50 protein-coding genes (2 of these 50 cut by a window edge) are annotated in these 57,671 nt (G+C 57.2%); 38 read left to right on the top strand and 12 right to left on the bottom strand.

All coding sequences use genetic code 11. The features are described from left to right. From napA to D9N13_RS01895, 4 genes are all read left to right on the top strand, one after another. Window positions 1-1,621 carry the 3' portion of a nitrate reductase catalytic subunit NapA gene (gene napA, locus D9N13_RS01910; RefSeq protein ID WP_290585182.1) on the top strand. The gene continues 875 nt to the left of window position 1, outside the view, so 1,621 of the gene's 2,496 nt are visible here — the last part of the coding sequence; its start codon lies off the left edge, out of view; the stop codon is at window positions 1,619-1,621. Window positions 1,622-1,635: 14 nt separating this feature from the next. Then, entirely contained in the window at window positions 1,636-2,082 is a 447-nt protein-coding gene (locus D9N13_RS01905; protein ID WP_290585180.1) for a nitrate reductase cytochrome c-type subunit, read from the top strand. A gap of 12 nt (window positions 2,083-2,094) precedes the next feature. Continuing rightward, the gene (locus D9N13_RS01900; protein WP_290585178.1) at window positions 2,095-2,682 is read left to right on the top strand and encodes a cytochrome c3 family protein; all 588 of its coding nucleotides are present in this window, start codon (window positions 2,095-2,097) and stop codon (window positions 2,680-2,682) included. A 113-nt stretch (window positions 2,683-2,795) separates the two neighbouring features. After that, window positions 2,796-3,278, top strand: coding sequence for a hypothetical protein (locus D9N13_RS01895; RefSeq protein WP_290585176.1), 483 nt, complete (start codon window positions 2,796-2,798; stop codon window positions 3,276-3,278). Here the strand turns inward: D9N13_RS01895 and D9N13_RS01890 are convergent. Both D9N13_RS01890 and D9N13_RS01885 read right to left on the bottom strand, forming a co-directional pair. Then, window positions 3,275-5,125 (bottom strand): protein kinase domain-containing protein, encoded by a 1,851-nt coding sequence (locus tag D9N13_RS01890; RefSeq protein WP_290585174.1) that lies wholly within the window; start codon window positions 5,123-5,125, stop codon window positions 3,275-3,277. The genes D9N13_RS01895 and D9N13_RS01890 overlap by 4 nt on opposite strands. 14 nt (window positions 5,126-5,139) lie before the next feature. Then, a complete protein-coding gene (locus D9N13_RS01885; protein WP_290585172.1) occupies window positions 5,140-5,682 on the bottom strand; it encodes a DUF2878 domain-containing protein in 543 nt (180 codons plus the stop codon). Window positions 5,683-5,837: 155 nt separating this feature from the next. On the opposite strand from D9N13_RS01885, the gene D9N13_RS01880 reads away from it, so the two are divergent. Beyond that, on the top strand, window positions 5,838-7,730 hold the full coding sequence (locus D9N13_RS01880) for a DEAD/DEAH box helicase (RefSeq protein ID WP_290585170.1): 1,893 nt from the start codon (window positions 5,838-5,840) through the stop codon (window positions 7,728-7,730). A 20-nt stretch (window positions 7,731-7,750) separates the two neighbouring features. Here the strand turns inward: D9N13_RS01880 and D9N13_RS01875 are convergent, their stop codons facing one another. After that, window positions 7,751-8,212 carry a tetratricopeptide repeat protein gene (locus tag D9N13_RS01875; protein WP_290585168.1) on the bottom strand — a complete coding sequence of 154 codons (462 nt, stop codon included), beginning with the start codon at window positions 8,210-8,212 and terminating at the stop codon, window positions 7,751-7,753. A gap of 1 nt (window position 8,213) precedes the next feature. Beyond that, window positions 8,214-10,517: a penicillin-binding protein 1B gene (gene mrcB, locus D9N13_RS01870; RefSeq protein ID WP_411268124.1), complete on the bottom strand. Its 2,304-nt coding sequence runs from the start codon at window positions 10,515-10,517 to the stop codon at window positions 8,214-8,216. Between the two features lie 222 nt (window positions 10,518-10,739). Between mrcB and D9N13_RS01865 the strand changes: the two genes are divergently transcribed. From D9N13_RS01865 to D9N13_RS01855, 3 genes are all read left to right on the top strand, one after another. Further along, entirely contained in the window at window positions 10,740-11,720 is a 981-nt protein-coding gene (locus tag D9N13_RS01865) for an adenosine kinase (protein WP_290585165.1), read from the top strand. 246 nt (window positions 11,721-11,966) lie between these two features. Continuing rightward, window positions 11,967-12,758 (top strand): Crp/Fnr family transcriptional regulator, encoded by a 792-nt coding sequence (locus D9N13_RS01860; protein ID WP_290585162.1) that lies wholly within the window; start codon window positions 11,967-11,969, stop codon window positions 12,756-12,758. A 46-nt stretch (window positions 12,759-12,804) separates the two neighbouring features. Next, on the top strand, window positions 12,805-13,653 hold the full coding sequence (locus tag D9N13_RS01855) for a lysophospholipid acyltransferase family protein (RefSeq protein ID WP_290585160.1): 849 nt from the start codon (window positions 12,805-12,807) through the stop codon (window positions 13,651-13,653). Between the two features lie 24 nt (window positions 13,654-13,677). Here D9N13_RS01855 and D9N13_RS01850 read toward each other — a convergent pair whose 3' ends face one another. After that, a complete protein-coding gene (locus D9N13_RS01850; protein ID WP_290585158.1) occupies window positions 13,678-14,916 on the bottom strand; it encodes a permease in 1,239 nt (412 codons plus the stop codon). 198 nt (window positions 14,917-15,114) lie between these two features. On the opposite strand from D9N13_RS01850, the gene D9N13_RS01845 reads away from it, so the two are divergent. Continuing rightward, window positions 15,115-16,338 carry an acetyl-CoA carboxylase biotin carboxylase subunit family protein gene (locus D9N13_RS01845; RefSeq protein WP_290585156.1) on the top strand — a complete coding sequence of 408 codons (1,224 nt, stop codon included), beginning with the start codon at window positions 15,115-15,117 and terminating at the stop codon, window positions 16,336-16,338. Between the two features lie 45 nt (window positions 16,339-16,383). Further along, window positions 16,384-18,423 (top strand): hypothetical protein, encoded by a 2,040-nt coding sequence (locus tag D9N13_RS01840; RefSeq protein WP_290585154.1) that lies wholly within the window; start codon window positions 16,384-16,386, stop codon window positions 18,421-18,423. A gap of 23 nt (window positions 18,424-18,446) precedes the next feature. Here D9N13_RS01840 and D9N13_RS01835 read toward each other — a convergent pair whose 3' ends face one another. Next, complete coding sequence (locus D9N13_RS01835) at window positions 18,447-19,232, bottom strand: heme ABC transporter ATP-binding protein (protein ID WP_290585152.1); 786 nt, start codon at window positions 19,230-19,232, stop codon at window positions 18,447-18,449. Beyond that, entirely contained in the window at window positions 19,222-20,256 is a 1,035-nt protein-coding gene (locus D9N13_RS01830; RefSeq protein ID WP_290585150.1) for a FecCD family ABC transporter permease, read from the bottom strand. The genes D9N13_RS01835 and D9N13_RS01830 overlap by 11 nt, the downstream gene beginning before the upstream one ends. Window positions 20,257-20,607: 351 nt before the next feature. Here D9N13_RS01830 and D9N13_RS01825 point away from each other — a divergent pair, with 351 nt between their 5' ends. From D9N13_RS01825 to D9N13_RS01805, 5 genes are all read left to right on the top strand, one after another. After that, on the top strand, window positions 20,608-20,922 hold the full coding sequence (locus tag D9N13_RS01825) for a Rieske (2Fe-2S) protein (protein WP_290585148.1): 315 nt from the start codon (window positions 20,608-20,610) through the stop codon (window positions 20,920-20,922). Between the two features lie 23 nt (window positions 20,923-20,945). Continuing rightward, window positions 20,946-21,815: a class I SAM-dependent methyltransferase gene (locus tag D9N13_RS01820; protein ID WP_290585146.1), complete on the top strand. Its 870-nt coding sequence runs from the start codon at window positions 20,946-20,948 to the stop codon at window positions 21,813-21,815. A gap of 359 nt (window positions 21,816-22,174) precedes the next feature. Further along, window positions 22,175-23,485 (top strand): CmpA/NrtA family ABC transporter substrate-binding protein, encoded by a 1,311-nt coding sequence (locus D9N13_RS01815; protein ID WP_290586611.1) that lies wholly within the window; start codon window positions 22,175-22,177, stop codon window positions 23,483-23,485. A 63-nt stretch (window positions 23,486-23,548) separates the two neighbouring features. After that, window positions 23,549-24,571 (top strand): ABC transporter permease, encoded by a 1,023-nt coding sequence (locus tag D9N13_RS01810; RefSeq protein WP_317622444.1) that lies wholly within the window; start codon window positions 23,549-23,551, stop codon window positions 24,569-24,571. A 15-nt stretch (window positions 24,572-24,586) separates the two neighbouring features. After that, window positions 24,587-25,381 (top strand): ABC transporter ATP-binding protein, encoded by a 795-nt coding sequence (locus tag D9N13_RS01805; RefSeq protein WP_290585144.1) that lies wholly within the window; start codon window positions 24,587-24,589, stop codon window positions 25,379-25,381. Between the two features lie 116 nt (window positions 25,382-25,497). Here D9N13_RS01805 and D9N13_RS01800 read toward each other — a convergent pair whose 3' ends face one another. The 5 genes from D9N13_RS01800 to D9N13_RS01780 form a co-directional block, all read right to left on the bottom strand. Next, window positions 25,498-26,049 (bottom strand): FMN-binding protein, encoded by a 552-nt coding sequence (locus tag D9N13_RS01800; protein WP_290585142.1) that lies wholly within the window; start codon window positions 26,047-26,049, stop codon window positions 25,498-25,500. Window position 26,050: 1 nt separating this feature from the next. After that, window positions 26,051-27,694 carry a lipoprotein insertase outer membrane protein LolB gene (locus D9N13_RS01795; RefSeq protein ID WP_290585140.1) on the bottom strand — a complete coding sequence of 548 codons (1,644 nt, stop codon included), beginning with the start codon at window positions 27,692-27,694 and terminating at the stop codon, window positions 26,051-26,053. Window positions 27,695-27,979: 285 nt separating this feature from the next. Next, window positions 27,980-29,566, bottom strand: a complete 1,587-nt coding sequence (locus D9N13_RS01790; RefSeq protein ID WP_290585138.1) for a general secretion pathway protein GspF — start codon at window positions 29,564-29,566, stop codon at window positions 27,980-27,982. A gap of 10 nt (window positions 29,567-29,576) precedes the next feature. Further along, window positions 29,577-32,195: a LamG domain-containing protein gene (locus tag D9N13_RS01785; protein WP_290585136.1), complete on the bottom strand. Its 2,619-nt coding sequence runs from the start codon at window positions 32,193-32,195 to the stop codon at window positions 29,577-29,579. Window positions 32,196-32,240: 45 nt separating this feature from the next. After that, window positions 32,241-33,473: a hypothetical protein gene (locus D9N13_RS01780; RefSeq protein ID WP_290585134.1), complete on the bottom strand. Its 1,233-nt coding sequence runs from the start codon at window positions 33,471-33,473 to the stop codon at window positions 32,241-32,243. A 392-nt stretch (window positions 33,474-33,865) separates the two neighbouring features. On the opposite strand from D9N13_RS01780, the gene D9N13_RS01775 reads away from it, so the two are divergent. The 23 genes from D9N13_RS01775 to D9N13_RS01665 form a co-directional block, all read left to right on the top strand. Further along, the gene (locus tag D9N13_RS01775) at window positions 33,866-36,673 is read left to right on the top strand and encodes a hypothetical protein (RefSeq protein WP_290585132.1); all 2,808 of its coding nucleotides are present in this window, start codon (window positions 33,866-33,868) and stop codon (window positions 36,671-36,673) included. 105 nt (window positions 36,674-36,778) lie between these two features. Beyond that, window positions 36,779-37,519 (top strand): outer membrane beta-barrel protein, encoded by a 741-nt coding sequence (locus tag D9N13_RS01770; protein WP_290585131.1) that lies wholly within the window; start codon window positions 36,779-36,781, stop codon window positions 37,517-37,519. Further along, the gene (locus tag D9N13_RS01765; RefSeq protein ID WP_290585129.1) at window positions 37,489-38,148 is read left to right on the top strand and encodes an outer membrane beta-barrel domain-containing protein; all 660 of its coding nucleotides are present in this window, start codon (window positions 37,489-37,491) and stop codon (window positions 38,146-38,148) included. Before D9N13_RS01770 ends, D9N13_RS01765 begins: the two co-directional genes overlap by 31 nt. Window positions 38,149-38,184: 36 nt before the next feature. Then, the gene (locus tag D9N13_RS01760) at window positions 38,185-38,700 is read left to right on the top strand and encodes a TlpA family protein disulfide reductase (RefSeq protein ID WP_290585126.1); all 516 of its coding nucleotides are present in this window, start codon (window positions 38,185-38,187) and stop codon (window positions 38,698-38,700) included. 15 nt (window positions 38,701-38,715) lie between these two features. Beyond that, a complete protein-coding gene (locus tag D9N13_RS01755; RefSeq protein ID WP_290585124.1) occupies window positions 38,716-38,967 on the top strand; it encodes a DUF4266 domain-containing protein in 252 nt (83 codons plus the stop codon). Then, window positions 38,954-40,084, top strand: a complete 1,131-nt coding sequence (locus tag D9N13_RS01750; RefSeq protein WP_290585122.1) for a DUF3570 domain-containing protein — start codon at window positions 38,954-38,956, stop codon at window positions 40,082-40,084. Before D9N13_RS01755 ends, D9N13_RS01750 begins: the two co-directional genes overlap by 14 nt. Window positions 40,085-40,219: 135 nt before the next feature. Next, on the top strand, window positions 40,220-41,683 hold the full coding sequence (locus D9N13_RS01745) for an HD domain-containing protein (protein WP_290585120.1): 1,464 nt from the start codon (window positions 40,220-40,222) through the stop codon (window positions 41,681-41,683). A 99-nt stretch (window positions 41,684-41,782) separates the two neighbouring features. Next, the gene (locus D9N13_RS01740) at window positions 41,783-43,036 is read left to right on the top strand and encodes a glutamate-5-semialdehyde dehydrogenase (protein ID WP_290585118.1); all 1,254 of its coding nucleotides are present in this window, start codon (window positions 41,783-41,785) and stop codon (window positions 43,034-43,036) included. Then, entirely contained in the window at window positions 43,017-43,694 is a 678-nt protein-coding gene (gene nadD / locus D9N13_RS01735; RefSeq protein ID WP_290585115.1) for a nicotinate-nucleotide adenylyltransferase, read from the top strand. Before D9N13_RS01740 ends, nadD begins: the two co-directional genes overlap by 20 nt. Before the next feature lies 1 nt (window position 43,695). Next, window positions 43,696-44,028, top strand: a complete 333-nt coding sequence (rsfS, locus tag D9N13_RS01730; protein WP_317622452.1) for a ribosome silencing factor — start codon at window positions 43,696-43,698, stop codon at window positions 44,026-44,028. A gap of 13 nt (window positions 44,029-44,041) precedes the next feature. Beyond that, on the top strand, window positions 44,042-44,509 hold the full coding sequence (gene rlmH / locus D9N13_RS01725; protein WP_290585110.1) for a 23S rRNA (pseudouridine(1915)-N(3))-methyltransferase RlmH: 468 nt from the start codon (window positions 44,042-44,044) through the stop codon (window positions 44,507-44,509). Window positions 44,510-44,548: 39 nt separating this feature from the next. Further along, on the top strand, window positions 44,549-46,429 hold the full coding sequence (gene mrdA, locus D9N13_RS01720; protein WP_290585108.1) for a penicillin-binding protein 2: 1,881 nt from the start codon (window positions 44,549-44,551) through the stop codon (window positions 46,427-46,429). After that, the gene (gene rodA / locus D9N13_RS01715; RefSeq protein ID WP_290585107.1) at window positions 46,426-47,574 is read left to right on the top strand and encodes a rod shape-determining protein RodA; all 1,149 of its coding nucleotides are present in this window, start codon (window positions 46,426-46,428) and stop codon (window positions 47,572-47,574) included. Before mrdA ends, rodA begins: the two co-directional genes overlap by 4 nt. Before the next feature lie 47 nt (window positions 47,575-47,621). Beyond that, window positions 47,622-48,677 carry a lytic murein transglycosylase B gene (gene mltB / locus D9N13_RS01710; RefSeq protein WP_290585105.1) on the top strand — a complete coding sequence of 352 codons (1,056 nt, stop codon included), beginning with the start codon at window positions 47,622-47,624 and terminating at the stop codon, window positions 48,675-48,677. Continuing rightward, window positions 48,674-49,525, top strand: coding sequence for a septal ring lytic transglycosylase RlpA family protein (locus tag D9N13_RS01705; RefSeq protein WP_290585103.1), 852 nt, complete (start codon window positions 48,674-48,676; stop codon window positions 49,523-49,525). The genes mltB and D9N13_RS01705 overlap by 4 nt, the downstream gene beginning before the upstream one ends. A gap of 87 nt (window positions 49,526-49,612) precedes the next feature. Then, a complete protein-coding gene (locus D9N13_RS01700; protein WP_290585101.1) occupies window positions 49,613-50,779 on the top strand; it encodes a D-alanyl-D-alanine carboxypeptidase family protein in 1,167 nt (388 codons plus the stop codon). A 172-nt stretch (window positions 50,780-50,951) separates the two neighbouring features. Beyond that, window positions 50,952-51,218: a YbeD family protein gene (locus D9N13_RS01695; protein ID WP_290585100.1), complete on the top strand. Its 267-nt coding sequence runs from the start codon at window positions 50,952-50,954 to the stop codon at window positions 51,216-51,218. A 2-nt stretch (window positions 51,219-51,220) separates the two neighbouring features. Beyond that, window positions 51,221-51,883 carry a lipoyl(octanoyl) transferase LipB gene (gene lipB / locus D9N13_RS01690; protein WP_290585097.1) on the top strand — a complete coding sequence of 221 codons (663 nt, stop codon included), beginning with the start codon at window positions 51,221-51,223 and terminating at the stop codon, window positions 51,881-51,883. Further along, window positions 51,880-52,923, top strand: coding sequence for a lipoyl synthase (gene lipA / locus D9N13_RS01685; protein ID WP_290585095.1), 1,044 nt, complete (start codon window positions 51,880-51,882; stop codon window positions 52,921-52,923). The genes lipB and lipA overlap by 4 nt, the downstream gene beginning before the upstream one ends. A gap of 18 nt (window positions 52,924-52,941) precedes the next feature. Further along, entirely contained in the window at window positions 52,942-54,297 is a 1,356-nt protein-coding gene (locus tag D9N13_RS01680; RefSeq protein WP_290585093.1) for a bifunctional DedA family/phosphatase PAP2 family protein, read from the top strand. Window positions 54,298-54,300: 3 nt separating this feature from the next. Continuing rightward, window positions 54,301-55,149 (top strand): DMT family transporter, encoded by an 849-nt coding sequence (locus D9N13_RS01675; RefSeq protein ID WP_290585091.1) that lies wholly within the window; start codon window positions 54,301-54,303, stop codon window positions 55,147-55,149. A gap of 384 nt (window positions 55,150-55,533) precedes the next feature. Continuing rightward, window positions 55,534-56,811, top strand: coding sequence for an HD-GYP domain-containing protein (locus D9N13_RS01670; protein ID WP_290585089.1), 1,278 nt, complete (start codon window positions 55,534-55,536; stop codon window positions 56,809-56,811). A 146-nt stretch (window positions 56,812-56,957) separates the two neighbouring features. After that, on the top strand, window positions 56,958-57,671 hold the 5' portion of the coding sequence (locus D9N13_RS01665) for a diguanylate cyclase (RefSeq protein ID WP_290585087.1). Its footprint extends 558 nt past the window's final position; 714 of the gene's 1,272 nt are visible here — the first part of the coding sequence; its start codon is at window positions 56,958-56,960; its stop codon lies off the right edge, out of view.

Raw genomic sequence — 57,671 nt, 5'->3', positions numbered from 1 at the left:
CAATTTTCGCCGCGGCATGACGGACATCGGCTACGGCCTGCGGCCGGAACATCCGCTGCAGGCGAAGGCCAAAAACGCAGACAAGGCCGGTGCCTCAGACCCCATGACCTTTGAGGAGTACAAGGCTTTTGTGGCGGACTACACCGCGAAAAAAGTCAGCAAGCTGTGCGGCCTGTCGGAGAAACAACTGACGGATCTGGCCGAACTGTACGCCAATCCCAAGACCAAAGTGGTGTCATTCTGGACCATGGGTGTCAACCAACACACCCGCGGTGTGTGGGTAAACAACCTGATCTACAACATTCATTTGCTGACCGGAAAAATTTCCACCCCCGGCAACAGCCCGTTCTCCCTCACCGGCCAACCCAGTGCTTGCGGCACAGCACGCGAGGTTGGCACCTTCAGCCACCGCTTGCCGGCAGACATGGTGGTGGCCAATCCGGAACACCGCAAAATCGCCGAAAAGGAATGGCAGCTGCCCGCTGACCTGATTCCACCCAAACCCGGCCTGCATGCGGTGGCCCAGAGCCGTGCTCTGAAAGACGGCAAGATGAACGTGTACTGGATACAGGTGAACAACAACCTGCAGGCCGCCGCCAACATGAATGAGGAAACCTATCCGGCCTATCGCAACCCGGACAACTTCATCATCGTCTCGGATGCCTATCCCACGGTTACCGCCCAGGCTGCGGACCTGATTCTGCCCACCGCCATGTGGGTGGAAAAAGAAGGTGCCTACGGAAACGCCGAACGCCGCACCCAGTTCTGGCACGAAATGATCCAGGCACCGGGCGAGGCCAAATCCGATCTGTGGCAGGTGGTGGAATTCTCCAAGCGCTTTACCACCGACGAAGTCTGGCCGCAGGCAATGCTGGATAAGAATCCGAAGTACAAAGGCAAAACCCTGTTTGATGTGTTGTTCGCCAACGGCCGGGTCAACAAGTTCCCGCTGTCGGACATCAAGGAAGGTCACAGCAACCACGAGTCCAGTCACTTTGGTTTCTACCTGCAGAAAGGGCTGTTCGAAGAGTATGCCGCGTTCGGCCGCGGCCATGGCCACGATCTGGCGGAGTTCGATGTCTATCACGAGGTACGGGGGCTGCGCTGGCCGGTGGTCAATGGCAAGGAGACCAAATGGCGTTTCCGCGAGGGTTCAGACCCGTACGTGAAAGCCGGCAAAGGGTTTGAATTCTACGGCAAACCCGATGGCAGGGCCGTTATTTTCGCCCTGCCCTATGAGCCACCGGCGGAATCCCCCGATGACGAATACGATATGTGGTTGTGTACCGGCCGCGTACTGGAACACTGGCACTCCGGCTCCATGACACAACGGGTACCGGAGCTGTATAAAGCGTTCCCGGATGCCAAGGTCTTTATGCATCCTGATGATGCTCAGGCAAAGGGATTACGCCGTGGCGACGAAGTAAAAGTAGTATCCCGTCGCGGCGAAATGCGCAGCCGGGTGGAAACCCGGGGCCGCAACAAGCCGCCCCAGGGGCTGGTGTTTGTGCCCTGGTTTGATGCCAGTCAGCTCATCAACAAGGTGACACTGGATGCAACCGATCCCATCTCCAAACAGACGGACTTTAAAAAGTGCGCTGTCAAAGTTGTTAAAGCGTAAAGGGGACCAGACACATGAAACGAGTTATCACACTAGCCATCATCGCCCTCTGCTCCCTGTCTGTACTGGCGCAGGAAAACGTTGCCACCTTGCGCGGCAACGCTGCGCTGGACAAAGAAGGCGAACCACCCGCCATTGCCAAACCGATGAAAGACGACGTCAAACGGCACCGCAACTATCCCATGCAACCGCCGGTGATCCCCCACAACATCCAGGGCTACCAGGTGGACCTGAAGGTGAACAAATGTTTGTCCTGTCATGCCCGCAAGCGTGCCGAAGAAGCGCAGGCACCCATGATCAGCGTGACCCATTACATGGATCGGGATGGAAACTTTCTGGCCGATGTTTCCCCGCGGCGCTATTTCTGCAACCAGTGCCATGTAGAGCAGACCGATGCCCGCCCATTAGTGGAAAACCAATTCAAAGATATCGACAAGATCTTGCAGGAAAGCAGCAAGTAACAGGAGCCTGACATGATCAATTGGATAAAACACTACTGGCGCATCCTGTGGAAACCCAGCAAGCACTTCAGCCTGGCGTTTCTCACCGTGGGTGGCTTTATCGCCGGCATCATGTTCTGGGGCGGTTTCAACACCGGCCTGGAGCTTACCAATACGGAAGAGTTCTGCATCTCATGCCATGAAATGAAAAACAACGTCTACCAGGAACTGCGCGGCACCATTCATTTCAACAACCGCTCCGGAGTACGTGCCACCTGCCCGGATTGCCACGTACCCCATGAATGGACCGATAAAATTGCCCGTAAAATGCAGGCTTCAAAAGAAGTCTGGGGCAAAATATTCGGCACTATCAATACCCGTGAAAAATTCGAAAGCAAGCGCCGGGAACTGGCGGAACACGAATGGAAACGGCTGAAAGCCAACGACTCACTGGAATGCCGCAACTGTCATAACTTTGAGTACATGGATTTCACCAAACAGGGGCAACGGGCGGTGAACCAACACTCCACGGCCCTGGCCAGCGGCGAGAAAACCTGCATCGACTGCCATAAAGGCATCGCACACGAGCTGCCGGACATGGCCGGCGTGGAAGGCTGGTAATATTGCACACCCGGGCTGGCAGCTTTTTACTGCCAGCCCTTTTCCCTTGAATTCCCGTCCCCATCTGGTTAGTTTTTAACGCTCTGATCATTTTTTGTTTTGGGGCAACCTCCATGCTTAAGCGCATTCTCACCACCTTTTCCCTGGGCCTGATACTGCTGTCAGCCAATCCGGCGCACGCCCAAACCATGCAGATACCGGAAGTGGGCGCCTTTCTGCCGTCAATTGTTGATGTTAAACCGGGCAAGCTGTCCCCCGTTGACGGGCTTTGGTCCATCTCCAGCCTGGATAAGGTAGTGCGCATCGATCGCGGGCGCATCTACGCCATCGAAGGTTGGAACCACCTGCTGGTTTTCAAAATCAAACCCGGCATGGTGGTGATCAAGCAGTTCAAGGAAGAAGGGCAAGGAATGTACACCGGCCAGGATCTGCCATTGCAGGGCCCGCTTAAAGCCATGCTGACCGGGGACCGTATTCTGGATGTAACCGTGGCCGGAGCCATGGGGGAAGTCCGCTATCAGATGATCCCGCAACAACTGGACGATCCGGACGCCTTCAACCGACTGGTCAAGGATCTGCGCAAGGCCGGCCGTTAATCCTCACGGCTCACCGTGACGTTCAAGGAACCGCTGTTATCGGCAAAGTAGGCCGCGGCATCGTTTGCCATAAAGTACAACGGGCCATCCTCGGGTGCGGTGAATCGAAAGCCGGGACCAACGTAAAACGGCAAGGCCTGCTTGCCGATTTTGCCGATCAGGGCACCATGGGGGTAGCCGGCCACTGTTTGCCCCCCGGCATCCCAACAGCCCAAGGTGTACATCCCCGCCCCGGTTGGGTCGGTGGCCTTACAAAACTTACCCATGCTCCACTGCCCGCTGGCTTCAATGCGATAGGTTTTACCCCGTTCGATCTGCACGCCCGCTCCCATCCACTGTTTGGGTGACGCCGCAACCACCAGCGCGACCTGCGATTGCAACGGCTTGGCAAGGGGATATTCGCTGAAACCGTAAACGTCCATTTTACTGGCCTGCCGCTGTTTAAATTCGGCCTGCGATTGCACGATCCGCTGTGCCAAGGCTTGCTTCTCTGCCGCCAGCCTGGCCTGCTCCGCTGCCTTACGCCGGGCGGCTTCCTGCTGTTTTTTTTGTTCGGCAATACGCTGCTGTTCCTGCTCTCTGGCCAGGGCTTCTGCTTGCTCTCGCGCCTGCTGTTCGCGCTCCGCTTGAGCCAGCCGCTCCTGCTCCTGGCGCTGTCTTTCCTGCTCTTGCTGCTGTTTAAGCTGTTGTTGTACCAATGGCTGTTGTGCCGGTGGTTGTTGCTCTGCCGACTCGGTGGGTGTCGACGCCATTAACGCCGGCCCATCACCACCGCTCCCCATGAAGGTGTAACCGGCCCCCGCCATGATCACAGCCCCCAGCAACGCCGCCGTGGCCAACACCACACCCCGGGAACGGGGCGCACTGGAAGCAGACGGCAGGGCGGAGGGTGGCGCCGGCGTGGCGGAGTGTGCCGTCGGGGAAACCACCACGGTGGCATCCGCCGCACCCGCCCGCCCGCTAAGCTCATCTATCCACTGCTGCAGAGTCTGCGGGCGCTCGCTGGGGCGAAAACACAAGGCGTGATTCACCGCCGCCAGCAGCGCCGGGGAATACTGCGGAAAGTGGGCGGGCTGCAGAACCGGCTGCGGATCCGGTTTGCCATCCAGCAGGGCCCGGCTGCGGGTGACCGCATCAATGGGATTAACACCGCTGATGGCGCGAAACGCGGTGGCTCCCAGACTGTATATGTCGGTCCAGGGGCCCTGTTCCTCGCCTTTGGCATGATACTGCTCAAAGGGCGCGTACCCCGGCGACACCATGGTGGTCATGGTGCGGCTTTCGCCTTCAATGGCCTGGCGCGCAGAACCGAAATCCAGCAACACGGGGCTGTCATCCTGCCGGATATAAATATTATCGGGTTTGATATCGCGATGAATAAATTGTTTCTCGTGCACCTGCCGAAGGCCATCGAGAATCGGCAGCAATACTCCCAGCAAGCGGGCCTCATCGAAGGTGTGCTCGCTACTGAGAACGGCTTTCAAGCTACGGCCTTCTTCATAGGCCATGACCATGTAGCCGGTGTTGTTTTCCTCAAAGACCGTGTGTACCCGCACGATGTTAGGATGCTCAAACCGCGACAGCACCCGGGCCTCATCAATGAAGCGGGTCAGCCCCCAGCGAAACAGCCCCTGGTTGTCCGCCGAATCAGGATGCACCGTGAGATCAGCGTCGCGGGTGGCGAATTCGGTGGGCAGAAATTCTTTGATGGCAACCGCTTTATCGAGGTTTTTATCCCGGGCCAGATAGGTGATCCCGAAACCACCTTTACCCAAAACAGATTCAATTACATACCAGTGGATGGTGGTTCCGCCGGGCAATGCAAGCCGATGCTGGGGTTGATTCAATGCCGCTCACCTGATCAGGAATGAGCCCGTATTGTTAAACATGTACCGGCCCGGCACAAGGCCACCAGCAACGGCAAGGCCAATGCCCAGATCACCCCGATTGAGAGCAATGCGGTGGTTAGATCCGGTGCCAACACAATACCCTCCACCATGGCCTGCGCCGCCAGGTACGCCAGCGGCCCCCCGCAGAAAGCGCAGCCGGACAACCACAGTGGCCGAGCCACCAGCCAGGACAACGAGGAATAAAAGGTGGTGGCAAAGGCCGGCCACAACAGCCACATCGCCAATGGCGGAACAACCGGGTGTACCTGACCGGCACTGGCGGGCAGCACCAGAAGGCCACTGGCCAGTAATACTACGTCCACCAGGGGCCCCAGCAACGTTGCCAGCAGCAACGTGACCCCATCCCGCCGGCGCTGCCGGGACTGCCACAGATGCCAGCTCACCACCCCCGCCACCGCCAGGGCTGACCACCACCAGCGCTGCTGCGCCTGCAGGCTGAGCACACAGGCAAACCAGGCTAGGTAATACAAAATAAAGTTGGCGGCTTTTTGCATGGTCGGAGTGAGCCTGAAGTGGTTGTTTAGACTACTATTCCTACCATCTGCCGGCAGTCAGGGGCAATATCGTCCAGAATTCGTTTCAGTTCCTTGATTAAAGTGCGTATAATCGCGCCTCTTTGAAATTCGCCCCACCTTATAGGCTACACCCCATGTCCGACACCGAACCCACCACCAGCTTTGAAACGCTGGGCATGCCCGACTTCGTCCTTAAAACCCTGAGCGAGTTGGGTTACGAATCGCCTTCCCCCATTCAGGCTGCCAGCATTCCTGTGTTCATGAGCGGAGCCGACCTCATCGGACAAGCCCAGACCGGAACCGGTAAAACCGCTGCCTTCGCGTTGCCGGTGCTGGCACAACTGGATGACGCGCTGCACAAGCCCCAGGCGCTGATTCTCACCCCCACCCGGGAGCTGGCCATTCAGGTGGCGGAAGCGTTTCAGCGCTACGCCCGTTACCGCAAGGGCTTTCGTATCGCTCCCATATACGGTGGCCAGGATTTCCGCCCGCAACTGAAGTTGTTAAAGCAGGGAGTACAAGTGGTGGTGGGTACACCCGGCCGGCTGCTGGATCATCTGCGCCGTGGCACCCTGGACATCAGTGAAGTGAAAACCCTGGTGCTGGATGAAGCCGACGAAATGTTGCGTATGGGGTTCATCGATGATGTGGAAGATATTCTCAGCCACTGCTCCGGTGAGCAACAAACGGCGTTGTTCTCCGCCACCATGCCGGCTCCCATCAAGCGCATTGCCGACAAATACCTGACCGAGCCCCAGCACGTTCACATCCAGGCCAAAACCGCCACGGTGGAACGCATTGATCAGAGTTACTGGCTGGTGGACGGCCGTCAGAAACCCGAAGCCCTGCGCCGCTACCTGGAGACCCGAAACTTTGATGCGGTCATCGTATTCGTGCGCACCCGTGAGAACGCCAATGAGGTGGCCGAGAAGGTAAACGCCTGGGGCTACCGGGCAGAGGCCATTCACGGTGCCATCAGCCAGAGCCAGCGGGAGAAAACCATCAACGGCCTGAAAAAAAGCCGCTTCGATATTCTGGTGGCAACGGATGTGGCGGCCCGCGGCCTGGATGTGGACCGTTTCAGTCATGTGGTGAACTATGATATTCCTCACGACAGTGAATCCTATGTGCACCGAATTGGCCGTACCGGCCGCGCCGGTCGCAGCGGCGAAACGGTATTGTTTGTCACGCACCGGGAAAACCGCCTGCTGAAACTCATCGAACGCCACACCAAACAGAAAATTGAACGGGCCCACATCCCCAACAATGATGTGGTATTGCAACAGCGGGTAGAGCGCTTTAAACAGCAGGTTGCCGAACAGGCTGCCAAGGCCCCTTCCGCGCTGATTCAATCGGTGGTGGAACAATGCTGCCACGATCTGGAGATCGAACCGGAACTGTTGGCCGGCGTGCTCATCAATATGTTGCACGCAGAGCACCCGCTGGAACCCAAAGAAGAGATCAAGCAGGCCCGCGAGCGCAGTGACAGCGATGGCAAACCCCGCCGTGGGGAACTGCGCAATGATGAAGCGCCCATTGCAACCGCGCCCAATCCGTTACAGGACTTCCCCGATGTGGAAATGGAGCGTTTTCGAATCGAAGTGGGCCGCCGTGGCGGCGTGACGCCCCGTGATATCGTCGGTGCCATTGCCAACGAGGCCGGTATCGAGAGCAACTACATCGGCGACATCATCCTGCGCAACGAGTTCTCCACCATAGACCTGCCTTCCGGGATGCCCAAAGAGCTGTTCAATCAGATGAAAAAAATCCGGGTGCGCGGTGCCCCCATTCGGATTACCCGCTACGGTAAAGAAGCACCGGAGCAGGCAGCAGCCGGCAGTGGACGGCCGAAGCGCGATGCTGGCAAAGGGGAATTCAAAAAAGGCGAATTCAAGGGCAAGAAAAAATTCGCCGATAAGAAAAAGCCCGGCGCTAAAAGCCGCTTTGGCGACAAGCCGCCGGCAAAAAAGAGCAGCTTCAAGAAGTCAGAAGGCGGTAAGTTCAAAGGCGGCAAACCCAAACGCTAGGCCTGTTGTCACGGCGGGGATTACCAGACCGCCTGGGCGTTGGCCCGGGCGTGCGCTGCCCCTTCCCGGTCCCCCTGTTTTTCCCGTGCCTGGGCAATCACAATCCAGGCTTCCGCCTTGGCGGTCTGTTCGGCACCACGGGGCTGGGCCGGCAGCAGGGAGACCGCACGCTGCGCCATTTGCGTGGCACTGCGGTATTGCCCCATGGCCAGGCGCGTTTTGGCTAACGCCAGATACAAAGAGGGGGAACGGGGCGCCATGCGCACACCCCGCTCCAGATGATTAACGGCCGCCCCATAGTCTCCCTGTTGCCGGGCACGCTCGCCCTGCTGCAACAGATTGTCCGCCGCCGCCACACCGGTCAGCAGGCTCGATTCACTCTCAATCAGCGCTTCATCACTGATGTCGGTGGGCACGGTTCGCACCGCGCAGGCAGCCAAACCCAATAGCAGAAAAAGCAACGCAATTGGTTTCATGTACATTCTACCGTATCCATTTCTTGAACCAGTTTAACACCCGCCCCCCGGCACCACAGGAGACCTGTTCTGCAGGCACGGTATCCTTACGCAGCGGCAAATACAAGGCGTTATCACAATGGGCCGCGGTCCGTGCCTGTTGCTGGGGATCGATCCACACCCAGTCAATATTTTCCGGCTGCGCTGCCTGCAATGGGATCTGCGGCAAGGCCGCCATGGTATTGGCCCACACCGGCAAGGCGCCGGTGGCACCGGTAAGCGGCGTAGGTTGGTTATCATCAATCCCCATCCATACCACACCCAGATAATTGCCACTGAATCCGGCGAACCAACTGTCACGCTGATCGTCACTGGTGCCGGTTTTACCGGCCAGATGCAAATCCGGTGACAGCCAGCGGGTCGCGGATTTACCGGTACCGGAACGGACGGTCTCCTGCATGGCATGGGTCAGCACATAAATATCGGCACTGGTAAAACGCTGTTCCACTTCCAGCTCGTAACGCTGCAGAGGCTGCCCTTGCGCGGTCAACACCGAACGGATGGTGCGTAACGGCGTAGCAAATCCTTCCGTGGCGATGGTCTGATACATTTGTGTCACCTCAAAGGGCGACAGACTCACCGCCCCCAGCGACAGCGCCGGTACCCGGGGCAGCACCTTATCCTGCAGGCCCAAACGCTCCATCACATCCACCACCCGGTCAATACCGACATCCAATGCCAACCTGGCGGTGGCCTGGTTATAGGAATGGGCCAGCGCCACCACCATGGGTACCTGGCCATGACTTTCTTTTTCGAAGTTCCGCGGCGACCACAACGTACCGTTGGGCAACACATGCTCCAAGGGCTCATCCTGCAACAGGTTGCCCAAATGATAACCCTGCTCCAGTGCCGCCAGATACACCGCCGGCTTGGCCAGTGAACCAATGGGCCGATAGGCGTCCAGGGCCCGGTTGAAACCTTCATAACGCACGGCCTGTCCGCCAATCACCGCCGCCACTTCGCCGGTATTGCTGGAGGTGAACAGACCCGCCACCTCCAGACCCTGCAGGTTTTTTCCGTAACCGTTTTCCAGGTTCTGGATCTGTTGCTGAGCCGCCTGCTCCAGACTCTCCTGGGCCCAGGGGTCCAGTGTGGTGAAGATACGCAGGCCTTCACTGCGCAGGTCTTCATCCCGGTAGTCCTTGCGCAACTGCCGTTTCATCAGATCCAGAAAGGCAGGGTAGCGGGCATCTTCGTAGAGGGGCTTTTTAATCACACCCAGGGGTTGCTGAACCACTTGATCGTAGCTGCGCTGATCCAGCACCCCCTGCTGCAGCATGATCTGCAACACCTGATTACGACGCTCCAATGCCCGCTGCGGATTACGCCGCGGATCATACCAGCTCGGGCCCTTGATCACCCCCACCAGCAAGGCCATCTGCTCCGTACTCAACTCCCGTAACGGCACGCCGAAATAGAACAGGCTGCCCAACCCCACACCATGGATGGCGCGCTTGCCGGCCTGCCCCAGGTAAACCTCGTTCAGATAGGCTTCCAGAATCTCCGTTTTGTCGTAATGGAAATCCAACAGCACCGCCATGATGGCTTCGATGCCCTTACGGCTCAGGGAACGCTCACTGGAGAGATAGAAGTTCTTCACCAGTTGCTGAGTCAGGGTGCTGCCCCCCTGGCGCACCTCGCCGGAAGCCAGGTTGGCCACCAGGGCGCGGGCAATCCCCTTGATGGAAAGGCCGAAGTGCTCGAAAAAGTCACGGTCCTCCACTGCCAGCAGCGCCTGCAACAATTGTTTGGGCACCTGATCCAGTTTGACCAGCACCCGGTCTTCATTGTGAGCCGGATATATTCCCCCGATCAGCGGCGGCTCCAGGCGCACGATGCTGCCGCTTTGATTGGACACATCCATGCCACTGACCCGCCCCCCGCGCAGATTAATGCGCACTTCCCGGGAGGGCTCTGCGCCTTCCCAGAAATCGAATCCACGGGTCACTATGGTGTATTCACGCTGGTTGGTGGAAAAGCTGCCGGGGCCGGGGGTGTCATAGACGTGGCGGTAGTTCAGCAGGCTCAGTTCAAAGGCCAGTTGCGCCTCCGTGAGGGGCATGCCGTCATACAGCTCCAGCGGGCGCCCATAGACCTTGGCGGGAATAGACCAGCGCTTACCTTCAAAATGATTGGTGATGACCGCATCCAGATAGATCACCCCTATCACCGACAGCATCAGCCCCACCAACCCCAGCTTCCACAGCAGGGGCCACCAGCGGACCCCGCTTTTGCTCGGTTTGCGGCCGGATTGACTGCGTTTTTTTGCCACCGGTTTTTTGCTGGTGGCGGCCCCCCGCTTACGGGGCTTGCGGGCTGGACCGGGTTTCTGCTTGTTGTTGCCGTTGCTGGACTGGGGCTTACTGCGCTTGGCTGGCACCTGTCTTTTACCTCTGGACTGGACTCTGCGGCCTTACCGACCTGATTTTTAACGAAAAGGCCGGTAGTATACGCCCTACCAACCGCAAGCCCCAGTTAACAGGTAGCCAATCTCATGAATAAATACAACGTCTACGCCATCGGCAATGCCCTGGTGGACATGGAATTCGCCATAGATGATGAGTTTCTGACCAGAATGAACATCGACAAGGGTGTCATGACCCTGGTGGATACGGATCAGCAGCAGGCACTGTACGACGCGCTGGCAGGCCACACCGGCAAGATGGCCAGCGGCGGCTCCGCAGCCAATACCATCATTGCCGTGAGCCATTTCGGTGGCAAAGCCTTCTATTCCTGCAAAGTGGCCAGCGACCCCGCCGGTGATTTCTATGTGCAGGACCTGGTGGCCGCCGGTGTCGACACCAACCTGCACCAGCAGCGCGAAGACGGCATCAGTGGCAAATGCATCGTCATGATCACACCGGATGCCGAGCGCACCATGCACACCAATCTGGGCATTTCCGAAACCGTTTCCGAAGCCGAACTGCATACTGACGCCATCAGCGCCTCCGACTACGTGTATCTGGAAGGCTATCTGGTTACTTCCAACAGCGGCCGGGCAGCCGCCATCAAGGCCCGCGAAATCGCCGAGCAGAGCAACGTCAAAACCGCCCTCACCTTTTCTGACCCCAATATGGTGCGCTTTTTCAAGGACGGACTGGGGGAAATGCTGGGCGGTGGCGTGGACCTGCTGTTCTGTAACCGCGAAGAAGCCCTGACCTGGGCAGAAACCGACAACATTGAAACGGCGGCGGAAGCCCTCAAAAGCATCGCCAAAAGCTACGCCATCACCCTGGGCAAAGACGGCGCCCTGCTGTTTGATGGCAGCACCACCATTCAGGTTCCCGCCACCCCGGTGCAGGCAGTGGACACCAACGGCGCCGGCGACATGTTTGCCGGTGCTTTCCTGTATGGCCTCACCCATGGCTACTGTTACGAGCAGGCGGGTTTGCTGGCCACCAAAGCAGCCGCGGAGCTGGTCACCCAGTTCGGCCCTAGGCTTAAGCCCGAGCAACATAAATCCCTGCTGGGATAAGCAGTTAGCGTTAATTCACGGAAATTTATCGCCGCTGTCCATCTTTGACTACACTTAAATCAGGTAGCACATTGCAGCGGCGCTTTCTGTGCTTCCCCCGGTTGTGCTTTTGCGCAGCACGCTACACTGTACCCAAAGTAAGAAACAGTCGAGGGTACGCCACGGTAATTGTCATCATAATCAACTATCGGGCGTAACCTGACCCAAGGTTACTGATTCAACCTGTTGAGATTAGCGGGCACCTACATGTTTCTAGAGTCCAACTTCACTGAGTTATTTGAAAAGACGGACAATCATTGCAAAGCATTACTTTCCCTGGCGCTGGAAGGCATCCCCTCCTTGGGGGACAGCCTGTCCTATGAAACCTTCGATGATTTGTTTGCCGGGGATGCCAACCAAAACCGCGCCTTCGTCATTGAACAGGGGGCGGTGGGTCATGAACAGGAAGGCAAAACCCTGTTCCATTACGACGAAGGCGACATCATCGGCCTGGAGCGGGTGGAAGGCATGCCCCACCCCAAATATTACGCCGAATCTCCGGTGGTGCTGCGCCCCTACGATCGCGAGGCCCTGTGGCAGGCTGCCATGGAAAACACCGGGAAAGCCCGCCAGTGGGGCGACTACCTGCTGGCCGAGTGCAGCCGCCACTCGGCGGTGATCGCCTCGCTGGATACCCCGACCGACAAAGCTTCATTGGGGTTCCAGACCTACGCAGAAGGGGAAACCATTATTGAGGAAGGCACCGAATCCGATTCGGTGTATTCCATCGTGGAAGGCCACGCCGAAGTATTCGTGAAGGGTATCAAGGTGGGGGAAGTGCTGGAGGACGAAATCTTCGGTGCCATGTCCCTACTCACCAACAGCCCCCGCACCGCCAGCGTGATTGCGGATTGCCGCTGCCTGGTGATGGTGGTGCCCCGCCACCAATTTGAAACCATGATCAAAACCCATCCGCGCATTTGCCTGAGCCTGATGGAGAACATGGCGCGACAGATCGTGGCGCTGAACCAGCAAATCACATCCAACCACAACGCATAGCAACCGGCAGCGCTGCCGGTTGCACAAGTAAGGGAAACAGATCGACATGAACGCTGAAGTCAAATCTTTGGAGCGGGCTTCCCGCTTCACCCCGCCGCCGTTGCAGCAGATAAAAGCCGTCAACCGCTTGGCGCGATTTTACTTCCAGCCCCAGTTCCAGGGGCTGGAAAACGTTGATCCCCTGAAACCCGCCTTGTACGTCTGCAACCATACTCTTTACGGTATGCTCGACGGCCCCCTGCTGTACGAGAAACTGTATGAAGAAAAAGGCATATTGCTGCGTGCCCTGGGTGACCATTTCCATTTTAAAATTCCGCTTTGGGGCAAGCTGCTGAAACGAGGTGGCTCTGTCCCCGGCACCCGTGACAACTGTGCCCGCCTGATGCAACAGGGCGAACACGTTCTGGTGTACCCCGGGGGCGGCCGTGAAGTGGCCAAGCGCAAAGGTGAGGAAGGTAAGCTCACCTGGAAAACCCGCACCGGATTTGCCTACATGGCAATGAAATACCAATACCCGATCATCCCGGTGGCGGCATTGGGTGCCGACGATGCGCTGGATATCGTCTGGGATGCCTATGATGTTATGCAAAACCCACTGGGGCGGTGGCTACTGAAGCACGATCGCAACAAGACCCTGCGTGATGGCGAGCTGATTATGCCCCTCTGCAAGGGCGTTGGCCCGACGCTGGTTCCACGCCCGGAAAAGTTCTATTTTGCCATCGGCAAACCCATTGACACCAGCGCCTATCGCGGCCAGGAAGACAACAAGGAAATGCAGTGGCAACTGCGCTACCAGGCCATGCTGGCCATTGAAGCCCAGCTCAGCAAACTGCAGGAAGTGCGCAAGCGCGATAAGGATATGGGGGTACTGCGCAGGCTGTTGACCAAGCGCTGACTGACCCTCCACGGGAGCAGGGGGTCACAACAACGCCACCAGTAATCCACCGGACAACCATACCAACGCAACCACCACCAACACGGACAAAACCCGGTCGGTGAGCGACGCAGCGTTGTCATGATGATGGTGGTGATGCCCGTGACGGGCGGAATACCACAACCAGATCAACACACCGTTGATCGCAAGTAAAACCACATTCAGCACCAACTGATAGTTCAGCTTGAAGTATTCACGATCAGCAGGGGCGGTCACTGCCGTGTAATCCGGCAGCATGCCCCAATAAGCAAGCGCATAATGCATCACCAGTGCGGCGATCACGATGGCCACCCACATCAGCGCAAGCAGGTACAGCGCCATTTTCCAACCATAGTACCGGGCATTAATTCGCAACACCGGCAACACCACCAGATCGGAAAAAATAAAGGCCATTACTCCGGCAAAGGTCACCCCCTGCCCAAACAGAACCGCCGCCAGGGGAATGTTGCCCATGGAACCGATGAACGTGAAAAACGCCGCCAACGGCCCAACCAGAGTTTGTGCCAGCACCGCAAGGAATCCCGGGTTGGCCATGTCGTCACCGGATGAACCCACAAACAATGCCTGAAAAAATGCATCCGGCACCATGGCCGAAATAATGCCCGCCACCGTAAAGCCGATCAGTACATCCCGCCACACCATCTGCCATTCCATGACATAGGTCTGGCCGATTTTCTGCCAACTCTGGTAACGCAAGAATTTTTCCTGCCAGCTCAGGCCGGCATCGTCATCGGCCTCTGACTCATCAGCATCACTCTGCCGCTTGCGAGCCTGTGCCACCAACCGTCGCGGCCGGGTCACCCGTATCAAAAACCAGGTAATCAGGATCAGGATAATGCCGCCAACATACTCCCCCACCACAAACTGCCAGCCAAGGAACACCGCAATGACCATACCCAGCTCGATCACCAGATTGGTGGAAGCCAGCATAAAGGCCATTGCCGGTGCCAGGCCTGCACCTTTATTGAAAATGGCACGCGTGGTTGACAACGCCGAGAAGCTGCAGGAACTGGAGATAAAACCGAAAAACGTGCCCAGCAGCATACTGCGGGGCCCTGCTTTGCCCATGGCTTTTTGCATTCGCTCACGGGTAATGAATACCTGCACCAGACTGCTGATCAGGTAGCCGAGAATAAACGCCCATAACGCCATCCAGAAGAAACCCACGCTGGTGATGGCCGCTTCATGCCAAAGTTCAAACCACGCCGGATACGGATATTCCAAAACTGCCTCCCCATTGCGAAGCTCATGATCAAACTAACATGCATTGGAAACTGAACGCAAAACGCTGAAAATTGAATGTTGGGGCCTATCACGTTAGGGTGAGGGGGTATCTGGCCAATGAGTGGCCATCTCACGTCCCCACTGCGATCGTGGTATGGAGTACCGCGGTGCGTAGCTTTTATCACCAGCGAGGAAATTATGAATACGAATTCAGAGAAAGGCTATGTTGCTCTACTCGGCTGGAGTCTTAACGCGGTGGAAGCCGCCGCTGATTTTGATCGACGCTACATTGTCGTCGCCCCGGATTGGGCCAAAGACTACTGTGGTCAGCACGATATCCCTTACATGCCGTGGAACTTTGAGCGGATCAATGAGCGCTCCATGGAAATCGCGCAAAAACTGCAGGAGCTGGGGGTGGACGTGGCCATACCCCTGTTTGAGGAAACCGTGGAATGGGCCGGTGCCATCAATTCGGTATTGCTGAACAATCCGCGACTGCTGGGCCAATCCATGCTCATGCGCGACAAGTCATTGATGAAACGACGTGCGCAGTTGGGTGGTATCCGGGTGGGGATTTTCGAAGAAGCCCACGACCGGGATGACGTTATCCGCTTTTTGCGCCGGGTAAACCAGACCCTGCTCAAGCTGGATGGCGACCCTAACGATCCTATTCATTTCAAGGCCTTCGACAAGGCAGGGTGCCTGGGTCACCGGGTGATTCGTACCCCCGATGACGTGGACACGATTCCCGACGAAGAATTTCCTGCCCTCATTGAATCCCACCTGGATGGCTGGGAGTTCGCCGTGGAAGCCTGGATTCATGACGGTAAAATCCGCTTTCTGAACATATCCGAGTATGTGTCACTGGGATACTCCGTGTTTGTACCCGCCTCCCCGGAGCTGGAAAAGCATCGTGCCGCCATCACCCAACAGATCGAGAAACTGATCAAGGTATTTGATATCGAGTTTGGGGTGATCCACCCCGAGTACTTCCTGACCAGCGACGGTGAAATGTATTTTGGCGAAGTGGCGTACCGACCACCGGGCTTCAAGGTGTTTGAGCTACTGGAGCGGGTTTACGGGTTCAACGCCTATCAGGGCATGATCCTGGCCTTCGACCCCAAAACCACAGAGCAGGAAATCACTGAGTTCTTCCCCAAAGAAGTGGAAGATGCCGACGGTTACGCCGGTTGCTTTGGTGTCTACCCTCGGCGCCGGGTTGTCAGCAGGCTGGAAATTCCCGAAGAGACCGAGGATCATCCTTACTTCGAATCCCATGAGCTGACACCGCCGATGGAAGAAACTGTCACCAAGCGTACCGCATTTGGCACCCATTGGGGGCTGGTGTACTTTAGGGGCGCAGACGCCGACGAGATGTTCACACTGTTAAAGCGTCAGCAGGAACTGGATTTTTATGTATAAAGCACTAAAGTCTGCTCAATCGGTTACCGGAGCGCACGCCCTGGAATGACACAAGTGGATACCGCTGACCCGGCCAAGCGCCAACGGCTCAGCCAGGATTTAGACGCCGCCATTGAGCGCCTCGCCAACGCCCGCGATTTCGCCAAACCGGCAAAACTTATGCCGGTGCTGGATCTGGCCCGCCGCCTGATGCTGGCGGACGGCTTCGCCGAGATTGAGGCGCGCTCCCAGGCGCTGGAAGCGGCCGGCGTGTTTGCCGGTACGGATTGGGCCCAGCCGCACATTCTGTTACCAGCGCTCACCTGTCATTCTCTGAAGAGCCCCAGCAGTGATGTGGTGGTGATCGAGGCGTTGAGTGAACTGCGCCTGCTGGCCATCGCCATGGGCGATGTGGTGCACGCCAAGGTGTCCGCCGAGCAGGCCCACCACTTTCTGACCCAGGTGCTGGCGATCAATCTCAGCATGCTGTTTACACCGATGTCGGAAGCTGAGCGCGAATCCCAGGGGCGACTGGCCAAGGTGCCCCGCGCCATGCTGACCTACCTGGCGGAACGCATTGGCTTTGAGTACGTGATGGATCAGCTGATCGCCGAGATCTGGCGTATCCTGCGCCAGCGCCCGATCCAGGTGGATTCTGTAAAGCAAATGGTAACGCAGATCGCCATCTGTCGCGGATCGGCCAATCTGAACCTGAACAACACCGGTCTCGGCACCGAGGCGTTGATTCAGGGGGCGGATCGCCTGGTAAGCAGTTTGTTTGGCCCCACCCAGTTATGCCGGGAAGATCCGGGCGTGGTGGTGTATGCCGAGCGCCTGCAGCACCTGGACAGCAGTGCGCTGCAATCAGAAGCGTTTGGCTGTTCCCGGGCCATGCACGACACCGGCCTGGTGTCGCCTTACCATGCTGTCCTGCTGCGCACCCTGTGCGAATCCCAGCCCCATTTGATTGTGGATGCACTGGGCCTGTCCGGCACCGGGCGCGACAGCCTGTTGTGTTATCACGACCTGGTCAAGGCGCTCATTGAAGAGGCTGTCACACCCCATACCCCACAGGCCATTTACGGCCTGACCTTGATGTTGGAGCGCGGCATTCTCTACCAACCGGCGGTGGCACCGTCATTATGGCGCCAACTGAGCCTGGGCTTATCCCCCTGGTCGCAGCAGCGGCTGAACCTGGTGTTCGGCAGCGCCGTGTCCCCCCGCACCCGGTTACTGGAAGGGGTTCTGCTGATGCTGGGGTTGCCTCTGGGTATCGGCCAGGGCAACAATCCAACCTGCCAGTCGGCGCGGGCCCTTTCAATCTGGTCGCACATCGATCCGGATTTCCTGCTGCAGTTGATCGCATCGGCCGCCCGCGATGACGAAATCATCATGCACTTCGAAGGCCAGCCCATCTCATCGGCCCCGGCGCTGGAGGATACCGCACGGCCCCTGCCCATCGATCTGGATCCGGTATCTATTTTGCTGGTGCCCCACCTGGATTTTATTTACGGTGCCATGGGGCGCCTGTGCGCGGGCCGCGAGGGGGATCCCCATCGTTGGATCAACCCGGAGTTCCATGGCTGGCGGGTATGCCGGGGCTTTCGCATCAACGTTAATGTAGCCACCGGTCAGCTGGAAAATCTCGAGGATTTCTTACGCCATTTCTACGCTTATTACCATCCTTACTACAACGGCAATCAGCCCTTGATCCATCCGCAACCGGCGGGCATTGCCATTACCGACAGTGCCGCCCGCTTTATTGGCTGGCACGCCATCACCATTCAGCGGGTGGCCCTGGATCCGAACGGCGTCATGCGGGTGTATTTTTACAACCCAAATAATGACAGCGGTCAGGACTGGGGGGATGGCGTGGTGGTGTGCACCGCCGACAACGGCGAGTTGTACGGTGAGTCTTCACTGGAGTTCGAGCGTTTTGCTTCGCGGGTGTACATCTTTCACTATGACACCCAGGAACCGGGCGAACCGGATAAAGTGCCCATGGAGAACATCGCCACCATTCAGGGCTACATCCAACGCAGCTGGGGTAAGGAACGCTGTGCCGAGCTGACGCTGCAGGCCAGCCCGGGGGCCCCCCAGGCCTGAACCCCCATAATCGGACCGCCCGGCTAACTTACCACCAGCGGGCATCCATACATGGGGTGCTCGATCACCTGGGTTTTTACGTTGAATACGCACTCAATCAGATCCGGGCGCATTACCTCCGCCGGTTGCCCCAATGCCACCGAACTGCCGTTATGCAGCATCATCACCCGGTCGGCAAAGCGGGCCGCCAGATTCAGGTCATGGACAATCACCAGCACCGTGACGGCTTTGCCACACACTTCCCGCACCAACTGCATCAGATCCAGCTGATGGGACAGATCCAGGGCCGAGGTGGGTTCATCAAGCAATAACAGGCGATGGCCCAGTGCCTCCGGCTGCCAGATCTGCGCCAGTACCCGGGCCAGCTGCACCCGTTGCCGTTCGCCACCGGAGAGGGCCGTGTACTGCCGCCGGGCCAGGTGTTTCACATCGCATACCTGCATCACTTCTTCGACAATGGCTTCATCCTGTTCACGCCCGCTGGCATGGGGCATGCGCCCCATCAGAATCACTTCGTGGGCAATGAATGGAAAGCTCAGGCTGGAAGCTTGCGGCAGCACCGCCCGCAACCGGGCCAGATCACTCAGCGCCCATTTCTTAAGCGCACTGCCATTGAATTCAATGTCGCCGCTGGCGGGCTGCCACTCTCCGGACAACAGCCTGAACAGGGTGCTCTTGCCGGCTCCGTTGGGGCCCACCACGGCGATGCACTCCCCTTGCGTTACCTGCAGGTTAATCCCTTGCAGCAGCCAGCGGTCACGCAGGTGGAATCCCAACCCTGCCATCCGCAATACCGTATCAGACACCATAGAGTTGCCCCCTGCGCCGCTGCGTCACCAGAAACAGGAAGAACGGTGCGCCCAATACGGCGGTGAGCACACCCACCGGCAACTCCAGCGGCTCCACCACCAAACGGGCGGCGAGATCCGCCAGGCTCAGCAACGCCGCCCCCAGCAGGGCCGAACCGGGTAGCAGCCAGCGATGATCCGGGCCCAGCATCAGGCGCACAATGTGGGGCACCACCAGGCCGACAAACCCGATCACCCCCACCGATGCCACCGACACCCCCACCGTCAGTGCCGCCAGCACGATGACCACAAAGCGCAGACGCTCAACCCGGATGCCCAGATGGCGGGCCTCGGATTCCCCCAACAGCAACGCATTCAGGCCCCGCCATAATTTGGGTATGGTCAGCAGCGACAAGAGGGTAAACGGTGCCACCCAAACCACCTTTTCCCAGGACGCCACGTTGAAACTGCCCATCAGCCAATACACCAGATTGCGCAGCCGCACGTCCTCGGCGGTGGTGGCCAGATAACTGATGCAGGCGCTGGTCATGGCATTGATCGCCACCCCCGCCAGCAACATAGTGGCAACGGAGGTTCCCAAGGGGCCTACCCCCAGGCGGTACACCAGCGCCGTCACCAGGGTGCCGCCAATAAAGGCAAACAACGGCAGATTCCAACTGGGGGCAAACCAGGGCCAGGACCCCCCCAGCACGATGGCCACCGCGGCGCCCACCGCCGCCCCGCCGGACACGCCGATCAGGCTCGGGTCAGCCAGGGGATTACGGAACAGGCCCTGTACCATGGCACCGGAGAGCGCCAGGCAGGCACCCACCAACAGGCTCAGACACACCCGCGGCATGCGAATCTGCCAGATCACCAGATCAGCGGTTTCCAGCCCCGGTCGACTTGCCACCTGCCCGGTCAGCACCGGCACCAGGTCCGCCAGCGGGACGGCCACCGAGCCCAGGGACAGGGACAGCAGGACGCTCATCAACAGCAGGGCCAGCAGCAGAACCAGAAAGACAAGGGGTCTGGAGTAAAACATTAAAGGACATCACTAAACCAATGAGCCGGGTATTATAAGGAGGCAGGAAAGGCAGGGCCATGAATAAAAAACCGGGGGCTCTGGAGCCCCCGGTAATCGCACCACGAACTGTGAGTGAGAACATGAAAGGCAACGATTCAGCACCATTCAGGTGTAGAGAGGAGAGAGGGGCCATGACAAGGCACTGAGCCATTCTTTCCAAACAGGTTCTTCACAACACGGAAATAATGATAATAATTATCATTTACCGATGCAACACTTTTTCGAAAAAGAATTTTCGTATACGCAAGGTTTACCTCGCCATGGTATCGTTCTACCCTCTTTCAGCGCGCATCACAGAGGGGTAATACCATGACAGTCCTGTGCCAGGTACACGAGCTAGAAGAAGATTCCGCCCGCGGCTTTGAGGTGGACGGCCAATCCGTATTCGCCGTCAAAAAAGACGGACAGATTTACGTTTACGTGAATGCCTGCCCTCACATCGGCATTCCACTGGAATTCCAGCCGGACGAATTTCTGGATATGGAAAAACGATTTATTCAGTGCGCCAACCACGGCGCCCTGTTTGAAATCGAAACCGGCGACTGCATTGCCGGGCCCTGCGCGGGCCAGGCACTGCAAGCCGCCCGCTTTGAAATTGACGGCGACAGCGTTCGCCTGGTTTAGACCAATCGCATTACGGGGGCTTTATGGATTCCACCGGCATCAGTTTTACCGCCCTGTTCACCGGGCACGTGTGGTACGAAAACGGGATGTCCACCCGTTTCTTCACCTCACCCCGGGCCAGGCTGTTGTATAAGGCAGCGCAACCTGTGGAGCGGGCCAGCCAGCGCTTGCTGGGCGTGACGATCCACGACATTCTGTTGCAACGACACCACATCATTGATCATCGCATCGACTGGCTCATCAAACATGAGGGTGTCAGCCAGATTCTGGAAATCGCCTGCGGCTATTCACCACGGGGCTATAAGTTGTCACGCAAGTATCCCGGCCTGAAATACGTGGAGGCGGACCTGCCTCACATGGCGGCACGCAAGCGGGCACTGCTGCAACAACACGGCGGATTTGGCCCGGACCATCAGGTGGTGGGCTGCGACGTATTCGATACAGGCAAACCCCATGGCCTGGATTACGTCATGAACAACGTACTGGACCCCTCACGGCCGACGTTGATCATCACCGAAGGCCTGGTGAACTATTTTCGCCTCAGTGATATCAGTCAGGTCTGGCGCCGGCTGGCGCAGTTGGGCCGGACTTTTCCCAAGGCCTGGTACATCACCGACCTGGTCCCCAAACTGAAGCAACCCTGGGCACCGCTGATCAACGCCGGCACCGGTATGCTGGCACTGGCCACCCGCGCCCATGTGAATCTGCATTTCAGAGGCTCTGCACAAATTGAGCAGGGATTACGGGACTGCGGTTTCAGCAAAGTCGTTGTTTTTAAACCGGAACAATTCCAGGACATATTGCCGATACCCCTGCCCCGGACTGCCGCCGTCGCAGGCAAACGCGCCAACAGTATTGTGCGGGTGGTGGAATGCCAGATTCATTCTGACTGAACCATTTCGTTCCATTAAAGAGCACAAATCAAAAAATGGGCCTGTTTATGGCCCATTTTTGTTTCGTTAGTTTCTAATAAAGCGCACATCGCCGGCTTTTCTTTGGTGCACACCCCATAAAGTTGCGCCCCAACTTAAAACAAAAATTCGAAAAAACCCATTCTGCTTCCTCTTTCGTCTGTTTTGGTCAACTTGGCATGCATGTTGAAACCCTTGGCCCAGGAGCTTCGGTACTTAATTGATTTGGACCACTTTCATATTTGGAGTAAGCAATGAGAACATCCGGCAAAAAATGGCTGCAAGATTTCTCCCTGAAATCGCTGGCCAAAAGCTTAGTAATTGGGGCTGCCGCAACCGGCATGATGAGCGCGCCACTGCAGGCGGAAGAACTGGAACTGGAAAAGGAAGATCTTAAGTTCGGCTTTATCAAGCTGACCGACATGGCGCCTTTGGCCATCGCTTACGAAAAACGCTTCTTCGAGGACGAAGGCTTGTATGTCACCCTGGAAGCGCAGGCCAACTGGAAAATCCTGTTGGACCGGGTCATCACCGGTGAATTGGATGGTGCCCACATGCTGGCAGGCCAACCGCTCGGCGCCACCATCGGCTTCGGTACCCAGGCCCACATTATTACCGCCTTCAGCATGGACTTAAACGGCAACGGGATCACCGTTTCCAATTCTGTATGGGATGAAATGAAAAAGCACGTGCCCCATGAAGATGGCAAACCCGTGCATCCAATCAAAGCGGATTACCTGAAGCCGGTTGTTGAAAAATACAAAGCAGAAGGCAAGCCCTTCAACATGGGAATGGTATTCCCGGTGTCCACTCACAACTATGAACTGCGTTACTGGCTGGCGGCCGGCGGCATCCACCCCGGTTATTACGCACCGCACAAAGGCGACATCTCCGGCCAGCTGCAGGCCGATGCGTTGCTGTCTGTGACACCGCCACCGCAAATGCCCGCCACCCTGGAAGCCGGCACCATCTACGGCTATTGCGTAGGGGAGCCCTGGAACCAGCAGGCGGTGTTCAAAGGCATCGGTGTCCCCGTCATTACCGACTACGAAATCTGGAAAGACAACCCGGAAAAAGTATTTGGTGTGTCCAAAGAGTGGGCCGACAAAAACCCCAACACTCACCTGGCAGTGGTAAAAGCCATGATCCGCGCCGCGAAATGGCTGGATGAGGACAACAACAAAAACCGTAAGGAAGCCGTGAAGATCTTGTCACAGCCCAACTATGTGGGTGCGGACTACGAAGTGATCGCCAACAGCATGACCGGCACCTTCGAATATGAAAAAGGTGACAAGCGTTCACTGCCTGACTTCAACGTGTTCTTCCGCTATAACGCCACCTATCCCTATTACAGCGATGCCATCTGGTACCTCACGCAAATGCGTCGCTGGGGGCAGATTGCCGATGCAAAACCCGACAGCTGGTATATGGAAACGGCGAAAAAAGTGTATCGCCCCGACATTTACATGAAAGCAGCCAAGCTGCTGATTGCAGAAGGCAAAATGAAAGCAGAAGACTTTCCTGCTGATGACGAGGACGGCTTCAAGTCACCACAATCAGAGTTCATCGATGGCATAACGTTCGACGGTACCAAGCCTAACGAGTACCTGTCCAAGTTTCCCATCGGCTTGAAAGAAAAAGACAAGCTTTAAGTAACCAGTGCCGGGGCCAGCAGCTAGGGCTCCGGCAACGTCGCGTAACAGGAGGCACATGCAATGACTGCTCGGGTAATGAATCTGTTTGAATCCATTGGTTTTTCCTGGCTGGTGTCTATTATGAAGTTGTTCACGTTGCAAAACCCCAAAGAACACATCGACAATCTTATTCGCTCTCTGGGTGTTCCCCTGTTTGCGTTCGCAGTTTTTCTGGGCATCTGGCACATGGGTGCGTCTCAGGTTGATACCAGCCTGGGTAAAATGCCGGGGCCGGCGGCGGTATGGGAACAGACCATCGGGCTCTGGGAAGAACACAAAGCTGAACGGGTTAAAGAAGCCGCTTTCTATGAGCGTCAGGAAGAACGCAACGCGAAAAAACTGGCCAAGAATCCTGATGCCACAGTAAAGATTCGGGATTACACAGGTAAACCCACCTATATCGACCAGATTTTTACCAGCCTGTTGACGGTCTTTGCCGGTTTTCTGCTGGCCAGTGTGGTGGCCATTCCCCTGGGCATTCTGTGTGGCTTGAGTCAAACCATGTACACCGCCATGAACCCGATCATTCAATTGTTCAAACCGGTTTCACCCCTGGCCTGGCTGCCCATCGTCACCCTGGTGGTGAGTGCACTTTACGTATCGGATGATCCGCTCTTTGCCAAATCCTTTGTCAACTCCGCCATCACCGTTACCCTGTGCTGCTTGTGGCCCACCCTGATCAATACCATTGTTGGGGTATCCTCCATCGATAACGATCTGGTGAACGTATCCAAAGTATTGCGTCTCAACTGGCACACCAAAATCATCAAGATCGTGCTGCCGTCCTCGGTTCCCATGATCTTTACCGGCTTGCGTTTATCTCTGGGTGTGGGCTGGATGGTACTGATCGCCGCGGAAATGCTGGCGCAAAACCCCGGCCTCGGCAAGTTTGTCTGGGATGAGTTCCAGAACGGCAGCTCTCAGTCCCTGGGCCGTATCATGGTTGCGGTGATTACCATTGGCTTCATCGGCTTCCTGCTGGATCGCCTGATGCTTTCCCTGCAGAAATCATTTTCCTGGGATAAAGACGCCATCGTGCGTTAATTGGAGGACAGAATCATGCAAGGTTATCTCACCATCGAACAGGTGCACATGGATTTCGATACCCCCAAGGGCACCTTTAAAGCACTGGACAACGTCACCCTGAAAATTGACAAAGGGGAATTTGTTTCCCTCATCGGCCACTCCGGTTGCGGCAAATCCACCGTACTGAATATCGTGGCAGGGCTACTGGTATCCACCCAGGGCAGTGTGTTGCTGGACGGAGCAGAAGTGAATGAACCCGGCCCGGAACGAGCCGTAGTGTTTCAGAACCACTCCCTGTTGCCCTGGCTGACCGCCTACCAGAATGTGGAGTTGGCGGTGAAGCAGGTGTTCAAGCGCTCCATGAACAAAAAAGAAATGGACGAATGGATCAAACATAATCTGCATCTGGTGCATATGGATCACGCCATGCACAAACGCCCCGGCGAGATCTCCGGTGGTATGAAACAACGGGTGGGAATTGCCCGCGCCCTGGCCATGAAACCCAAGGTCTTGCTGATGGACGAACCGTTCGGCGCCCTGGACGCGTTGACCCGGGCGCACTTGCAGGATTCCGTTATGGAAATCCAGTCCGAGCTCAACAACACCGTGATCATGATTACCCACGATGTTGACGAAGCCGTGCTGCTGTCTGACCGGATTGTCATGATGACCAACGGCCCGGCGGCAACCATCGGTGAGATACTGGAAATCGATCTGGCCCGACCACGGCACCGGCTGGAATTGGCGGACGATACCAAGTACAACCATTACCGTGCCGAAGTGCTGCGCTTCCTGCACGAGCGTCATTCCAAACCGGATGCCGCGTAATTGATTGGCGTGAATGCTTAAGAAAGTTTCTGGTGTTCTCCGAACCAACAAACGCAACCGAGGCACATCGGGTTGCGTTTGCTTTTTTCGCTTTTGTTTAACGCTTTTGTTTAACGCTATTGATGGGCGAGCTGTTCCGGCGCTGGGCCATCCAGAACCCACTCATGTAACACCAACGCCAGCTCCGCCACCCGGGTTACCGCATCCACCGACAGGGTTGCACCACTGATACCATCAATTTGCCTGGACAGACCATCTCCCTGCAGCGTTACGTTGGCAAACTGCCGGGTAAACGAAGGCTCATGCACTTCCCCGCCCCTCTCCTCACGGTACACCAGAATTCTCACCTCAATAATGGCATTGTTTTCCACCACCAGGCCCATGGTGATGGGCATCTCCTTACCGATTTCATCGATGATCCAGGCGGTACGGGGGCCTTGGTGCCAATAGCGGATACGCCCGCCGGGGTAAGGGTGACCAAGGATCTGGTTGATCCGTTGCTTCAACGGGCGCTTCAGGCGCAACATGCTCCACTGCGGCTCATCCGCAAACGCCTGGGCCAGAAAATCCTCCTTGCTCATGTGCATAATCTGGGGAATGCCCAGCGCAAAAGCACCGGGCACTGCCACACACCAACTCAACATCAGAGCACGTACTACCAACATCATGTTAATTCACCAACCGTTCCACACCGGCAGCGCTGATGATTTTCTGCTGGTACCAACCCACCCGTTCACCGCGCAGGCGCGCCTGGGCTTCGTGATAAACCGGGTTAACGGCAATGGAATCAGGCATCAGCCAGTTATACAGTTTGGAAGAGGGCTTGATCCAACCGTAATAATTGAGGGTATACCACAGGCCGTAATCCATATCGTACTGCTCCCGCACCGGTGCCGGCAGATTAACGGCGGTGGCCACCTCCTGCACCCAGAGCGGGAACGCCAGCAGGATTGAATTCTGATTGAACAGATCCTCTTTCAGGGCTTTGGCGTTTTCGGTTACCGTCAATTGGGGGCTATACCACATGGTTTCGTTGTAATCGACAAACGCAGCCCAGTCCCTGGGCATGGCACTCTCCGGAATCCCGAACATCATATTGAACAGTTTTATCTCTTCGTAGAACTGAGCTTTCTCGTTGTCCGTCAGCGGTTCTTCATATTCCTCATACATACGTACCAGCGTATCCCACAGGGTGGCCGACACCCAGATCATGGCAGAGACTTCATTGGCACCGTAGTCACTGCCTTTCTTGAAGGCACCGGCTTCGTAAGGGATTTGACCTTCGATGGCATTGTGGATCTTGTGTACGGTATGGGCGGCGGACATCACCTGGGGCATACTGCCGTAAACCAGAGTGGACACATAGATAAAGGTACGACGGCCACGCTCCAGGGGATCGTAGCGCACAATGGAATGCTCATCGATGCCGGCGGTAATCCAGGGGTGGGCAGTTTGCAACAACAGTGCGCGCCCGGCTCCCATGGCCGCAGGGGTAACCCGGGAGGTCAATCGCCACATCATGGAATCCGGACCATACAACCCCACCCGGCTATCCGGAATGTCACCATGCACTTTGAATAATTGCGAACAGAAATCCTGATCGTTGATCCAGCGCGGCAACGGGGCCTCGCCATTGCGCGGAACCAGTTGGTTGATCACCCCCCCATGCGGGTTGGCTGCCAGGCGGGCTGTACGCGGGGCACTGGCCTCCACATCAAAACCCGTAGCGCAGGGGCTGCTCAGAAAGCCGGTTTCGGCCCGCACCATCTCCATTTCCACCCGGGCATTGGGGTTTTCCATGGCAATCTCATCCGGTAACCGGTAGCTGCCCACTTCCATATAATCTGCGTATTCGATCTCCCAATCCGCTTCCTTCAGCTCGGTCACCCGATCCGCATCGGTTTCGATTTCAGCATTAGCGCTGGCCGGCAACGCCCGTAACCAGTAACCCAGATTATCCATGGGCAGGTTTTCGCGTATCGCCTCCGTCAAATCCCGCGCCGCCGGATCAATGACGTTGACCTGAACATTGCCCTCCCCTTCATAGCCGGACAACACCGCCCTGGTTTTCCCCACCGGCGAATCGGGTCGCAGTGACAGCTCATACTCACCATCAATCTGACGGTATTCGAACCAGGTTTTCTGTTTGCCTTGCTCACTCTTGATGCTGATCTCCCCTTCCACGGACCATTCGTTGAGCGTTTCCGGGTCAGCGGGGATGAATTCCTTCTTGGGTAAAACAGATGAACAGCCTTGCAAGGCAAAACCAATGATCAGGGTACAGGGTAAAACGAGCACTCGAAGGGCCTGCATACAGCCAACCTCCCACTTATAGGTCTATTTGCTTTGGTTGTTGTTATACGAATCGTTATTTGAACTGCTATCTGAACGCTAACGCCCTTCGATGCTAACCCGAACGAGACATTTTATCAATATTGTCCCAGAGCAATACCGAAGGAATACTGTGAGGTAATGGCAGGTGAGCGCGGACTCAATGCGGGTTTGTCATTAAAAACACGCAGTAAGAAACAACAAAGCCGACAGGATCTGTCGGCTTTGTTGTGGGTAAGTACTTAAAATTAGTGAGTAAGAACGGAATTAACTCATGGTGCCATCCACAATACGGTCAAACACCGTAAGCCCATCCCGCATGCCGGCATTGCCCAAACCATGGTTGGGGAAGGCATTGGTAAACAGATTCTGCTCACCGTGCAGAGCCATATAATTCAGCACCACCGTCTCCACCAGCAGGTTAGGGTTGTTGGCCGCCGGGCTGGAAGCGGTTTCCACCGAACCATCGGCCCGGAACCAGCCGATCTGGCGGCCGGCTACGTTACCGGTCATGGCAGCTTTCCCATTGGGGTTGTAAACCAGGAAGAAGGACGCCGCGGTGGAGGAGTTATCGCCGGTCCAAACGCCCTTGCCACCGCCATTAGGTGAATCGTCGATCATGCCGTTGCTGGCCACAGAGCCATCACTGAACACATACAGGAACAACGGCACACCCACCCGGTGGGCGTATTCGATACAGGCACCCATACAGCGCCCGGCCCGCAGATCACGCATTTCTCCAGTGGCACGATCACCGGTGTGATAATCAAAACCGCCCATGGTGACGGTACCGGCACCACTAAAGCCGTTTACCACCAATTTCATCACCGACGCGGTTTTGCGGAACTCGCCATCGCCACTGAACTCTCCGGAGGAAAATATGCCCGCCGGGCCGACAATGTCCGGATCCCCTTCCGGGTTGAGCGTGGTGGGATCCCCATAACGATCCGCCAGATCAGCGCTTTTCACGTAACCACAACGGATCAGATCACGAATCACTTCTTCCCGGGTCACAGTGGCATTAATAGCCTGATTCGCCATTTTTTGCTCACTGATGCGAGCCACGGATTCCATAACGCTGACCACATCCGCCTGATCCAACAGCCCCACCAGCTTGCCGGTATCCACCAGGCCGGTGACATCACTGGGCCGATCCACTTTCGTGGGCCGTACACTGCCGTCAATCATCATGGCGGGGGCCATGGAATTACCACCGGAATCGGAACTGCGGGAACCAATCAGCGTCAACAATTCACCGTCCGCGCCAGCCCGCCAGATGCCGTACATGGGGTTATGGGGGTTATTGCCGGTGTCGTTTTCCGAGCGTGCCGGAATCACCGCCCCCTCCACCAAACCCAGCGCTGCGGCGGAGGCTTTTTCCCGAATACCCCGCCCCAGGGCGCTGTCGGAGTGGAACAGTAAGCCCATGGTGTTATCGATAAAATCGCTGAGATTAGTGTTCGGGTTCATGATGCTGGGCACCATATCACCGGGCAGCCCCATCTTGTTGTAGCCGGCGGTGCTGATGAAATCCTCCTGCCCACCCTGCTGACCCACCAGCACGTTGGAGCCGGCGATGTTGGCACCACCGGCCAAATCAAAACAGATAAACGGAATCTTGCCCGCACCTTGCACGGTAATACCGCAGGAATCCCGTAATGTGGCGATGTCGTCAGACAAGGCTGCATAGGCGGCTTTGGGGTTGGCAAACAACCCCATCAAACCCGGACCCATTACACCCGCGGCACCGGTCATCAACCCTTGCCGAATAAAATCACGGCGTGACTTGGGCCGTTGATGGTCGGGATACAACAGCGGGGTATTGGGATCTAATGTATTTGGTTTCTTTTTCATGTTGCTACCCTCACTGTACCAGTACGGCGGCCGAGCCAAGCGCGGCGGCACAGGTTGCTTTGACGATCTTCTGGGTTTCGGTGGCGCTTTCACCCACGTGGCGGCCCGCCAACAATACAATCAGATCATCCAATTCGGTTTTCATTGCTGCCTCATCCGGCTGAGAGAAAAGGCCACTGCCCACTACTTTATCAAAGAGCGGATTAATGATCGCGTCGCGCTCTACCGTGGTATCGAATGCGGAACTTACCCCCACACCAAAGTTACTGACAAAGCCCGGGAAGAACCCGTCCCGCAGGCTGGTGTTGTCCACCAGGGCGCTGCAATACTCAATGGCCATCTGCGCTACCGCCATCTGGTGGGAGGACAGGAACGTCTCCGCGGAGCTGGTGGTGGGCAGTTGCTGTTTAACGATATTGTAAGTGGAGACCACATCGCTGTTGGTAATCGGCACGCCGGTAATCTTGGCCATGGAGGCATTGATTTCCGCAAAGTTACGCAGCCCCACGTCCGGTTCCTGTTCCGACACGGTGGGGGCTAAAGGGCTTACGGTGGCCTCTACCCGCACATCGGAGAAACCGCCGATCTGCTCAAAGGTGAGGAAGAACTCATCGGAGTTGGACCCTCCCTCCATGGGCAATACCGTACCAATGGCAGACAACACCTGGCCTGTTTCCTCGGTGTACAGGCTGGAATCCAGCGTAGTCTGCAACTTGGCATAAGCCTGGCCCACCGTGGGTTCTTTACCGTTTATACCAATGCGCATGCCCATCAGCGGAATGGCGTTGTAACTGGATTCCGGGGTGGTGGTGCCCTCCCCCTGAATGCGATACAGGTAAGGATCGCTGAAGAGGTAACTGTAGCTGTCGAAAACGGCTGCCTGGAACACTACATAGCTGTCGTATCCATCGTTAATGCCGGTAAGATCTTCGCAGTTTTCACCCAGGTCATCGCACTGTTCCAGCTTAAACAGCAGGAAGTACTTTTCGCCCACACCGGCATCAAAGTTGGTGGTAATTTCATCCTGGGACAGGGCACGATCATACACTGCCGCAAAGCGAATAATTCCTTCCCAGGGATGATCGCCGGTGGCCTCATTGCCCATGATGAAAACAAAGCCGTCGTCCCAGCCACTCAGATTCCCTGCAGAGGTGGGGTCCGCATCGCCGGTGAACTCACCGTTGACGTAAATACGGCGGCCATTAATGGGGTCGAAGGTCACCACCACATGCTGCAAGGTGGCCTGCAGACGTTCGTCATCATCCGCTGTGGACAAAGCCGGATCGCCGTTGCCGCCGGTGCTGGAACTGCGGTGCAGGAAGTCATAGTTATAGAGGGTTTGCCCCAGGGTGAAATTACGGCTGGTATTGCCGTCGGAATAGGTCATGATCCGGGCCGGGCCTTCCTGGGTCACATTGGCCGGCGCCACCCAGGCTTCCAGCGAATAGGCGTTGCTGGACTTGATGCGGGTTGCCAGTTTGCTGCTGGAAACGATCGTGGCCTGGGCTTTACCACCGGGCAGAAACTGGATGCCATTGCCACCCACCCAATTGTAATCGCCGGTCAGGTCCAGGTTCATGGCAGGATCCACGCCACTCTTGTCCAGCACCAGGGCACCGTCACCTTCAGAGAATTCCCACATGGCAATGGCGCCGGTATCGATGCGGCCACCGCCACTGGCAAGGATACCGTCACGCTCCAGAATCAGGGCACGGCTGGTGACCCAACTGTCGGGCACCGCATCGGGGTTGGGGATAGCATCTTCAAAGGCCTTGATGGCATCCAGCATTTCCTGGGCATTGGCCATACAAGCCTCACCACAGTTGTGGAACTCGCTGCGCTGTCGTACCACAAACCGCGACAGGGCTTCCGCCAGCACCCGATCCTGAACACCGTCTTCGATATCAATTTTACTGCGGGAGGCATCATAGGCCTCATTGATATCGGCACTGGCAAAATACGGTTGCTGTGGTGTCAGGGCATCGGAGCGATGACAACCATCACAGTTGTACTCGGCGAACAGCGGATAGATATAGGTCTGGAAGGCATTGACCGCGGTGGCATAGTCGGCGGTGCCGGCAACCGGCATCTGTTTGGTCACCGTAATCTGGTATTCGTCCGGTGCCGTCAACTGAATTTCGGTGCTGCTGGAGCTGACACCGTTGATCCAGCGATCCACATAATCGGTCATCTCCGAGGCACAGGCTGCTGTGCTGGATAACCAGCAGGCATCCCAGTGTCCGTTGCCGGCATTCTCAACAAATTGGTTGTCCGCCGGGTTGTTGCGGTTGATGCCTATGCCCACCGCCTGGGCATAGGCCTGGTTGACATTGTCCGGATTGAGGAACTTGGTTTCACTGCCATTACCATGACAGTTATTGCAGGTTTTGGTACGCAGCTCGTCGTAAAAGTATTGCTTGAAGCGACACGCATCCTCGGTGCTGCACACCGGGCCGGTGTAGGTGCTGGGCCCGGAGGTGACCTGGTCATCACTATTGCCCAGGCCGTTATTGTATTGCTCATTGGTTTCCGTTGAGGCGCCACCGCCGCACCCGGACAACACCAGGGCTGCCAACATCAACATCGATGTCAGCCAGGTTCGGGTATTCAGTTTGCTTATCACATTCATTTTAATTCTCCACAGTATCCAGTCAGGCCGTTACAACACAGGGGCTCAATCGCCACGGCAGTAGGCTGCGGCATCGACGAACGCAGTCTGCAGGTTGTAGTTACTGGCTTCCAGGTTGCTCACCATGGATGACACTTGCGAGTGATCCGCACTGGTGGTGGGTTCGTGCAAGCAAACGGTTGTAAACACTTTCTTCACCTGGCATTCGGCAAAGGCGTCGGAATGGGCCAGCTCAGCCCCCATGGACTTGGCGCCGCTGCCGGAACCGGTATTGCCGGTAAAGGGCGTTGCATTCCAGCCCAATACGGAGTTGGGGCCTTCGCGCCAGTAGTTGTCCCAATTATCATTGGGAGTGGCGTATCCGTAGCGGAAATTATCGGCATTGATCAGGTACTTGGGTTGCACCGAATTGGCAGTGTATTGCAGCCGCCCCGCTTCGGTGCCTTCCTCACCGGTCCAGTTGTAATAGGCAAAGGCCTGCGCCAACGGGTCCATACCGGAATGACAACCCACGCAACGGTTGAGGAAAATCCGACTGTCACCACCGGGGCTGCGGGAGACATCCTGACGAATGCGATCCGGCGTACGTGAGGTATCCTGCACCTGCTCCAGATCGCGGCACATAAAATTCATCATGGTAAAGCGGAACATGGCGCGGTTGGTACCGGCCACAAAGAACGCTTTGGCTGCCGCCCGCGTGGTCATCACACCAGCGGTGGCGGCGGAATCCAGCGCCGTGACGCTGGACTGGGTACGCCGTTCCAACACGGCCGGATCCCCCAGGTTTTCACCACTGGCCTCCAACTCCACGTAATGATCGTTGGAATCGTTGGAGTACGGTGAAATTCCACCGATGGCACCCACATAAATCACATCATCGTAGAGCACCTTGCGGAAATCATCGCCATCGCGCACCAAACCAATGACCGTGGCGGTGAAATCGTTCAGGTCCGCAAACAGGGTCTGCTCCTCGTTGGTCCAGGGCGTTGCCATGTTTTTCAGGGTAACGTTGTAAAAACCGGATGAATCCAACGCCAGCTCGGCGGCAGCCTGGGCAGCGGCGTCACTGTCGGTCACATCATCGTTGTCAGCGTCCATGATGGCCATCATGGCGTTCAACTCAGCTTCTGTGGGGGGTACGCCGGCAATGCGGTCGTACATGCGTTTGGCCTGATCCCGCGCCCCGGCCTGGGCCAGGGATCCGGTCATGGCAATGGCCATGCCCAGCATGACGGCACCCGCGCTGCGCGCTAGGTTTACCTTTCTCATTTTTAACATGGTGCTACACCTATCATTCCTGGCTGATCCAAATTGCAACAGCGCACAGACCACTTCTTGAAGCTTAATCATCATTCTTTATAACTGGCTGATATTTAGACAAACGGGCCGATTCCGCGTACTAACGTTGTTGTCCCATTGCCTGCCTTCAACCATATTTATTCTTGTTGACGCAGATATACAGAGAGTACTGTTTCAGTTTAAACACCGGATGACTGGGTAATGCGTGACCGGTATCGCAAACTGACTATTCACAGAAAAGAGAATACCCACACTGTGAATCAGTCCAAACTTCCGGCCAGGTAGGACGTGCCAAACTTTACATACTGACAAGAACGCAGCCGGGCAAATAGGGTGCCACCGCCCCTTGCCATGCATTTTGGAATAAAAAAATGAATAGTTATGTCCTGAATTCCGGGTTCAAGGTGAACCTGAAACGAGCCCGCATCCGCACCCTGCTCCTGTTGCTCTTGGGGGGCAACCTGTTGCTCAGTGGCTGCGGCAGCGACGATAAGTTGCCGGGGGGCACCAATCCGGGGGATCAGGATCCATTGTCTCAGGGTACGCCTCTGTTTTTTATTGAGCGACGCATTACATCGGCCGCCGATGAGCTGAGCGACCCGATACGCTTTATCGGCGGCGGCCGGTTGATCAAGAAGGCCCGCGCCACTTTGAATGCCCCGGAGGAAGATCTGGGCAGACGCATCTGCTCCGGCAACTGTGATTTCCGGGATCTGGATGTGTCCTACGACGGCCTCTATCTGGTGTTTTCCGTGCGCCGGGAAGATCCCGATGAGGATGACAACGTTGAATACACCTGGGATCTGTACGAATACAATATCGAAAACGACACCTTTCGCGCGCTCATCAGCAATGACGACACCTCCAAGGTCAATCACGAAATCACCCCCCGCTACCTGCCCAGCGGCGACATTGTCTTTGCCTCCACCCGGCAAAAGAAAACCCGCGAAATCAACCTCGAAACCAGCGGATTCGGCTCCTACTCCGGCCTGGAGGAAAGCCGCCAGCAACGGGCTCTCAACCTGCACGTTATGTCCGCCGATGGCCAGAACATCCGCCAGATCACCTTCAACATGAGCCACGATGCCTATCCGGCGGTGTTACCCGACGGCAGCATAATGTACACCCGCTGGGATAATTTTGGCCGTAATGCCATGAACCTGTATCAGGTTAATCCCGATGGCACCAACAATCGCATCGTCTACGGCATGCACAGCCATGACACCGGCAGTGGCGGATCGGACTTTCAGTTTATCAAATCCAATGTCCTGCCCGACGGTGACCTGTTCGTGCTGGCACGGCCCATGGGCAGCGATTATTACGGTGGCGACTTCATCACCATCGACTATGAGAATTACATCGACAATACCCAGCCCACTGCCCTCACCAATGGCAGCGGTCCGGCCCAGAGCAGCATCACCGACACCAACGTGGACACCAACAGCACCTACTCCACCGGCGGTTACTACGCCGACTTTCATCCACTGTGGGACAACACCAATCGCGCCCTGGCCAGCTGGAGCCTGTGCCGCGTGGCCAACGGTGAGCTGATTCTGCCCTGTAACAGCAGCACCATGAACGCCTCCGGCGCCACTCCGGCCACCCCCGCCTACGGTATCTGGATGCTGAATTACAATGAAAACACGCAGACCCCAATCATTGCCGGCCGCACCGGGATAGTGATCACGGATATTGCCCTGGGGTACAGGCGCACCTCTCCCAGCCGCTTTTTTGATGATCAGGATTACGCGGCCAACAACTGCCTGTTGCCCAATTACAAGCTGGACAGCACCACCCAGGTGGACCTGTGCCAGAACCAGGAAGGGGTGCTGCATATCCGCAATGTGTACGAAACCGATGGGGCCCTGCTCTTTGCCGGCACCGACATGAGCGCCACCTACAGCGCGCAGGCCAACCCCTCCACCACCAGCGCCGACAACCGCATTGCGCGCTTTTTGCGGGTCATCAAAGGGGTACCCGAAGCCGACCGCGACATTCGCCAACCGGATAACGAGGCAATCGGCCGAGCCGGCGCCCAACGCATGAAAGAGATCCTGGGCTACGCCCCGATTGAGCCCGACGGCTCGGTGAAGGTACGTGTTCCGGCCAACGTACCCCTGATGATCAGCATTACCGACGACGGCGGCAAGCGACTCACGGCCCGCCATCAGAACTGGATCAGCGTGCGCCCCGGTGAGGTCCTGGAATGCAAAGGCTGCCACACCCGCAACAGTGAAGAACCCCATGGCCGCTTCAATGCCCAGCCGGACAGCACCAATGCAGGGCAATTCAACGGCTTCGCCTACACCGGCGCCACCAATGAGATTGTGGCCAACGTCAACGGCGCCAATGGGGACGGCCTCAACCCCACCATGGCGGAATCGAAGTTCGCCTATATCGAATCGGTGCTCACCACCGCCGACGAGATGCTGAAGCTGAACCGGGATCCGCGTTTTACCTTCACCTGGCTGGATAACGACCCCATGGCCGACATCACCCCGGCCGACCTGGAGCTGGAAAGCAGCACCCCGGAACGGCTGGCCGATGCCCCCTGGTACGCCAATATCGAAGCCTTTGCCAACGATGACGACTTGCTGCCCATCAACGCCTTCTGCAACAGTTGGAACTATCGCTGCCGTATCCGCATCAATTACCCCGACCATATCCAGCCCCTGTGGGAATATGCCCGCACCAACCTGGCCACCGATGGCCAGCCCGCGGTCTGCACCCGTTGCCACTCCCGCACCGACGACCTGGCTCAACCCATGGTGCCGGCAGGCCAGCTGGAATTGACCAGTGAATTGGACAATTCCAATAACAACCGCATCCGCATACGCTCCTATCTGGACCTGTTCTATGCCGACGTAGCACAGGTGGATGACGGCATGGGCAACGTAGAGGACTGCACAGTGGATACACCACTCTTCGATGACGACGGCGAACCGGTGTTAGATGAAAACGGTATTCAGGTGGTAGAAACCGATTTCTGCCCTGCCACCGAAGGCCCCTATGTATCCCCCAACGGCGCCCTGGCCAGCAGCCGCTTTTTTAACCTGTTCGGCACCGGCGGCAGCCACGAAGACTATCTACACCCTGCGGAACTGCGCCTGATCGCCGAGTGGCTGGACATTGGCGGACAATACTATAACGACCTGGGTGAGGCGCCGGAAGCCAACTGATAAAGCCATTGCGGTGGGTAGCTGCACCCACCGCAATGCTATAGAATGGCCACAAAACAAGACCTTATCTCAATCCAACAAAAAAGAAGGCGCCCGACTTACTCCATGACTGTCCGGATTCTGTTAAGCATTATAATCCTCTGTTGCGCGGGCATTGGACACGTTCAGGCCACAGAATACCCATCGGTTAAGGTCGCCGAGCCCTACCTTGACCTGCATACCGGACCCGGCCGCGGCTACCCGGTAACCCAGATTGTGGAACGGGGTGACTGGGTGGAAGTCATGGTGCGCCGTACCGACTGGATCAAGGTTCGCAACCGCAAGGGCTTTGAGGGCTGGGCACACCAGGACGACATGGCCAAAACCCTGGACCCTGACGGCGAACCCACCGCCATTCGTACCGTTGGCGAAGGCGACTTTATACACCGTCGCTGGGAGGCCGGATTCAAAGTGGGCACCTTTGCCGGCGCCCGCACCAGTGATGCCTACCTGGGCTACTATTTCACCGACAATCTGTCCCTTGAAGCCACCCTGGGGGAAGCCTTCGGTACCAGCGTGGATTTTCAGTTTCTCAACCTGAGCCTGACACACCAACCCTGGCCCCAGTGGCGCTATTCTCCCTACATCACTCTGGGTGGCGGCGCCAAACAAACCAGTTACGCCAGCACCGAAGTGCAGTTGAGCAGCCGTACCGATCAGACCCTGCACGCGGGCCTGGGTTTACGGGTTTATCTGGCGCGCCAATTGATGGCCCGCTTTGAGTATCGCAATACCGTGATACTCACAGACCAAGAACAAAACGAAGAGAGTGACGAATGGACAATCGGTTTATCCGCCTTTTTCTGAGCGCCCTGATTCTGACCCTGGGCGCCACCACCGCCAGCCATGCGGAAGAAAGCATTCTGCAGGAGCCGCCGGTCATTGATCCCAACGTGGTGCGCCTGGGTCTGAAGGACGCCGATATCGACGATGAGAATTTTGAGGTGGGCTTGTTTCTGGGCTATATGAGCGTGGAACATTTCGGTACCCATGAACTGTATGGTGTCCGTGGCGCCTGGCACGTCAATGAGGATCTGTTCTTCGAAGCCAACTACGGCATGACCACCGTGGGGGACACACCCGCCGAATACGTCAGTGGTGAGATCACCCTCGCCACCGACGATAACCGGGATTTCACCTACTACAATCTATCCATGGGCTTCAATCTGCTGCCGGGAGAAGTGTTCATCACCCGCGATTGGGCCTTCAACACCTCCATTTACGTGCTGGCCGGCGGCGGCACGGTGGATTTCTTTGGCGAGAAGGAATTTGCCCTCAACCTGGGTATGGGGCTGCGGCTGATTGCCACCGATGCGCTGGCGGTGCACGTCACCTTCCAGGACATCATGACCGACAAATTAAAAGAACTGAGCGATGGCAGCGATGGTTCTGCACACAACATGCAGTACACCACCAGCCTGACGTATTTTTTCTAAACCGGGGGCTCCATTCATTGTATGAGGCATACCGCTATGACGAAACCTGACCTGATCCGCCTGCTGGCAGCCGTGCTGTTGCTGCCCGGCCTGCTGCTGGGCAGTAACCTGTACGCCAAATCCGAGCCGCTGCAAGGGCCGGCACCGGATTTCACACTGCCCCTGGCCGGCAAAAAGAAACTCAAGCTTTCCCAACTGCAGGGCAATGTGGTGATGATCAACTTCTGGGCTTCCTGGTGCGGCCCCTGCCGCGAGGAAATGCCGCTCATTGAAGAGCTGTTTCAGAAGTACAAGAAACTGGGCTTTATTGTGTATGGGGTCAATGTGGATGCCAATCCGCAGGATGCCCAGGCGCTGTTGAAAGAAACCGGCGTGAGCTTTCCGGTTGGGTACGATACCAAGAACCGGGTCAGCCAGTTGTACAACGTGGATTCCATGCCCAGCACCGTGATGGTGGACCGCAAAGGCAACATGCGCTTCCTGCACCGGGGCTATAAGCCCGGTTACGAAAAAGATTACGAAAAACAGATCCGACAACTGATTCGCGAATAAAAGTGTTGATTGAATATGCCTTCATTGCACAGCAATAAATGGTTTCAAGCGCTGCCTCTGGGAGGCCTGCTTCTGCTGCTGGCCCTCGGTGGCTGCAGCCCGATTCAGCCCTGGGTAAAACCCTATGAGCGCAACAATCTGGCGGACCCCATCATGCAGTTCAGTATGGACCCGGTGGAATCCGGTTACATGCACCATGTCTATCAGGCGCGGGAAGCGGCCCGTGGCGCGGAAGGTGGCGGCGGAGGCGGCTGTGGTTGCAACTAATCCCCTTGCCTGCCTGCTACTGGCCCTGATCAGCGGCAGCCTGTGGGCTGCGGTCCTGCCCGCCGATCGCGCGGATGTGATGTACCACAGTTACGATGGCGGTGGTGTTAAAATCGACGGCCCGGCGGTACTGGTGCGCAAAAGTGTTACCGATGATGTTTCCGTCAGCGCGCAATACTACGTGGATGAAATATCCGGCGCCTCCATTGATGTTCAGGTCAACGCCAGCGAGTACGCCGAAGAACGCACCCAATACGACATCGGTGCCGACTACCTGCTCAACAAAACCATAATCTCCGTGGGCTACTCCAACAGCTCCGAGAACGATTATGAAGCCGATACCTACTCCCTGGGCATCAGCCAGGATTTCTTTGGCGATCTCAGCACCCTGAGCCTGAGTTACGCCATCGGCAACGATACCGTTGGCAAAAGCACTGACCCCACCTTTGAGGAAGACAAGCGCACCCAGTCCTACCAGTTCAGCTGGACTCAGGTGATGACGAAAAACCTGCTGATGAATTTCATCTACCATGCCATTACCGACGAAGGCTACCTCAACAACCCCTATCGTACTTACCGCTATGTGGATGGCAGTGGCGCCAGCTACCTCACCGAGAAATATCCGGAGACCCGTACCAGCCATGCGTTTGCCGTACGCGGCCGCTACTACATGCCCTACCGGGCCGCCTTTGGCTTTGAGTACCGCCGCTTCAACGACACCTGGGGTATCAATGCCTATAACATGGACCTGGGCTATACGCATCCTATCAATGATCACTGGATCATTGACGTTCACTATCGTTACTACTCTCAGAATGAAGCCGACTTCTACTCGGACCTGTTCCCGACCGCCGACTTCCAGAATTACATGGCACGGGATAAAGAGCTCAGCACCTATACCAACAACACCATCGGCTTTAAGGTATCCTACGAAATCGACACCGGCTGGAGCCATGACTGGCTGGAAAAGGCATCAGTGAGCCTGGCCTGGGACATGATGAGCCTGGAGTACGAGAACTTCCGGGATGCCCGCCAAACCAATCGCACCCCCGGCACGGAATCCCTATACAGTTTAGACGCCGATGTAATTCGTTTCTTCATATCCGCCTGGTTCTAAATACCGATCCGATATAACGGGGCAGTTTTCTGCCCCGTAGCCTGACAGTTAGTTTCCCACGTCATACACTTAACGGAATTGAGAATTTTCGCTTCACACGGGCAAAGCAGGACGCATTGCTGCAGGCAGGTATTTATGGACAAAACCATCCTTCTCTGTGACAGAGATAGCCAACTCCAGGACATCTACAGTGATGCCTTACAAGGCGAGCCCATCCAGGTCATCGGCTGTACCGATCCCGATAAAGTACGAACCCTGGCCCTCAATCTCAGGCCGGATCTGGTTCTGCTGAACGCAGGCTTCGACAACAACGGCTACAAAATCTGCAAGTTACTCAAACAGAACCGCCTTACCCTGATGCTGCCGGTTCTGATGCTGAGCGATGCCCCCAATGTGGAACAACGCCAACGGGCCATGGAAGCCGGGGCCATCGACCTGATTCAACGCATCAGCTCTCCCTTTTTCACACGGGAACGCATTGTCGGCGTTCTCAACGAAAGCCAACGATTTGCTATGGCCAACCGTATGTCTGAATATCAGTATCAAGTTCTGGTGGCTGAAGACAGCCCCTCCCTGCAACAATTTTATCTGGCGGTGCTTACCGAATTGAACTGCAACGTCACCCTTTGTGATAACGGTCGCGCCGCCTGGCAGCAACTGAAAGGGGATCACGAATTCGACCTCATCATCACCGACCTGTTTATGCCGGTGATGGACGGGAAAGAGCTGTGCAACCTGGTTCGCTCCCACCATGAGTTCGACCAGACCCCCATCATCGTTATTACCACCGAACAGGAAAAGCCGGTGCTGTACGACCTGCTCAACCTGGGGGTCAGTGATTTTATTCAAAAGCCGTTCCGGGAAATGGAATTGCGCAGCCGGGTACAGGCTCACCTGCGCAATCGTATCCTGGTACAGGAACAATTCCGCCTGAATCAGGAATTGATTGAAATCAGCGCCCTGCTGGAAGATAAAATCGCCGAACGCACCCGGGAAATATTCGACACCAACATCGAAACCATCTACAAACTGGCCACCGCCTGTGACCTCAAGGACGTGGACACCGCCAACCACATTGCCCGGGTCAAGGATTATGTGGAGGCCTTCTCCCTGCACCTGGGTATTGATCAACGCACCGCACAGGAATACGGCTATTCCAGCATGATGCACGACGTGGGCAAGCTGGGCATACCGGACTCCATACTGCGCAAACCGGGCCCCCTCAATGATGCCGAGTGGGAAATCATGCGCACCCACCCCGTCAAGGGCAAGGCCCTGCTGGGTAAGCGCCCGTTCTACCAGCACGCCTGTGATATCGCCGTCGCCCATCATGAGCGCTTTGACGGCACCGGCTACCCCTATGGCATCACCGGCAAGGATATTCCGTTGAGTGCCCGTATCGTCGCCATCGTCGATATCTATGATGCCCTGACCAGTCGCCGCCCGTACAAAGAGCCCTGGCCGGTGACCGAAGCCTACCAGGAGCTGAACACCCTGGCGGGCCACCACCTGGATCCCTACCTGGTCACTGAGTTCCTCAAACTGGGTCAAACCGGTGCGTTGCAACGCATCAGTGAACAGTACGCAGAGGCGTCCTGATGGCAATCTGTTTACCGGTGACCACATAGCCGTGACAGGGGATTAGCGGTATAATCCCGCCTTCGACACCCACAGTATGTAAACAAGGTTACCTTATCCATGGATGTAACAGCCTATATGACCCAGGTGGGTCAACAGGCCCGTGCCGCGTCGCGTGAAATGGCCAAGGCCAACACCGGCGTGAAGAATGCCGCGCTGATGGCCATCGCTGCCGCCATCGAGTCCCAGCGCCCGGCGTTGGCAGAAGCCAATCGGATCGATCTTGAAAACGGCCGCGCCAATGGGCTTGAGCCCGCCATGCTGGATCGACTGGAGCTGACACCGGCACGCATCGACGGCATGATTGAGGGGCTCCATCAGGTGGCTGCCCTGCCCGATCCGGTGGGCGCCATCAGCGACATGAATTACCGCCCCAGCGGCATCCAGGTAGGCAAAATGCGCGTCCCCCTGGGCGTTATCGGCATAATCTACGAATCCCGCCCCAACGTTACCGTTGAGGCCGCCAGCCTGTGCCTGAAATCAGGCAACGCCACCATCCTCCGTGGCGGCTCCGAAGCCATCAACAGCAATCAGGCCATAGCCCGTTGCATCGCGGACGGCCTGGAAGCAGCCGGCTTACCCCACAACGCGGTACAGATTGTGGAAACCACGGATCGCGCCGCCGTGGGCGAACTGATCACCATGCCGGATTACGTGGATGTGATCGTGCCCCGTGGTGGCAAAGGCCTGATCGAGCGCATCAGCAACGACGCGCGGGTACCCGTCATCAAACACCTGGACGGCATTTGTCACGTTTACATTGATATCGAGGCAGACCCCGACAAAGCCATCAATATTGCCCTGAACGCCAAAACCCACCGCTATGGCGTGTGCAATGCCATGGAGACCCTGCTGGTTCATGATCAGATTGCGGATCTGATCCTGCCGAAGCTGGCGGCATTGTATGCCGAAAAGGGCGTGGAGTTACGTGGCTGTGCCAAGACCCAGAGCATCATCAGTTGTGTTGCAGCCAGCGAAGACGACTGGTCAACAGAGTATCTGGCGCCCATCCTGGCCATCCGCGTGGTGGACAATATCGACGCCGCCATTGACCACATCAATACCTACAGCTCCCAGCACACCGAAAGCATCGTCACGGAAAATTACACCCTGGCCCGGCGCTTTCTCACCGAGGTGGATTCCAGCTCGGTAATGGTCAACGCCTCCACCCGTTTTGCCGATGGCTTTGAATACGGTCTGGGCGCTGAGATCGGCATTTCCACGGATAAGATCCATGCCCGCGGCCCGGTGGGCCTGGAAGGGCTCACCTCGCAAAAATATATAGTGTTGGGCGATGGTCATATCCGCAACTAACGCCACCGGCGTTCTGGGCGGCACGTTCGACCCGATTCACACCGGCCACCTGCGGCTGGCCTGGGAAGCAAAATCCCGCTTGGGCCTGGATTTCGTGCGCCTGGTACCCTGCCACGTACCCACCCATCGCGAATCGCCCGATACCAACGCCAAACACCGGCTCACCATGGCCGAGCTGGCCTGCATCGGGGTGCCGGGCTTTGAGGTGGATAACTGGGAAATCACCCGCAACGAACCCTCCTACAGCATCAGCACGCTGCTGCATGTACGGGAACAGATTGGCGAGCAGGCACCACTGGTGTTCATCATGGGAATGGACGCGTTCAACCAGTTCAGCAGCTGGCATGAATGGCAAACCATTCTCAAGATTGCTCATCTCTGGGTTGCCCACCGTCCCGGCAACCGCCTGCCGGAGGACGACACCACCGAGCACCAGTTGCTGCAACAGCTGCAAAGCCCGGCGGACGCATTAAAACATTGCCCATCGGGCAAGATTCACGTGCATGAAACCACGGCGCTGGATATATCCGCCACCAAACTACGCCAACAGATCGCGGAAGGCATTACCCCACGTTTTCTGTTACCGGACGCGGTCTGGGCCTATATTCAACAAAACACACTTTACGGCTACAGGAACGATAACCAACCCAATGACTGATCTGCAGACATTAAAAGACATCGTCATCGATGCTTTGGAAGACATCAAAGCCAAAGACATCGTGACCCTGGATGTCAAACCCCTCACCAGCGTGGCGGACCTGATGATTGTGGCCAGCGGCACGTCCAACCGCCATGTCAAATCCATTGCCGACAATGTGCGGGAAAAAGTCAAACACAACGGTCTCCAGCCACTGGGGGTGGAAGGCGAAGAAGCCGCCGAGTGGGTACTGGTGGATCTGGGCGACATCATCGTGCACATCATGCTGCCGGACACCCGCCGTTTTTACGACCTGGAAAAACTCTGGAGCATGTCTCCGGAACAGCAGGAATGATTTACCGCTCACCATGCGCGTTCGCCTGATCGCCGTGGGCACCAAAATGCCCGCCTGGGTTAACCAGGGCTACGAAGAATACAGCAAGCGCCTGAACCAGGACCTGACCCTGGAGCTGGTGGAGATCGCGGCCGGAAAACGGGGCAAGAATGCCGACGTGGAACGCATCACCCACAAAGAAGGCGAGCAAATGCTGGCGGCGGTTCATCCCCAGGATCACATCATCACTCTGGACGTTCCCGGCAAGCGGCTTTCCACTGACCAACTGGCCAAGCGTCTGGGGCAACTGCTGCAGGGCGGCCAACACGTCTCCATTTTGATCGGCGGGCCGGAAGGATTGGCCCCCCAATGCAAGCAAAAAGCCCGGGAAAGCTGGTCTTTGTCGGATCTGACGCTGCCTCATCCTCTGGTTCGTGTTTTAATTGCGGAACAAATGTATCGTGCGTGGTCTATTTTAAAAGGCCATCCCTATCACCGATAAGCGTTTCTACCACCAGATCAGAGGCACCCGGCGCGCAGCATGCCAAAACCCATTACCCTGAAAGATCACTACCGCGAAACCCGAGTGTTTGCCCGCCGAGCGGTGGTCTCCATTTTTGTGGTGATCTTGCTGATCCTGGCGCTCATATCCCGCATGGTGTACCTGCAGATACTGCAGTTCGAAAAATACTCCAGCCTGTCCGATGAAAACCGGGTCAGCATCGAGCCCGTTGCCCCCACCCGTGGCCTGATTGTGGATCGCAACGGCCATCTGCTGGCTGACAACCGCCCCAGCTACTCGGTCAGCATCACCAAGGAGTTGTGCCCGGATATTGAGGACACCCTGCTGAAGCTCTCGCGCCTGATCGAAATGACCGACAGCCGGCTGGATGATTTCCGCAAACGGCTGGCCCAGCGCCGGCGCCCGTTCACCCCGGTGGCGGTGAAGTTCAAACTCAGCGAAAAAGAGATTGCCCTGATTGCCGTCAACCAGCATCTGCTGCCGGGTGTGAGCCTGGGGGCCAACCTGGTGCGACATTACCCCCAGGCGGAAGCCCTGTCCCACGCCATCGGCTATGTAGGGCGCATCAACGAGGCCGAACTGCAAAAGCTCGATGCCACCAATTACAGCGCCACCGAACACATCGGTAAAACCGGGGTGGAAGCCTTCTATGAAGATCGCCTGCACGGCCAGGTCGGTTTTCAGACCATTGAGACCGATGCCCGCGGCCGCATCACCAAGGTGCTGGAACGCACCGACCCCACCCCCGGGGATAACCTGCAACTGTTTATGGATCTGAACACCCAGCTGGCGGCCGTTGACGCTCTGCAGGGCCGGCGCGGTGCGGTGGTGGCTATTGAGCCGCAAACCGGAGGCATTCTGGCACTGGTCAGCGTACCGGGATTCAATTCCAACCTGTTTGTCACCGGAATTGATTATGCCTCCTACGATGCCCTGCAGAACTCGCGGGCGCGCCCGCTCTTCAACCGGGCATTGCAGGGCCGTTATCCACCCGGCTCCACCATCAAACCCATTGTTGGCCTGGGCGGCATCGAAACCGGCGCCACCACCTGGGATTATTCCATCTACGATCCCGGGTTCTACAAGCTGGAAAACGATGCCCGCTTTTACCGCGACTGGAAAAAGTGGGGCCACGGTGTAGTCAACCTGCACGACGCCATCGTCCAGTCCTGTGACACCTATTTCTACGAGCTGGCCTTTAATATGGGCATCGATGACATCCATGATTTTATGGCGCCCTTTGGTTTCGGCAAGCGCACTAACGTGGACCTGATCAACGAAAGCAAAGGGCTGCTGCCATCGCGCTTCTGGAAGAAAGCCACCCGCAATATGCCCTGGTTCCCGGGGGAGACACTGATTACCGGCATCGGGCAGGGCTACATGCTGGCCACGCCACTGCAGCTGGCCCTCTCCACCGCCATCCTGGCCAACAAAGGGGAAAAAGTGCAGCCGCGCATGGTCAAAGCCATTGGTGGCCTGCCACTGCCCACGCCGGACGTAGGTGACCCCATCACCTTGAAGAACCCCGACAACTGGGATCGCATCATCGAAGCCATGCGCGATGTGGTGCACAGCGCCAAGGGTACGGCACGGGGAATCTCCAAGGATCTGCCCGGCTACGACCTGGCGGGCAAAACCGGTACGGCACAGGTACTGGGGATCAAACAGGATGAAGAGTACGATGCCGACAAGATCGCCGAATGGCACCGGGACCACGCGCTGTTCGTGGGCTTTGCTCCGGTGAACAACCCCAAAATCGCCATCGCGGTGCTGGTGGAAAACGGCGGTGGCGGCGGTTCCACGGCGGCCCCGGTTGCCCGGCAGGTATTGGATGCCTATTTTGAATCCCTGCAACAGGATGCCGATGTCCCAACCACAAGGGCGGTGCAAGCACCATGAGTCGATACGATTTCCAGCATCAACTGGGCAGCAGCCACTCACCGGTGACCCGCCGCATCAGCCTGATGCAGGCCATTCACCTGGATGCACCCTTAATGGGTGGGCTGTTGGTTTTGGTCTGTGTGGGCCTGTTTGTGCTCTACAGCGCCAGCGGACAGAGCATGGATACCCTGATGCGACAACTGGTGCGCATCACCGCCGGCTTTGCCGCCATGATGGTGATGGCGTTCATTTCACCCCGCACCTACAAACGCTGGACACCCTGGCTGTTCGGCATCGGCCTGATCCTGCTGGTGGGCGTACTGGTCACCGGCACCCAGGCCAAAGGGGCGCAACGCTGGCTGGCCATCCCCGGCACCGGGGTTCGCTTCCAGCCTTCTGAAATCATGAAAGTGATTGTACCCATGATGCTGGCCTGGTACCTGGCGGAACGGGCGCTGCCACCGGGCTGGCGCCCCGTGCTGCTGTCTGCTGTATTGATTATGGTACCCACCGTGCTCATTGCCAGGCAGCCGGACCTGGGCACCTCGCTGTTGATCGCCAGCTCCGGATTCATTGTGCTGTTCCTGTCTGGCCTCAACTGGAAGTACATTGCCGGGCTGACCGCTGCCGCCGTACCCGCCGGAGCCGGTATCTGGATGGTGATGCACGATTACCAACGCCAGCGGGTACTGACCTTTCTGGATCCGGAACGGGATCGCTGGGGTGCCGGCTGGAACATCACCCAATCCAAAACCGCCATCGGCTCCGGCGGCTGGGAAGGCAAGGGTTGGCTGCACGGCACCCAGGCGCACCTGGACTTCCTGCCGGAAAGCTCCACGGATTTTATCATTGCCGTACTGGCGGAAGAGTTCGGCCTGCTGGGCGTCTGCGCCCTGTTGATGATCTATTTCGCCATCGTGGCCCGCGGCATGTACATCGCCATGAATGCCCAGGACACCTATTCGCGCCTGCTGGCGGGCTCCATCACCTTAACCTTCTTTGTGTATGTGTTCGTCAACATCGGCATGGTCAGCGGCATTCTGCCGGTGGTGGGTGTGCCCCTGCCCATGGTTTCCTATGGCGGCACCTCCATCGTGACACTGATGGCCAGCTTCGGTATCTTGATGTCGATCCATACCCATCGCAAACTGGTCTCCACCTGAGCACAAAACCGACTCAACATTGCACCGACACACGTGACAGGACACTGATGTATTCATTCAAATCCAAACCCAAATCACCTCTGACCGTACTCAAACTGTGCTGCCTGGGCCTGTTTTTCCTGTGTCAGGGCCTCTACGCTGACAGCCGGGGCTACCTTGATCATCCCAAGGCACAGCAGTTCGTGGCAGAAATCCGGCAGGAAGAAAGTTACCCGGCAGACAAGCTCACCACTTTGCTGGCCAGCGCTGAAAAAAACCAGTCCATTCTCGACGCCATTGCCCGCCCGGCGGAAAAAACCAAAACCTGGGCCGAATATCGCCCCATTTTTCTGACTCAGGATCGCATCGATCAGGGGATCCGCTTTTACCGGGAACACCAAGCAACCTTCATCCGTGCCGAACAGGAATTCGGGGTTTCCCGTTATGTGATACTGGCCATCATCGGCGTGGAAACCCGTTACGGCAAACACAAAGGCAATTACCGGGTGGTGGATGCCCTCGCCACGCTGGCGTTTGACTACCCTCCCCGCAGCCCGTTCTTTCGCAGTGAACTGAAGCATTTCTTGCAATTGGAACAAGAAGCCGGCATCGACCTGATGAACGCCCGGGGCTCCTACGCCGGCGCCATGGGTTACGGCCAGTTTATCTCCAGCAGCTATCGGCATTATGCGGTGGATTTCGACGGCGATGGTCACCGGGACCTGATCAACAACCCGGTGGACGCCATCGGCAGCGTGGCCAACTACTTCAAACAACACGGTTGGCAAGCTGGCGCCCCGGTGGCCAGCCTGGCCCGCTACCTGGGGGACAACACCGGCGCTGAGCAACTGCAAGCGGTGTTACACAGAGGGCCGAAACCACAAAAGCCGAACTTGACTATACTGGAGATCAAACAGGCCGGCCTGATTGCCGATGCCGGTGACGACACCCACTACCGGGACAGCGACAAAGCCAACGCCATGGCGTTTGCAGGGGCCGAGGGTGAAGAATTCTGGATTGGTTTGCAGAATTTCTATGTGATCACCCGCTACAATCACAGCCCACTGTACGCCATGGCCGTATACCAACTGAGTGAAGAGCTGAAAAGACGATTGTCATCATGAAACCACTGCTGCGCCACCTGCCCCTGCTGACCATGATTACGCTGCTGGCCGCCTGCAGCACCCACCGCCCTTTCACGCCGGGCCCGTTCGAGGAACAGGACAGCGCGCCGTCCGGGGTCCGCGACTGGGCCAGTATTCCCGACGCCAAACCCAAGTGGGAACCCCGCGCCCGCTATGGCAATCACTCCCCGTATGAGGTGTTCGGTAAAACCTACTTTGTTCTGCAATCGGCCGAAGGCTACCAGGAAACCGGCATCGGCAGTTGGTATGGTAAAAAATTCTCCGGCCGCCCCACCTCCAGCCAGGAACCTTACGATCCCTATGCCATGACCGCGGCCCATAAATCCCTGCCCATTCCCAGCTATGTGCGGGTCACCAATCTGGAGAACAATAAGCAGATCATCGTCCGAGTGAACGATCGCGGCCCGTTTCATGATGGCCGTATTATTGACCTGTCCTATGCGGCAGCCCACAAGATCGGGTATGCCAACAAGGGCACCGCCCGGGTCAGGGTTGAGGCCATCCCGGTCAGCTCCACGCCATCGCCCAACGCCGCCAATCCGGCCGCCGGCACCGCAATCCCCTATCGGGATGTTGAAGACACCGGTACCCGTGAAAACTACTACATTCAGGTGGGAGCCTACCGCGAGTTGAGCACCGCCAAATCCATGCAGCAACAGTTGATCGCCGTGACCAATGCTCCAGTTGGTATCCACTCGTCCCCGGAGCGCGGCACCAGCGGCGTACACCGGGTACGTATTGGCCCTTTTGTGTCTGAGCAGGCAGCCCAGCAGGTACAGAACCAACTGCAAGACACGGTGTCAGACCCCTTATTGATCAGGCGTTAGACTGGCGGCTGTGTTACCATCCGCTGAGCCTGAATTTACCTTCGTTTAGACCAAAACAACCCGTTTAAGATTGCAAAACACGTAACTATGACTCTTATACCTACTCGTTTCAGCGGGCTTTGCGCCCTGTTCACCGCCCTGTTTCTATCCGCCCAGTTGTGGGCCGCCACCCCCATGATTCCGGCGCCGCCCACCCTGGCAGCGAAATCCTGGTTGCTGATGGACGCCAAAACCGGCTACATCATTACGGAATACAACGCCGATCAACGGCTGGCACCGGCCAGTCTGACCAAAATGATGACCACCTACATTGCCTCCGAGCAACTGGCCACCGGCAACATCGGCTACGACGATATGGTGCGCATCAGTGAGAAAGCCTGGCGCAAAGGCGGCTCCAAAATGTACATTCGGGAGGGCACCGAGGTAAAACTGGAAGATCTGCTGCGCGGTGTCATCATTCAATCCGGTAATGACGCCAGCATCGCCGTTGCCGAATACATCGCCGGCAGTGAAGACGCCTTCGCTGACCTGATGAACCAAACCGCCTACAGCCTGGGCATGAACAACAGCAACTTCGTCAACGCCACCGGCTGGCCCGCCGAAAATCACTACACCACAGCACGGGATCTGTCGTTACTGGCCCGCGCCACCATCAACGATCACCCGGAAGACTACGCCATCTATTCGGAGAAGGAATTCACCTACAACAATATCCGCCAACCCAACCGCAATTCCCTGCTGTGGCAGGACGATTCGGTGGACGGCATCAAAACCGGCCACACCGATGAAGCGGGCTACTGCCTGGTGGCCTCCGCCGTAAAAGACGACATGCGCCTGATTTCAGTGGTAATGGGTACCCGTTCGGAGAAAGACCGGGCGGCGGAGAGCCAGAAGCTGATCACCTATGGTTTCCGCTTCTACGAAACCGTGAAAAGCTACGACGCCAAACAGGAATTGCTGGCCTCCGAGATCTGGAAAGGGGACAGCAACAGCATCAAGTTGGGCACCGAAGAGGCCATCTGGCTCACCATCCCCCGCGGTACCGCAGACGACATCACCGCAGACATTGAAGTGCCCGAGCTGCTGATGGCCCCCATTGCGGCCGGTGAAAAAATCGGCACCATTCAACTGACCCTGAACGGCGACACCGTGGCCACCAAGCCCTTGATTGCCCTGGAAAGTGTGGAAGAAGGCGGCCTGTTCAAACGCCTGTGGCACTGGCTGGTACTGATGATCAAGGGCCTGTTCAGCTAGCGCCCTGTTCCCAAACCAAGGGACCACCTAGTTTTATTAGGCCCCAGTTGCCCCCATATTCATTCACCGGCGGGTGGGCCCTGGCATAGCCTGCCCCCCGCCGCTGGATTACAATACCTCTTATCCATTGCCAGCGGATTTATTTACGGTTTTATTTACATAGGTACAAACAATGGGCATTCAGGAACACCTGTGGGAATTTCCCTGTGTTCACCAATTGAAAATCATGGGCTTATCCAGTCACCCCATGGTGGATATCGTGGCGGAAATCGTCGGCCGCCACGCGCCGGACTTTGACCGCGACAGCATTGCCTGCAAGGCCAGCAGCAGTGGCAAATACACCTCCGTTACCGTGGCGGTGCGCTTCACCCACAAAGAACAGGTGGAAGCCGTGTTTCTGGAGCTGCATGAACGTGAAGAAGTGGCCATGACCCTGTAATCATGGTTGATGCAAGCGACACGGTCATGGTGCGGGATTTGGGCCTGGTGGAATACACCCGGACCTGGCATGCCATGCAGACCTTTACCGAGCAGCGCAGCGAGCAAACCCCGGACGAGATCTGGTTGCTGCAGCACCCGCGGGTGTTTACCCAGGGGCAGGCCGGCAAGGCGGAGCACGTACTGGCTCCCGGCGACATTCCGGTGATTCAGGTGGACCGCGGCGGACAGGTCACCTACCACGGCCCCGGCCAACTGGTGGGGTACCTGATGATCGATCTTCGACGCCGCAACCTGGGGGCCCGGGATCTGGTAAGCCGCATTGAAAACGCCCTCGTGGCCACCCTGGATGAACTGGACATCCCCGCCGCCCCCCGGGCCGATGCACCGGGGGTGTACACCGATGACAAGAAGATTGCCTCCCTGGGGCTGCGCATTCGTAAAGGCTGCTCTTTTCATGGGCTGGCACTCAATATCGATATGGATCTGGAGCCTTTTCAACGCATTAACCCCTGTGGCTACCAGGGTATGCAGATGACCCAGGTCAGCGCCTACCGGGCACAGGCGGATTTCGCTCACATCCGCTCACGATTGGCCCACCATTTACTGGACCAGCTGGGATATACTAGCGGTCACAACGTAACAGGATTAGATGCAGCAGTATGAGTCAGCACACTCCCGGAGATGCCTCCGACGCCCCCCGCAATACCGTCACCCCGCGCAAGAAAGTCGTCCAGGGCGAAAAACTGCGCGGCGCTGACAAAGTGGCCCGCATACCGGTGAAGGTCATCCCCACCACCGACCTGCCCCGCAAGCCGGACTGGATACGGGTGCGCGTGCCCGCCAATGGCGAAGTGCAACGCATCAAGAACCTGTTACGTCAACAAAAGCTCTACACCGTGTGCGAGGAAGCCTCCTGCCCCAACCTGCCGGAATGCTTCGGTGGCGGCACCGCCACCTTCATGATCATGGGCGACATCTGCACCCGGCGCTGTCCGTTTTGCGACGTGGCCCACGGCCGCCCCAACCCGCTGGACCCGGATGAACCCGCCAACCTGGCGGATTCGGTGGCGGCACTGAATCTGAAATACGTGGTGGTGACATCCGTGGACCGGGACGACCTGCGCGATGGCGGCGCCGGCCATTTCGGCCATTGCATTCGTGCCGTGCGCACACGTTCCCCCGGCACCAAAATTGAAGTGCTGGTACCGGATTTCCGTGGCCGCATGGACATTGCCCTGGACCTGCTGGCGGCCGATCCTCCGGATGTCTTCAACCATAACCTGGAAAATGTGCCCCGCCTGTACAAGGCCATTCGCCCAGGCTCGGATTATCAGTGGTCACTGGATCTGCTCAAACGCTACAAGGAGCGCATGCCCCATGTTGCCACCAAGTCCGGCTTAATGGTGGGGCTGGGTGAAACCAACGAGGAAGTCATGGCGGCGATGCGCGATCTGCGGGCCCACCAGGTGGACATGATCACCATTGGCCAGTACCTGCAACCCAGCAAGCAGCATGCGCCGGTGGATCGTTTTGTCCACCCGGATGAGTTTGAACAGTTCCGTCACTTCGGCGAAGAGCTGGGTTTCGTCAATGTGGCCAGTGGGCCCATGGTGCGCTCTTCCTATCACGCCGACCTGCAACACAAAGGCGAAGACGTCAACGCCGTGCATAAAGCCAGCCTGAATCATACCGACGCTCACTGACCCGGGAACCGCTGCCCCATGGAAACGGCCTTTGCCCCGCTGGCCCAGTGGCTGGGGGAACATCAGGACTGGATACTGATCGCCATCGCCGTTATGGCGTTTCTCGAATCACTGGCGGTGGTGGGCATCGTGGTCCCCGGCGTGGCGCTGTTGTTTGCCGCCGGTACCGCCGCCGGCAGCACCGATATTGATGTCATTTGGGTATTGCTGGCCGCATTCTGCGGCGCGGTGGCCGGCGATGGTCTCAGCTTCCTGCTGGGCTATCACTACCATGCCTTTATCCGCCGAATACCGCCCTTCAAAACCCATCCCCAGTGGATTGATAAAGGGGAGCAGTTTTTCGCCCGCTATGGCTTGATGGGAATCGTCATCGGTCGTTTTGTCGGCCCCATCCGCCCGGTGATGCCTCTGGTGGCCGGCTTTATGCAGATGCGGCCGGTGAATTTTTTCAGCGTCAACATGCTCAGTGCCATCGCCTGGGCGCCATTCTACCTGATGCCCGGTTACCTGGTGGGGGCCAGCCTGGAGGGGACAAACGCGCTCTCCGGCCGCCACCTGCTGTTCCTCAGCATCATGATCGTCGGCGGCTGGCTGCTGGCCCAGTTGCTGTGGTGGACCCATGACCATATCCGGCAGCGACGCAACAAACTGCTGCTGGCCATGGTGACCGGTAGCGCCTGCCTGGCACTGTTCATCAGTTTGAGCCTGGTGATGCAGTTGGACCAGGTAACCGACCTCAACCAGCGCTTCAGCCACTGGGCCCTGAGCCTGCGTCACCGCTGGCTGGACGATTTCTTTATTGTACTGACCCAGCTGGGCTACCGTGCCCCCATGACCCTGTGGGGTGTACTGGTGACACTGGCCCTGTTGCTGCAGCGCAACACCTACGCCGCCACCCTGTGGGTGGGCACCCTGCTGCTGGGGCAAACCCTGCTGGTGGGCCTGAAACAATGGATCGCCTGGCCCCGCCCCAATCTGGTGGCGATGCCACCGGAATCCTGGGCCTTCCCCAGCGGCCACACCACCATGGGCCTGGTGTTCCTGGGCACCCTGACCATCCTCTGCCTGCCCGGGGTGCCGGGGCCGCGCCAAAAAGCCATTCTCAGTGCCGTATGCATTCTGGCCACCACCATTGCCGCAGCACGGCTTTACCTCACCGTACACTGGCCCACGGATATCCTGGGCGGCCTGCTGCTGGGCGGGATGATCCTGGCCTGCCTGCACACCCTGGTCCTGCAGCGCCCGTTCCGCACTGTTCGGCCATGGCCACTGATCGCGGCCACCCTGGCCGCCTGGGTGATCAGCCTGTTCACCTGGGTCGTGCCCCATTACGGAGATATTGTTCACCGTTACCTCCCCTTAAGCCTGAGCTAAACCATGGAAAACAAACGCAAAGGGCTGCTGTTTCTGCACAGCGCCATCCTTATTTTCGGCGGCACTGCCCTGTTCGCCAAACTGATCGCTTTACCCGCCGCCGACATTACGGTCTGGCGCAGCTTTGTGGCGGTGGCGGTGATTCTGATCCTGCTGTTGCTGCGCCGGCGGCCACTGGGTCTGCAGCGGCCACTGGATGCCGCGATCATGATGATTGGCGGGGCTCTGCTGGGCCTGCACTGGGCCACTTATTTTCAGGCCATGCAGGTGGCGGGCATCGCCGTGGGCATGGTGGCCATGTATACCTATCCCATTATGATTGTGTTTCTGGAACCGCTGTTCAAAGGGCATCGCCCCCAGCTGGGGGACGTCATCTGCGCCCTGGTAATGTTGTTCGGTATCGTACTGCTGGTGCCGGAATTCGATCTGGCCAACAACGTCACCCAAGGGGTCTGCTGGGGGATTCTGTCCGCTGCCCTGTTCGCCCTGCGCAACGTCATCCAGGGCCATTATCTGCGAGGCTACAGCGGTGAAACCAGTATTCTGTACCAAGGCATCATTGCCGGCGTCGTGGTGATCCCGTTTGTGACCAGCAACCCCCTGCAGATCGACGGCGAAAGCCTGTTCAAGCTCATCCTGCTGGGGGCTCTGTTTACCGCCCTGCCCCACAGCTTTTTTGCCAACAGCCTGCGCTACCTGAAAGCCAAAACCGTAGGCCTGATCGGTTGCCTGCAACCGGTGTACGGAGCAACCCTGGCCTATCTGGTGCTGGCAGAAGAACCGGGGTGGACCACCATTATGGGGGGCACCATCATCATCGGCACCGCCGCGTTTGAAACCTACCGCGCCTGACGCCTGGCCCCTGCTTACCCCTGCCCCTGATAGAATCATTCATGTCTTGTGTTTGTAACTTTTTGTATATATCATGGCGCCACTCCCTCGGATCAGCCTGTACCGATACTATCCATAGAAAGCGTGCAACTGATGTGAGGGAGACCAATTCACCCCTTTGCACACCAGACCCAATCGCCCAAGACACCTACCTCCACCGGGCCGCCATAAATCTGCCGCGCTTTGTCAACAGTTTCGCCAAAGCCCTTGATGCTGTTACATAAATCAACATGAAATGGCAGTGAACTGCTTTGCATTTTTTGTAACTTGAGGATTACAATCCATAAAATTAAGCTACTAAACAATCCATTTACTTTTATCTATTGGGAATAGCCACACGCGCCTATGGCAGTCCGCACACAAAAACTGATCACGGATGATCTGCACGTCGGCATGTTCGTCTCGGGCATCGATCGCCCGTGGCGGGAAACGCCATTCCCGATCCAGGGTTTTCACATAGAAAACCGCGCCCAGCTGGAAAAAATCCAGAGCCTCTGTAAATGGGTCTACGTGGACGTGCAGAAGTCCCGCACCCTGAGCACCGTTGCTCCGGCCCAGGATTTCAGTTTTGTCTCCCATTACTTCGAAGAGAAACAACGCAAGAATGGCCGGGAGCTACTGAATCTGCGCATTCGCTCCATGCAGAACCAGGCCCCTTACAAGCGACTCACCAATCTCAATACCGAAATGCGCCAGGCACGCAGAGTACATAAACGTATCCGCGACCGAATCAAACGCACTCTGCGGGCATTGACCGGTGAGGGGCGCCTCAGTATTGAAGATCTGCGGGATGTCTCCAACGAACTGGTGAACAGCGTCATTCGCAACCCGGACGCCTTCGCCTACCTGTCACGCATTGATTCCCACAGCGAAGACGTCCTCAACTACAGCATTCGCGTTGCCTCCTGGGCAGTACTGACCGGCCGCCACCTGGATCTGACCCGGGAAGCCATGTCGGATCTGGCCCTGGCGTCACTGCTGTGCAAGATCGGCTACACCACCATTCCCCAGGAAATCCTGCGGGTAAGGGGCACGCCCACTCCGCACATGAATGAGATGCTGAAGTGGTCCCTGGTGAAGGGCGTGAAACTGCTGCGCACCAGTGATCACTTCAGCAGCCGGGTTGTTAAGCTGGTGTCCCACCACCTTGAGCGTTATGACGGCAGCGGCTTTCCCCGCGGTGTGTCCGGCCGCCATATCCCGTTCATGTCCCAGGTCATCGGGCTGGCGGATTATTACGAAAACCTGGTGAGCTACGATTTCCGTGATGAGCCCCTGTCGTCGGCAGACGCCGTACGGGAACTGTTCAGCCAGCGTGACGTATTGTTCGATGCCGCCCTGGTGGAGGAATTTATCCAGGCCATCGGCTTGTACCCCACCGGCTCCGTGGTCACGCTCAACGATGAGCGACTGGCCGTGGTGATCGGGCAAAACAAGGCCCGGCTGAAACCCAAATTACTGATTCTGGAAGATCAACGGAAGCCCTGGCAGATATTCAAACGTCGCATCGTGGATCTGGCCAACGCCACCGGGGAGGATTTTATTGTGGCCAGCCAACCGGCACTGCCCCCTGACAGCGAGCACCGTAACCGGCATTATTTCCGGCATGCCACCTCGTTCTGATTAGCTGCCTGTTGCCTGCCCGGTTTCCTGTATGATAAACAACACCCGTTCCATCCATCGGACCAACAGGCAGTAACCGACAAACTCTGCTAAACCTAATAAAAAAACAACCAATAATACGGCTCCAGGGTAATCCCTTATCCAGCATGTCCCAACTGATCATCCGCACCGATAACCTGATCATCACCGATCCCGCGTTAAAGCACGAGATCGAAGACGTGCTGAGCTCCGGTTTCAGGCTGCTGCGTTTTCCCGATTATCTGGAACAGCACTTCGCCCGCAGCTACCGCAAGCTGGCGCTCAAGAACATGCTCTCCAACGCAGTCTATCTGCTGGGGCTCTATCTGGTGATGGGCATTGTGGTGTTCATTCAGTTTGCGGATCAAGAGAAAGGCTGGTTCACCGGGGCCTATATTATTACCGGCATCGGGCTGGTGTTTATCAATGTCTGTGCCCGCCTGCCCATCATGGATCGTGCTTTCCACTGGTATACCGGAATCACTGCCATGGTGATTCTCACCTCGATCATGGTGAGCGCCACCACCATCACCGATCCGGTGGGGCTGGCCGGTATCCACGCCATCAATATCTATGTGGTGATCATTGTCTACGCCATGTCGAAAATGCGCTTCTTCAATACCGTCATCTGGTGCCATTTGGCGGGGCTCACCACCCTGCTGATGACCCGCGCCTTTGACCTGCACTACACCCAGTTCGAGTTTCAGACCTTTTTTGTCTTTGCCAATGTCATCGGTATGGGCATCGCCTACATTATCGAACACCGGGAAAGGGCCATGTTTCTACAGGGCCTGCTACTGGACATCGACAAAGCGGAAAAAGATTTATTGAATCAGTACCTG

It is taken from the genome of Ketobacter sp. GenoA1 (assembly GCF_003671475.1).
In the GTDB taxonomy this organism is placed as follows: domain Bacteria; phylum Pseudomonadota; class Gammaproteobacteria; order Pseudomonadales; family Ketobacteraceae; genus Ketobacter.
This window is presented reverse-complemented; position numbering and strand designations above follow the sequence as displayed.

Bases quoted from the DNA above. Each gene is read 5' to 3' on its own strand.
- D9N13_RS01805 (WP_290585144.1), top strand. From the start codon at position 24,587: ATGCAAGGTTATCTCACCATCGAACAGGTGCACATGGATTTCGATACC.
- D9N13_RS01845 (WP_290585156.1), top strand. From the start codon at position 15,115: ATGAATACGAATTCAGAGAAAGGCTATGTTGCTCTACTCGGCTGGAGT.
- D9N13_RS01775 (WP_290585132.1), top strand. From the start codon at position 33,866: ATGAATAGTTATGTCCTGAATTCCGGGTTCAAGGTGAACCTGAAACGA.
- rlmH (WP_290585110.1), top strand. From the start codon at position 44,042: ATGCGCGTTCGCCTGATCGCCGTGGGCACCAAAATGCCCGCCTGGGTT.
- D9N13_RS01895 (WP_290585176.1), top strand. From the start codon at position 2,796: ATGCTTAAGCGCATTCTCACCACCTTTTCCCTGGGCCTGATACTGCTG.
- D9N13_RS01765 (WP_290585129.1), top strand. From the start codon at position 37,489: ATGGACAATCGGTTTATCCGCCTTTTTCTGAGCGCCCTGATTCTGACC.
- D9N13_RS01695 (WP_290585100.1), top strand. From the start codon at position 50,952: ATGGGCATTCAGGAACACCTGTGGGAATTTCCCTGTGTTCACCAATTG.
- lipB (WP_290585097.1), top strand. From the start codon at position 51,221: ATGGTTGATGCAAGCGACACGGTCATGGTGCGGGATTTGGGCCTGGTG.
- D9N13_RS01700 (WP_290585101.1), top strand. From the start codon at position 49,613: ATGACTCTTATACCTACTCGTTTCAGCGGGCTTTGCGCCCTGTTCACC.
- D9N13_RS01855 (WP_290585160.1), top strand. From the start codon at position 12,805: ATGAACGCTGAAGTCAAATCTTTGGAGCGGGCTTCCCGCTTCACCCCG.
- D9N13_RS01800 (WP_290585142.1), bottom strand. From the start codon at position 26,049: ATGATGTTGGTAGTACGTGCTCTGATGTTGAGTTGGTGTGTGGCAGTG.
- lipA (WP_290585095.1), top strand. From the start codon at position 51,880: ATGAGTCAGCACACTCCCGGAGATGCCTCCGACGCCCCCCGCAATACC.
- D9N13_RS01755 (WP_290585124.1), top strand. From the start codon at position 38,716: ATGCCTTCATTGCACAGCAATAAATGGTTTCAAGCGCTGCCTCTGGGA.
- D9N13_RS01810 (WP_317622444.1), top strand. From the start codon at position 23,549: ATGACTGCTCGGGTAATGAATCTGTTTGAATCCATTGGTTTTTCCTGG.
- D9N13_RS01825 (WP_290585148.1), top strand. From the start codon at position 20,608: ATGACAGTCCTGTGCCAGGTACACGAGCTAGAAGAAGATTCCGCCCGC.
- D9N13_RS01880 (WP_290585170.1), top strand. From the start codon at position 5,838: ATGTCCGACACCGAACCCACCACCAGCTTTGAAACGCTGGGCATGCCC.
- D9N13_RS01885 (WP_290585172.1), bottom strand. From the start codon at position 5,682: ATGCAAAAAGCCGCCAACTTTATTTTGTATTACCTAGCCTGGTTTGCC.
- D9N13_RS01680 (WP_290585093.1), top strand. From the start codon at position 52,942: ATGGAAACGGCCTTTGCCCCGCTGGCCCAGTGGCTGGGGGAACATCAG.
- D9N13_RS01820 (WP_290585146.1), top strand. From the start codon at position 20,946: ATGGATTCCACCGGCATCAGTTTTACCGCCCTGTTCACCGGGCACGTG.
- D9N13_RS01760 (WP_290585126.1), top strand. From the start codon at position 38,185: ATGACGAAACCTGACCTGATCCGCCTGCTGGCAGCCGTGCTGTTGCTG.
- D9N13_RS01875 (WP_290585168.1), bottom strand. From the start codon at position 8,212: ATGTACATGAAACCAATTGCGTTGCTTTTTCTGCTATTGGGTTTGGCT.
- D9N13_RS01675 (WP_290585091.1), top strand. From the start codon at position 54,301: ATGGAAAACAAACGCAAAGGGCTGCTGTTTCTGCACAGCGCCATCCTT.
- D9N13_RS01670 (WP_290585089.1), top strand. From the start codon at position 55,534: ATGGCAGTCCGCACACAAAAACTGATCACGGATGATCTGCACGTCGGC.
- D9N13_RS01745 (WP_290585120.1), top strand. From the start codon at position 40,220: ATGGACAAAACCATCCTTCTCTGTGACAGAGATAGCCAACTCCAGGAC.
- D9N13_RS01740 (WP_290585118.1), top strand. From the start codon at position 41,783: ATGGATGTAACAGCCTATATGACCCAGGTGGGTCAACAGGCCCGTGCC.
- D9N13_RS01770 (WP_290585131.1), top strand. From the start codon at position 36,779: ATGACTGTCCGGATTCTGTTAAGCATTATAATCCTCTGTTGCGCGGGC.
- D9N13_RS01780 (WP_290585134.1), bottom strand. From the start codon at position 33,473: ATGTTAAAAATGAGAAAGGTAAACCTAGCGCGCAGCGCGGGTGCCGTC.
- D9N13_RS01795 (WP_290585140.1), bottom strand. From the start codon at position 27,694: ATGCAGGCCCTTCGAGTGCTCGTTTTACCCTGTACCCTGATCATTGGT.
- D9N13_RS01905 (WP_290585180.1), top strand. From the start codon at position 1,636: ATGAAACGAGTTATCACACTAGCCATCATCGCCCTCTGCTCCCTGTCT.
- mrdA (WP_290585108.1), top strand. From the start codon at position 44,549: ATGCCAAAACCCATTACCCTGAAAGATCACTACCGCGAAACCCGAGTG.
- D9N13_RS01840 (WP_290585154.1), top strand. From the start codon at position 16,384: ATGACACAAGTGGATACCGCTGACCCGGCCAAGCGCCAACGGCTCAGC.
- D9N13_RS01705 (WP_290585103.1), top strand. From the start codon at position 48,674: ATGAAACCACTGCTGCGCCACCTGCCCCTGCTGACCATGATTACGCTG.
- D9N13_RS01790 (WP_290585138.1), bottom strand. From the start codon at position 29,566: ATGAAAAAGAAACCAAATACATTAGATCCCAATACCCCGCTGTTGTAT.
- D9N13_RS01900 (WP_290585178.1), top strand. From the start codon at position 2,095: ATGATCAATTGGATAAAACACTACTGGCGCATCCTGTGGAAACCCAGC.
- rodA (WP_290585107.1), top strand. From the start codon at position 46,426: ATGAGTCGATACGATTTCCAGCATCAACTGGGCAGCAGCCACTCACCG.
- nadD (WP_290585115.1), top strand. From the start codon at position 43,017: ATGGTCATATCCGCAACTAACGCCACCGGCGTTCTGGGCGGCACGTTC.
- D9N13_RS01815 (WP_290586611.1), top strand. From the start codon at position 22,175: ATGATGAGCGCGCCACTGCAGGCGGAAGAACTGGAACTGGAAAAGGAA.
- D9N13_RS01860 (WP_290585162.1), top strand. From the start codon at position 11,967: ATGTTTCTAGAGTCCAACTTCACTGAGTTATTTGAAAAGACGGACAAT.
- D9N13_RS01865 (WP_290585165.1), top strand. From the start codon at position 10,740: ATGAATAAATACAACGTCTACGCCATCGGCAATGCCCTGGTGGACATG.
- D9N13_RS01830 (WP_290585150.1), bottom strand. From the start codon at position 20,256: ATGTTTTACTCCAGACCCCTTGTCTTTCTGGTTCTGCTGCTGGCCCTG.
- D9N13_RS01785 (WP_290585136.1), bottom strand. From the start codon at position 32,195: ATGAATGTGATAAGCAAACTGAATACCCGAACCTGGCTGACATCGATG.
- D9N13_RS01835 (WP_290585152.1), bottom strand. From the start codon at position 19,232: ATGGTGTCTGATACGGTATTGCGGATGGCAGGGTTGGGATTCCACCTG.
- mltB (WP_290585105.1), top strand. From the start codon at position 47,622: ATGTATTCATTCAAATCCAAACCCAAATCACCTCTGACCGTACTCAAA.